The 57,671-nt window shown below is 41.8% G+C and carries 49 protein-coding genes (1 of these 49 running past the window's edge); 17 read left to right on the top strand and 32 right to left on the bottom strand.

What is annotated here, in order from left to right:
• The 9 genes from F0226_RS15960 to F0226_RS15915 form a co-directional block, all read right to left on the bottom strand.
• Positions 1 to 162, bottom strand: partial view of an HAD family hydrolase gene (locus tag F0226_RS15960; RefSeq protein ID WP_171736576.1) — the start only. It extends 585 nt beyond the left edge of the window; 162 of the gene's 747 nt are visible here — the first part of the coding sequence; the start codon lies at positions 160 to 162; its stop codon lies off the left edge, out of view.
• Positions 152 to 1,624 (bottom strand): CehA/McbA family metallohydrolase, encoded by a 1,473-nt coding sequence (locus F0226_RS15955; protein ID WP_171736568.1) that lies wholly within the window; start codon positions 1,622 to 1,624, stop codon positions 152 to 154. Before F0226_RS15955 ends, F0226_RS15960 begins: the two co-directional genes overlap by 11 nt.
• A gap of 209 nt (positions 1,625 to 1,833) precedes the next feature.
• Positions 1,834 to 3,114: an extracellular solute-binding protein gene (locus F0226_RS15950; RefSeq protein WP_171736567.1), complete on the bottom strand. Its 1,281-nt coding sequence runs from the start codon at positions 3,112 to 3,114 to the stop codon at positions 1,834 to 1,836.
• Between the two features lie 6 nt (positions 3,115 to 3,120).
• Positions 3,121 to 4,113, bottom strand: coding sequence for a carbohydrate ABC transporter permease (locus F0226_RS15945; RefSeq protein ID WP_171736566.1), 993 nt, complete (start codon positions 4,111 to 4,113; stop codon positions 3,121 to 3,123).
• A 24-nt stretch (positions 4,114 to 4,137) separates the two neighbouring features.
• A complete protein-coding gene (locus tag F0226_RS15940; protein ID WP_171736565.1) occupies positions 4,138 to 5,022 on the bottom strand; it encodes a sugar ABC transporter permease in 885 nt (294 codons plus the stop codon).
• A 107-nt stretch (positions 5,023 to 5,129) separates the two neighbouring features.
• The gene (locus F0226_RS15935) at positions 5,130 to 6,008 is read right to left on the bottom strand and encodes a LysR substrate-binding domain-containing protein (protein ID WP_171736564.1); all 879 of its coding nucleotides are present in this window, start codon (positions 6,006 to 6,008) and stop codon (positions 5,130 to 5,132) included.
• A 73-nt stretch (positions 6,009 to 6,081) separates the two neighbouring features.
• Entirely contained in the window at positions 6,082 to 6,426 is a 345-nt protein-coding gene (locus F0226_RS15930) for an SMR family transporter (RefSeq protein WP_171736563.1), read from the bottom strand.
• 212 nt (positions 6,427 to 6,638) lie between these two features.
• Positions 6,639 to 7,112, bottom strand: coding sequence for a hypothetical protein (locus F0226_RS15925; protein ID WP_171736562.1), 474 nt, complete (start codon positions 7,110 to 7,112; stop codon positions 6,639 to 6,641).
• Between the two features lie 653 nt (positions 7,113 to 7,765).
• Positions 7,766 to 8,776 carry a helix-turn-helix transcriptional regulator gene (locus tag F0226_RS15915; RefSeq protein WP_171736560.1) on the bottom strand — a complete coding sequence of 337 codons (1,011 nt, stop codon included), beginning with the start codon at positions 8,774 to 8,776 and terminating at the stop codon, positions 7,766 to 7,768.
• Positions 8,777 to 8,936: 160 nt separating this feature from the next.
• On the opposite strand from F0226_RS15915, the gene F0226_RS15910 reads away from it, so the two are divergent.
• The 4 genes from F0226_RS15910 to F0226_RS15895 are packed head-to-tail and all read left to right on the top strand — an operon-like array spanning position 8,937 to position 12,821.
• Positions 8,937 to 10,055, top strand: coding sequence for an HlyD family secretion protein (locus F0226_RS15910; protein WP_171736559.1), 1,119 nt, complete (start codon positions 8,937 to 8,939; stop codon positions 10,053 to 10,055).
• Positions 10,045 to 11,067, top strand: a complete 1,023-nt coding sequence (locus tag F0226_RS15905; RefSeq protein WP_171736558.1) for a DUF2955 domain-containing protein — start codon at positions 10,045 to 10,047, stop codon at positions 11,065 to 11,067. The genes F0226_RS15910 and F0226_RS15905 overlap by 11 nt, the downstream gene beginning before the upstream one ends.
• 33 nt (positions 11,068 to 11,100) lie before the next feature.
• Positions 11,101 to 12,165, top strand: coding sequence for an AI-2E family transporter (locus F0226_RS15900; RefSeq protein WP_171736557.1), 1,065 nt, complete (start codon positions 11,101 to 11,103; stop codon positions 12,163 to 12,165).
• Positions 12,165 to 12,821 (top strand): potassium channel family protein, encoded by a 657-nt coding sequence (locus F0226_RS15895; RefSeq protein WP_171736556.1) that lies wholly within the window; start codon positions 12,165 to 12,167, stop codon positions 12,819 to 12,821. The genes F0226_RS15900 and F0226_RS15895 overlap by 1 nt, the downstream gene beginning before the upstream one ends.
• A 150-nt stretch (positions 12,822 to 12,971) precedes the next feature.
• Here the strand turns inward: F0226_RS15895 and F0226_RS15890 are convergent, their stop codons facing one another.
• Positions 12,972 to 13,958, bottom strand: a complete 987-nt coding sequence (locus F0226_RS15890) for a Gfo/Idh/MocA family oxidoreductase (RefSeq protein ID WP_171736555.1) — start codon at positions 13,956 to 13,958, stop codon at positions 12,972 to 12,974.
• Between the two features lie 253 nt (positions 13,959 to 14,211).
• Here F0226_RS15890 and F0226_RS15885 point away from each other — a divergent pair, with 253 nt between their 5' ends.
• The 3 genes from F0226_RS15885 to F0226_RS15875 all read left to right on the top strand — a co-directional run bounded on the left by F0226_RS15885 (position 14,212) and on the right by F0226_RS15875 (position 16,010).
• The gene (locus F0226_RS15885) at positions 14,212 to 14,691 is read left to right on the top strand and encodes a GNAT family N-acetyltransferase (RefSeq protein WP_171736554.1); all 480 of its coding nucleotides are present in this window, start codon (positions 14,212 to 14,214) and stop codon (positions 14,689 to 14,691) included.
• 38 nt (positions 14,692 to 14,729) lie between these two features.
• Positions 14,730 to 15,491, top strand: coding sequence for a L,D-transpeptidase family protein (locus tag F0226_RS15880; protein WP_171736553.1), 762 nt, complete (start codon positions 14,730 to 14,732; stop codon positions 15,489 to 15,491).
• A gap of 246 nt (positions 15,492 to 15,737) precedes the next feature.
• Positions 15,738 to 16,010: a hypothetical protein gene (locus F0226_RS15875; protein WP_171736552.1), complete on the top strand. Its 273-nt coding sequence runs from the start codon at positions 15,738 to 15,740 to the stop codon at positions 16,008 to 16,010.
• A 194-nt stretch (positions 16,011 to 16,204) separates the two neighbouring features.
• Here the strand turns inward: F0226_RS15875 and F0226_RS15870 are convergent, their stop codons facing one another.
• From F0226_RS15870 to F0226_RS15845, 6 genes are all read right to left on the bottom strand, one after another.
• Entirely contained in the window at positions 16,205 to 16,939 is a 735-nt protein-coding gene (locus F0226_RS15870) for a sulfite exporter TauE/SafE family protein (RefSeq protein ID WP_171736551.1), read from the bottom strand.
• A 170-nt stretch (positions 16,940 to 17,109) separates the two neighbouring features.
• Positions 17,110 to 17,832 carry a glycerophosphodiester phosphodiesterase family protein gene (locus F0226_RS15865; RefSeq protein ID WP_171736550.1) on the bottom strand — a complete coding sequence of 241 codons (723 nt, stop codon included), beginning with the start codon at positions 17,830 to 17,832 and terminating at the stop codon, positions 17,110 to 17,112.
• A gap of 228 nt (positions 17,833 to 18,060) precedes the next feature.
• Complete coding sequence (locus F0226_RS15860; protein WP_171736549.1) at positions 18,061 to 18,663, bottom strand: 2OG-Fe(II) oxygenase; 603 nt, start codon at positions 18,661 to 18,663, stop codon at positions 18,061 to 18,063.
• Positions 18,664 to 19,017: 354 nt separating this feature from the next.
• Positions 19,018 to 20,913, bottom strand: a complete 1,896-nt coding sequence (locus F0226_RS15855; RefSeq protein ID WP_171736548.1) for a TRAP transporter fused permease subunit — start codon at positions 20,911 to 20,913, stop codon at positions 19,018 to 19,020.
• A gap of 11 nt (positions 20,914 to 20,924) precedes the next feature.
• Entirely contained in the window at positions 20,925 to 21,854 is a 930-nt protein-coding gene (locus tag F0226_RS15850) for a TAXI family TRAP transporter solute-binding subunit (protein WP_171736547.1), read from the bottom strand.
• Between the two features lie 319 nt (positions 21,855 to 22,173).
• A complete protein-coding gene (locus tag F0226_RS15845; protein ID WP_171736546.1) occupies positions 22,174 to 23,763 on the bottom strand; it encodes a response regulator in 1,590 nt (529 codons plus the stop codon).
• A gap of 431 nt (positions 23,764 to 24,194) precedes the next feature.
• Between F0226_RS15845 and F0226_RS15840 the strand changes: the two genes are divergently transcribed.
• Entirely contained in the window at positions 24,195 to 30,440 is a 6,246-nt protein-coding gene (locus F0226_RS15840; protein WP_171736545.1) for a transporter substrate-binding domain-containing protein, read from the top strand.
• A gap of 183 nt (positions 30,441 to 30,623) precedes the next feature.
• Positions 30,624 to 31,406, top strand: a complete 783-nt coding sequence (locus F0226_RS15835; RefSeq protein ID WP_171736544.1) for an MBL fold metallo-hydrolase — start codon at positions 30,624 to 30,626, stop codon at positions 31,404 to 31,406.
• A 221-nt stretch (positions 31,407 to 31,627) separates the two neighbouring features.
• On the opposite strand, the gene F0226_RS15830 is transcribed toward F0226_RS15835, so the two are convergent.
• The gene (locus tag F0226_RS15830; RefSeq protein WP_171736543.1) at positions 31,628 to 32,062 is read right to left on the bottom strand and encodes a RimK/LysX family protein; all 435 of its coding nucleotides are present in this window, start codon (positions 32,060 to 32,062) and stop codon (positions 31,628 to 31,630) included.
• 32 nt (positions 32,063 to 32,094) lie between these two features.
• Positions 32,095 to 33,000 (bottom strand): 30S ribosomal protein S6--L-glutamate ligase, encoded by a 906-nt coding sequence (gene rimK / locus F0226_RS15825; protein WP_171736542.1) that lies wholly within the window; start codon positions 32,998 to 33,000, stop codon positions 32,095 to 32,097.
• 699 nt (positions 33,001 to 33,699) lie between these two features.
• Between rimK and F0226_RS15820 the strand changes: the two genes are divergently transcribed.
• On the top strand, positions 33,700 to 35,532 hold the full coding sequence (locus F0226_RS15820) for an SgrR family transcriptional regulator (RefSeq protein ID WP_171736541.1): 1,833 nt from the start codon (positions 33,700 to 33,702) through the stop codon (positions 35,530 to 35,532).
• Between the two features lie 22 nt (positions 35,533 to 35,554).
• Here the strand turns inward: F0226_RS15820 and F0226_RS15815 are convergent, their stop codons facing one another.
• Positions 35,555 to 35,902, bottom strand: a complete 348-nt coding sequence (locus tag F0226_RS15815; RefSeq protein ID WP_253820845.1) for a hypothetical protein — start codon at positions 35,900 to 35,902, stop codon at positions 35,555 to 35,557.
• A gap of 201 nt (positions 35,903 to 36,103) precedes the next feature.
• Positions 36,104 to 37,831: an RluA family pseudouridine synthase gene (locus F0226_RS15810; protein WP_171736539.1), complete on the bottom strand. Its 1,728-nt coding sequence runs from the start codon at positions 37,829 to 37,831 to the stop codon at positions 36,104 to 36,106.
• A 588-nt stretch (positions 37,832 to 38,419) separates the two neighbouring features.
• Between F0226_RS15810 and F0226_RS15805 the strand changes: the two genes are divergently transcribed.
• The gene (locus F0226_RS15805; protein ID WP_171736538.1) at positions 38,420 to 40,021 is read left to right on the top strand and encodes an ATP-binding cassette domain-containing protein; all 1,602 of its coding nucleotides are present in this window, start codon (positions 38,420 to 38,422) and stop codon (positions 40,019 to 40,021) included.
• A 157-nt stretch (positions 40,022 to 40,178) separates the two neighbouring features.
• Here the strand turns inward: F0226_RS15805 and F0226_RS15800 are convergent, their stop codons facing one another.
• A complete protein-coding gene (locus F0226_RS15800; protein WP_171736537.1) occupies positions 40,179 to 40,553 on the bottom strand; it encodes a nuclear transport factor 2 family protein in 375 nt (124 codons plus the stop codon).
• Between the two features lie 97 nt (positions 40,554 to 40,650).
• On the opposite strand from F0226_RS15800, the gene F0226_RS15795 reads away from it, so the two are divergent.
• Entirely contained in the window at positions 40,651 to 41,523 is an 873-nt protein-coding gene (locus tag F0226_RS15795; protein WP_171736536.1) for a LysR family transcriptional regulator, read from the top strand.
• An 832-nt stretch (positions 41,524 to 42,355) separates the two neighbouring features.
• On the opposite strand, the gene F0226_RS15790 is transcribed toward F0226_RS15795, so the two are convergent.
• The 7 genes from F0226_RS15790 to F0226_RS15760 all read right to left on the bottom strand — a co-directional run bounded on the left by F0226_RS15790 (position 42,356) and on the right by F0226_RS15760 (position 47,334).
• Positions 42,356 to 43,213 carry a hypothetical protein gene (locus tag F0226_RS15790; RefSeq protein ID WP_171736535.1) on the bottom strand — a complete coding sequence of 286 codons (858 nt, stop codon included), beginning with the start codon at positions 43,211 to 43,213 and terminating at the stop codon, positions 42,356 to 42,358.
• A complete protein-coding gene (locus F0226_RS15785; protein WP_171736534.1) occupies positions 43,213 to 44,067 on the bottom strand; it encodes an ABC transporter ATP-binding protein in 855 nt (284 codons plus the stop codon). Before F0226_RS15785 ends, F0226_RS15790 begins: the two co-directional genes overlap by 1 nt.
• The gene (locus tag F0226_RS15780) at positions 44,067 to 44,435 is read right to left on the bottom strand and encodes a GntR family transcriptional regulator (RefSeq protein WP_171736533.1); all 369 of its coding nucleotides are present in this window, start codon (positions 44,433 to 44,435) and stop codon (positions 44,067 to 44,069) included. Before F0226_RS15780 ends, F0226_RS15785 begins: the two co-directional genes overlap by 1 nt.
• Positions 44,436 to 44,559: 124 nt before the next feature.
• Positions 44,560 to 45,060, bottom strand: a complete 501-nt coding sequence (locus F0226_RS15775) for a prepilin-type N-terminal cleavage/methylation domain-containing protein (protein ID WP_171736532.1) — start codon at positions 45,058 to 45,060, stop codon at positions 44,560 to 44,562.
• A gap of 296 nt (positions 45,061 to 45,356) precedes the next feature.
• Positions 45,357 to 45,506: a hypothetical protein gene (locus F0226_RS15770; RefSeq protein ID WP_253820844.1), complete on the bottom strand. Its 150-nt coding sequence runs from the start codon at positions 45,504 to 45,506 to the stop codon at positions 45,357 to 45,359.
• Positions 45,507 to 45,582: 76 nt separating this feature from the next.
• Positions 45,583 to 46,251, bottom strand: coding sequence for an OmpA family protein (locus F0226_RS15765; protein ID WP_171736531.1), 669 nt, complete (start codon positions 46,249 to 46,251; stop codon positions 45,583 to 45,585).
• 129 nt (positions 46,252 to 46,380) lie between these two features.
• Positions 46,381 to 47,334, bottom strand: coding sequence for a LysR family transcriptional regulator (locus F0226_RS15760; RefSeq protein ID WP_137373658.1), 954 nt, complete (start codon positions 47,332 to 47,334; stop codon positions 46,381 to 46,383).
• Positions 47,335 to 47,481: 147 nt separating this feature from the next.
• On the opposite strand from F0226_RS15760, the gene F0226_RS15755 reads away from it, so the two are divergent.
• The gene (locus F0226_RS15755; RefSeq protein ID WP_137373659.1) at positions 47,482 to 48,270 is read left to right on the top strand and encodes a hypothetical protein; all 789 of its coding nucleotides are present in this window, start codon (positions 47,482 to 47,484) and stop codon (positions 48,268 to 48,270) included.
• Positions 48,271 to 48,381: 111 nt separating this feature from the next.
• On the opposite strand, the gene F0226_RS15750 is transcribed toward F0226_RS15755, so the two are convergent.
• The 4 genes from F0226_RS15750 to F0226_RS15735 all read right to left on the bottom strand — a co-directional run bounded on the left by F0226_RS15750 (position 48,382) and on the right by F0226_RS15735 (position 52,517).
• The gene (locus F0226_RS15750; protein WP_171736530.1) at positions 48,382 to 49,572 is read right to left on the bottom strand and encodes an outer membrane protein transport protein; all 1,191 of its coding nucleotides are present in this window, start codon (positions 49,570 to 49,572) and stop codon (positions 48,382 to 48,384) included.
• 201 nt (positions 49,573 to 49,773) lie between these two features.
• Positions 49,774 to 50,997: an efflux RND transporter periplasmic adaptor subunit gene (locus F0226_RS15745; RefSeq protein ID WP_171736529.1), complete on the bottom strand. Its 1,224-nt coding sequence runs from the start codon at positions 50,995 to 50,997 to the stop codon at positions 49,774 to 49,776.
• A 2-nt stretch (positions 50,998 to 50,999) separates the two neighbouring features.
• Positions 51,000 to 51,323, bottom strand: coding sequence for an MFS transporter (locus F0226_RS15740; RefSeq protein WP_171736528.1), 324 nt, complete (start codon positions 51,321 to 51,323; stop codon positions 51,000 to 51,002).
• Positions 51,324 to 51,737: 414 nt separating this feature from the next.
• A complete protein-coding gene (locus F0226_RS15735) occupies positions 51,738 to 52,517 on the bottom strand; it encodes a LuxR C-terminal-related transcriptional regulator (protein ID WP_137373663.1) in 780 nt (259 codons plus the stop codon).
• A 217-nt stretch (positions 52,518 to 52,734) separates the two neighbouring features.
• Here F0226_RS15735 and F0226_RS15730 point away from each other — a divergent pair, with 217 nt between their 5' ends.
• The 4 genes from F0226_RS15730 (at position 52,735) to F0226_RS15715 (ending at position 57,543) form a co-directional block, all read left to right on the top strand.
• A complete protein-coding gene (locus F0226_RS15730) occupies positions 52,735 to 54,315 on the top strand; it encodes an arylsulfatase (protein WP_137373664.1) in 1,581 nt (526 codons plus the stop codon).
• 269 nt (positions 54,316 to 54,584) lie between these two features.
• A complete protein-coding gene (locus F0226_RS15725; protein ID WP_137373665.1) occupies positions 54,585 to 55,889 on the top strand; it encodes an anaerobic sulfatase maturase in 1,305 nt (434 codons plus the stop codon).
• 11 nt (positions 55,890 to 55,900) lie between these two features.
• Positions 55,901 to 56,512: a hypothetical protein gene (locus tag F0226_RS15720; RefSeq protein WP_171736527.1), complete on the top strand. Its 612-nt coding sequence runs from the start codon at positions 55,901 to 55,903 to the stop codon at positions 56,510 to 56,512.
• Complete coding sequence (locus F0226_RS15715; RefSeq protein ID WP_171736526.1) at positions 56,509 to 57,543, top strand: hypothetical protein; 1,035 nt, start codon at positions 56,509 to 56,511, stop codon at positions 57,541 to 57,543. Before F0226_RS15720 ends, F0226_RS15715 begins: the two co-directional genes overlap by 4 nt.
• Positions 57,544 to 57,671 lie beyond the last annotated feature (128 nt).

Below are 57,671 nucleotides of genomic sequence, written 5' to 3'. Positions count from 1 at the left end.
AATCGCTGAAAGTAGAGCTTCTGCGCTAATGGTTTGCAGCCCTTTGTGGCGAACACTGTAATCTTGAACTTGTCTGCATGCACTACGAGAAACATTGAGCCACATATTATGAAACTCCAATAGAGTTCCGTCTTTATCAAACAATAAACCTTTAAACTTCATCACGATTGAATTGCTCCATGAGTTCGCCCCAAGTCTCGACTAAGGGTTGAGTAAATATTGGTTGGGTACCGTCGAACACCGCATTGATGCAGCCTTCAAATTCCCCACGTCTGCCGTCATTCGATGTGCGGCGAATATCAATTCGGCACCATAGGTAGCCAGCTTCAACGTTAAATTCTTGTGGGTGTTCGGATAATGAAAAGCGAGCAACAACCTGCCCATCCACCACACACTCTGCCTCATATTGATTGTCGGAATCGTCGACAGATAGTGAATAGTTAAGAGCTTGCCCTGAGGAATCTTGCCCAGGTAAAAGAGCGCCTTGATTGATTGCAAATGTCAGCCCGCAGCACCTTTCGATGTAAACCTGCCCGTTACGCAGCCCTGCCAAAATTCCTTCACCACTTAACCCGTGGCTGTATACAAACGTTGAAGGGTCGCCATAAATTGAGGGTTCATTGGCTTTAGGGTTGCGTTCATGTGGTTCGAGGTGAGAGTCGCTTCCACCAACGGCAGTAATACGGTGCCCGCAATTCCACATGGTATTCAACACAAGCAGTGCTTGTTCAGTTGCTTGAGGAGACGTCGACCACGTTGGGTCACAGCACACTTCAAAGGTGGAGACTCGACTCAGTTCTATTTCGTCGTAGTGCCAATGCCATGGTTTCATCATTGGGTGGTTAATACTGATAGAGCTGTGATCTTGTTGCGCTAAATCCAAGCCGGATTCGATAATGGCTTGGCTGGTGTGCTCAACGTTTCTGAGATCGAGTGAACGAATGGGACCATGCACATTGAAGTGCCCCAAATCAGTCGTGACTTCCAAAGCCGGCATAAACAAGCACTGCGTTGACTGGGGAAGTTTAGGCTGACAAATGTTGTGCTCTGTAAAATAGAAGAAGTCGAGATCTTGTGATTCAATGATCTCTTTTGCTGCTTCGAGCGTGTTGTGACCATCAGACAGTTGAGTGTGCGCATGTAGGTCACCTCGATACCAGCGAGATTCAGTGTTGAGCACTGCACTGTAATCGAACTTTACGTGATGCTGATTGTTCACCACTGGCTCCAGCGTTAGCGTGCGGTTTTCAGCAACGTGCTGGCTAGCGGATTGGCTAACAGGACGTGTAGAGCTTGAGTGAAACTCTACCGAGACTTGATAATTCATGGCTCGTTCGCGGCGAAATTCCCCTTCAAGGTTATACAGTTCCAGATACCATTCACCAGAAGGAATCGTGCCATCAATAGCACCTAAGCCTGAATCTTGAATGTGTATATCAAGTGCTTTATGTTGTTTCTCGAACAGTAACTTGCCATGGAAATGACCATTAGCATCATAAGCGGCTGCGTATAAAAAGCCTTTGGTGACCGTTGTACCTCTGATGCTGACAGAAGTTGAACCATGCGGAACATCAAATGTAAGACGTGTACGACCAAAAGGCAGTTCACCTTGAAATTGAGTCATAGTGTTTTACCTATTTATCCAGTATTCGAACTTAGTTGAATTAGCCCACCTCGCTGGTGGGCTAGTAACCTCAGGAACGGTTAGTCAATTAGTCTTGACTTATCTAGCCTTAACGTAGCCAAAGCATTAACCATTGCTAAATGGCTTACATAACTAAATGACTTACTCAGCTAAATGATTTACATAGCCAACGGGCTTAACATCATCAGCTAAGAGCGGTTTGCTCTATCTAATGCACGTTGGGCTTTTTTAGCTGCCTGTTTTAGCGCTTTGTCAGCCGGTACGTTTTGGATTTGAATCTGATCAGCAGCAACTTTTAGCGCGTCCATGATTTTACCGTTGGTTGGATCTAGGAAGTCTTTCGTCGCAGTGTTTGCCTGCTTCAGTGGGATCAACGCTTGTGGGTTCTCTTTCGTAAACGCTTGATATTGAGGAACGTCTGAAACGCTATTTCTCACTGGAATATAACCAGTAAACATTGACCATGCAGCCGTGTTTTTAGCATTGGTATAGAACTCAACAAACTCAAATGCACCTTGTGCTGCCGCATCGTCTGTGCCTTTTGGCATCACATAAACGAGCGCTCCCGCTTGCGGAGCTGATGGGTGTGAGCCCCAACCTGGCTGAGTGGTTGCTGCAAGCTTAGTGAAGTCGAGATCCCCTTGGTCACCAGATGAACCTGTGTAACCCAATGCCTGACCTTTCATGACGTCATCAATGGTTTTATACCAGTATTCCCAACCTTGACCGCCGTAGTGGATACGCATGGTTTGATCATCATGGATCCATTGGCGGAAGCCATCCCAAACCTCAACCCATTCTGGCGAGTCAATCAGCACCGTTTTTCCATCATCACTGATCACTTTTGCACCGTTAGAGAATGCCGCGTCGATCATGTTGTCTTGCCCCCACATTGGCTCCCAGCCGTAAAATGTGGTGTTGCCCTTATCATCTCGCTTAGTCACTTTTTCAGCGACTTTCGCGACACCTTGCCAAGTGCTGAGGTCGTCTTCAGTAAAGCCGTTTTCCGCTAATACTTGTTTGTTGTAATAGAAGACTTGAGTCGTACCATAAGCTGGCAGGCCGATGACAGTGCCATCTTCCATGGTGACTTGATCTTTAAAAGCGCTGACAAAATCGGAAAAGTTAAACTCTTCATCCATAAACGGGGTTAAGTCGCGGCTCAGCCCTCTGTCATGCATGGCTTCAGCTCGTCCTGAATCCAACAGTACTAATCCTGGAGCGGTTTTAGAGGCTAAACCCGCTTGCAGTTTTTGGTAGGTTTCTGTGTAGTTACCTTGCAAAGCCGGCTTCACGACGTATTCATCTTGACTGGCGTTAAACTCGTCAATCAATTTGATCATCATTTGCTGAGGTTTAGTGCCACCTGAGTACCAGAAGTTAACTTCGGTAGCGGCCAGTACACTGGTCGAGAACATGGTTACGCTTGCTGCGCCAGCACACACTAGTGCGAGAGTGTTTAGTTTCATTTCCGTCTACTCTTTTACGCCATTATCGGCGATACCTGAAAGAATCGTCTTTTGACAAACGATGAATAAAATTAATAAAGGCAATACTGCAATGGTGCTTGCCGCCATAATCTGCGACCAGTTCAAGCCATAATTACCCTCTGCAATGAAGTAGTGGCGAATTCCGGTCGCAATCAGGTTGAGTTCCTGAGTGGTAATAACCAGGCTTGGCCACATGTAGCTGTTGTAGTTAGTGATAAAAGTAATGAGAAACAGTGTTGCCACCGCAGCTCGGCATTGGGGCAAAATGATCGCCCATAGAATTTTTATTTCGCCAGCGCCATCAATTCTTGCTGCTTCAATAAGTGAAGGGTGAACCTTGATGAAGACCTGCCTTAGATAAAACACCCCAAAGACAGATGCGGCATTGGATGCGACTAACCCCATATGTGAATCCAGCAAGCCCAGTTTTGCCAAGGTGATGTAAGACGGAATGTAAGTCACTGCGCCCGGCAGCATGTAGCAACCCATGACAATGAAATACAGCACGGTTTTTGAGCGAAAATTAAGCTGCGTGAGCGCATAGGCGAACATGGCTGAATTGATGATGACGAGCAATGTCGTGAACAAGGCAACACTGAAGCTATTAAAAATGTACAAACCAAATGGGGCACTTTGAAACGTGTCGACAAAGGTTTCCCAACGAAACTGTTCTGGTATCAGGTTGAGCGGATTAGCGAAGATTTCATCGTTGCTTTTCAGCGAACCAGACAGCATCCATAAGAACGGAAACACCATAATGGTTCCGCAGGTTGCCAAGAACAAATGCTTAGCCAGTGCGAGGAACGAACGACGGTCAACGCTCGCAGCTTTCGTCTTCACTGCAGTGTTCTTTTTAGCTCGTTTCTGTCCGTGTTCACTAGCCGCAGCCATGCCAACATCTCTAATGATCTTTTGAGGCTTGGTCATTGGCGCTGTTTGGCGAATACCTTGGTTCGCATCCAATACTTGCGTGGTCATAGTTCTGTCCTTTCAAAAAATTGACTAGTAGTACACCCAGCGCTTGCCGATGTAGGTATTAATAAGTGCCAGCAATCCGGTGATCAGGAATATCACGAGTGATGTTGCCGCCGCAGGTCCCATTTCGTAACGTTCAAACGCTTGTTGGTAAAAGAGGTACAGCAAGGTACGTGTTTCACCGCCTGGTCCACCTTGCGTTAGGATCTGGAACTGATCGAACGCTTGCATTGCTGTGATAATGTTGACCACGACTAAGAAGAATGTGGTTGGTGAAATCAGCGGAAGCGTTATCTTCAAAAAGCGCGTTAAGTTGCTGCAACCATCAATCAGAGATGCCTCATAGAGTGACTCTGGAATCTTATTGAGCGCACTGATGTAAAACAGCATCGTCCAACCAATCGCCTGCCACACCGTCACGATAATCACCGCAATCAAGGCGGTGTTTCCGTTTTCTAACCATGGAATCGCACTAAAACCTGCCGACTCCAATAGGTGGTTTGCCAAGCCTGATTTGGTCTCGAACACCCAAGACCACACAATCGACACCGCAACTGTTGGAGTAATCCATGGGGAGAAGATCACCGCACGATAAAACTGACTGCCCTTGAAGTTTTTGTGCAGCAGCATGGCAAACACAAGACCAAGAATGATGGTGGGAATCACCACGCCAACCGAGAACCAAAACGTGTTGAGCATCGCTTGGATGAACTCGTAGTCCTCAACCATGTACTGGTAATTTTCTAAGCCTATGAACGAATAGTCTGGCGAGATGTAATCCCAATCGGTGAAGCTGATGTAGATTGAATAGCCGAAAGGCACTAACCAAAAGGTCACCAGTGGCAGCAGCAACGGCGCAGTAAATAGCAGCACTTTAAATCGGTTTGTCATGTGTTGAGAAAAAGCACTCATGGTGATCTCGTCCTTGTGGGTATGCAGTTAAATTAAGCGTTCAATGTGACAAGTCAGTTTGGTCGCCCTCCATTTTTTTTATGGCAACTCATAAGAAAATCTTTCGCTTAACTATTGTCTTCAATTTGGTGATTCAGCCATTCACAAAAGAAATTTACTTTGGCATTACGGCTATGCTTGGTTACAAGGTAATGTCCAGATTCACTTGGCATCGTCGCCTCGAGGGCTAAAACCAGCTCACCGCTTTTAAGCATTTCTGATACGGCAAGTGAGCGCACAAGCAGCATGCCTATGCCATGTTTAACGGCTTCTAACGCCTGCAATGAATTACTGATTTCGAGTTGGACTTTGGGAAGGGAAATACCCAATTGATTGTGGCTGAGCCACTGTAACCAGTTCTCTTGGTAACCTTTGACTTGTACGGCGGGAAGCTGCGAAAAATCCCCCAGATCGAGCTGCTCTTGATGCTGAGCTTTAAAAGAAGGGCTGCAGACTAACTGCCAGTGCTCTTGAAAAAGAGGCTCCGAATGCGTGTCTTCACTGTCCACTTTGCCGTTGGTTAATTCTATATCGACATTTTGACAAGGATTGGTAGAAGGCCAGTCGACTAGCTGTATATCAAGACGAATGAATGGGTATTTTTGATAAAAGTGAGGTAATCGAGGAAGTAGCCAGTTGTGACAAAAAGTGTGATTCACCCTTAGGCTAAGTACATCCGTTTCTTTCTCACCAAACAATATTTGGGTTTGAAGCTTCAGGTGTGCGAGCGAGCCAGCCACGATAGGCTGATAGTGCTGTGCTGAAGAGGTGAGCTTGACCCCTTTAGGGCTGCGCTCAAATAAAGTGGTGTCGAGAAAAGATTCTAGGCTTTTCAGTTGCTGGCTAACAGCCGCTTGAGTCACGTATAGCTCGCGTGCCGCAGCGCCAATCGAGCCGAGACGGGCAACCGCTTCGAATGAAACAAGAGCGCGAAGAGGAGGTAACATAGCTTCACCTGATTGAAATAAAAGTGAAAAATACTTCAATCAGGTTTCAGTTTTTCGACGTTAAGATGACAAATTAATGACTCACCGACGTTGAGAAGATATTTATGATCGCGGTTCCGATTACAATCAGGCCGATACCGACTATGGCGTAAATATCCAGTGTTTGCCCATAAACCAGCCAAGCAATGGCTGCGACCAAAACAATCCCTGATCCGCACCATAAAGCATAAGCGACACCAAGTGACATGCTCTGTACGGTTAAAGAAAGCAAATAAAAAGCAAGGCTGTAACCTGCAAGCACTCCTAATGTCACGGGAATGTTCGTAAATTGATTCGTTTTAGGCAGCCAAGAGGTAGCGAGTACTTCTAAAACAATAGCTAAAGACAGGGTGATAAATGGGGGAAGAGACAGCAGCATACATCTCCAATCTGAGTTGGTAAGTCATTAAATGAAAGGTATACAGTACACCAAATTTATATCAGCATGGTGAGCACAGTGTAAGAAAATCTACTGAGTGCCATTAGTTTGAGTGAATGTGAGCGATAAAAAAAGCCCCGAGTGATCCATGCTCACTGAGGGCTTTAAATATAAATTGGGCTTTAAATCTAATTTGTGTTGATTTTAGGAAGTTATTGCGCGTTTTCTGGTGTTTTGCTTGAGTCATCTAGAGCAAAGTAGATCTTAGACACAATAACTTCAGAAATTAAGATAACAAAGACAACGGCGAAGAAAGCAACGACACCGTTCCAAGGACCAGAGAAATCGACTTTGTCACCAAACATGATGTTGATGGCTTCCAGCATGACGAATTTAGAGCCCACCAAAATAATGTAAGTGGAAATCCCACGGAATACTTTTGGTGCGGTTCCCGGTTTAGATTTGAAATAGTCGGCAATTTTATGCTCTAGACCAATCGATAACTTTAGCAGTAGCTGCAGCAAGATTGCGGCTGCGAAAGAGATGGTGAATGATTCAATATTGACGAACTCCCAATATTCATCAAAGAAGTTTAAAACCGTTAAATCCACTAATACCGCTAATGAATAACCGACAAATAAACGTTGTGGTGTATTAAATCCATAAACCTTTTCAATATTGCTCATAACCATTCCTTTGAATAATTAGTTTCTATGAATCTATATTTAAATATTCACAATATCAACCCATAAATAATTGGTTTAAATGAAAATTTGAATTACACAGTGGCGCATTATGGTAAGTAATTTGACACCCTTTGGATAATAATTGACGGGTTATTTAATTATATAGAGGCTTTTTATGATTGTTTATTTCCGTATACAAGATATTCAGGACCTTTGCTTAGAGATTGATCTAGCAAGTTTTTTGCAGAGCGAGTTGTTTCCTAACCAATAGAATAAAAAGTTCAGGTGGGTTATATAAATAAAAGCATGCGTTATAAATTATAATTTTATGATTAATTTAAAAAATACATAAGATCTTTATTAATAATCAGCTTTGCGAATGAGTAACCTAATGGTTACGCGATCATGTTTACGGATATCAGTAAACGCAAGCATTTGGAGAAAAATTAAGAAATTTGATTGGAACGGATTCATTAGCAGGCTGTTGGAACCGATGTCGGGACGATGAAATAGATGAATAAATTAATAGATGAACCAAATCCAAAAAATAGTGACTCGCTATAGAATATCGAGTGCATGCTTAGCTTTGGTCGATATTAACCACTTCAAGAAAATAAATGATACTTATTGTCATGCTCAAGGTGTATTTACACTTATGTCATTGGTGGTGGAGGCGCAATGGAACGCTGATAAATTTTAGGCGTTAGCCCAGAGACTCTTTTAAAGGCTCTGGAAAAGTGTGAAATATTGCTGTAGCCGAGCTGAGTCGAGATATACGTTAATGAATGTCCTTTCTCCATCAGCTCGCAAGCAGCCGAATACATTAAGCTTTCTTTCACTTTTCTAAAGGAAGTGTTTTCACTCTTTAGTTTTCTTTGAAGGGTTCGAACTGAGAAGTTGAGGATCTCTGCGGCTTGCTCTATTGATAAGTTTTGTTCATTCACATAAGGCTTAAGTAATTCAAAAATACTGTCTGTAAAGCTGGTATGCCATTCAATGATAGAGGGCTTTGTGCTTAATTCTTTGGAAGATAATTGAATGGGTAAATCGAGAATGTTTTTTGGAATATAAACCGAAGTTTTACCTTGCTCTATGAATAACTGGCAATTGGATGGTGCGATACTTTTTACCACGTCGACTTGCTTAGAATGTAATTTTATTTTAGTGGGGTGCCATTGAGTGCGGGTGAGGATCTGTATTAATTCTTTAATATAGATAATGGCAAAAGCTTCACTCCAGGCGAACGATGGTGAATCAACATAATTGGCATTTCGGGTAAACCAATGCTGCCCGTGTTCTTCAGTGAATTCGATTTTGCTTCCAGGTGAGTCATTTTTAAAAATGGTATCGATATTCATGAGGGCATCGCCAATCGTTTCATAGTCAACAAATTGATGCAGAACATTTGGGATGATTCTTTGCCTAAATGAGAGTGCTAAAACGTCGGTAAATTGAGTGATACCTAACTGACTAGAGGTCAAAAATATCAATCGCTTTATGGATTCAGAAGGTACGAAGTCACTTTCAGTTTGAAATAAATCTGAAGGTAACCCGGATTCCATAAGAAGCTGGTGGAGGTCGAACCCATATTCAGAAAAAACCTGAACGAGTATCTTGGCATAATCGGTTTGAATGACAGGAACCTCATAGGCATTGTTCTTCATATAAAGTCGCTCCTTGATTCAACCCGGCAATTATTCGGTATATATACTAAATGTTATAACATGCTCTATAAGCTTATAGTTAATTTCTTGAGTTTTCGCGTTCTAAGTATATATTTAACTAGTTAATTTTATTGATTTTAGTTCATAGGAAGGGAATCGTATGTCAGAAGTAAATGACGACATTCAAGGCTCTGAAGCGGAAGCTCAGGCTGTTCAAAAAAAAGATAAAGTGCGCAAGGTAACCAACTACCTTCTTATTTTTGTCGCTACCGTTTTACTTTTTAGCATCGTATCGGATCGCATCATTCCTATCACCGATAATGCCCGTTTAAAAAGCTATATAGTGCCAATTAAGCCTCAAGTTTCTGGCACAGTATTAGATATTCAAGTGCAGCCTAACCAATTGGTTCAAGAAGGGGATGTACTTGCCATTTTAGACTCATCAGACTATCAAATTGCTGTTCACCAAGCTGAACAAAACCTAGAGATTGCGGGTCAAAATGTTGGGGCACAAACCGCCAATATTGCTTCTGCTCAAGCAAGACTGACTTCTGCGATGGTTGAGCGTCAAAACACTAAGCTTCAAGCAAAGCGAGTACTAGATATGGCGGATAAAGGCGTCGTGTCTAAATCAGATGCCGATAAAGCCCGAGCTGCGCTCGCGACATCAAAAGCTGCGGTGGTGAATGCGGAAGCCGATCTCGAAAAAGCCAAGCAACAACTGGGTAAAGATGGCGAAGACAACAGCCAAATTAAAGCGGCTTTATTAGCGCTTGAGCAAGCGCAGCTTAACTTAGAAAGAACGGTGATCAAGGCTCCAACACAAGGTGGGGTATCTAACTTCAGTTTGTCAGAAGGTTTTTACGCTTCACCTGGTAACCCAATCATGACTTTTGTTTCAACTGATGATATTTGGATTGAAGCTTACTTTCGTGAAAACAGCCTAGGCAATGTTACGACTGGCGATGAAGTGGAAATTGCCCTTGATTTCGCTCCTGGCAAAGTAGTGAAAGGTAAGGTTCTGAGTGTTGATTGGGGAGTCGACTGGGGACAAAACTCTCAAGCGGGCAAACTGGCTCAAGCTAACCAACAAACGGGCTGGTTACGCCAAACTCAAATGCTGCCAATTCTCATTGAATTTGACCGAAGCGAAGTAGAAGGCATGCTGCGCGTGGGTGGCCAAGCGGATGTGATTGTTTACAGTGGTGATAACACCATCTTTAATTTAATCGGTAAGGCTTGGATTCGCTTACTAAGTGTCTTGTCTTATGTCAGATAATCATCCTACACAGAACGACGTATTAGACGAGCAAACTCAAACTCGTATTCTGCGTTATATGGTAGGTGTGACATTATCGGTCTTTTTGGCTGCGTGGATTAACTGGCCATTAGCCTTTGTTGCCCCTGTATTTACGGCTAAGTTCTTAGTCGATAAACCGACGCTCCATAAAGAAACCGTGTATGAGTTATTGTTGGCAATGTTGGTCACAATGGCGCTTGGGTTAATGCTGTCGAGAGGTATCACTCACTATCCGATCCCGCTGCTTATTTTGGTTGGGTTGATGATGCTTTGGGGTTATTACCTATTCACGGACCCAAAGTGGAACCTTTTCGGTACCATTTTATTAATCGCAGTGCTGATGCTGCCGTTTATGGCGATTTCAAACCCAGGGGTATCATTGTACCTTGCTTCAGGTCTTGCTACTTCTGGCGCGGTGGCTGTGGGTATTTTTGCTTTAGTCCATATATTCTTTCCTGAGCCTAAAGCGAAGTTTGCAGGTTTTGCCAAGCCTCCAATTTCGAAACAAGAAAGGTGGTACGCCGCATTCAGAGCGATGATCATTTCTTTTCCTGTGGTGTGTTTTTTCTTCATATTCCAAATATCTGAAGCACTGCTGACCATGATGTTCATTGCGTTGTTGTCTTTGATGATAACGGCTGAAAAATCGATAAAGCTCAGTGCCTTTTTGGTGATCAGTAATGGTATTGGTGGGTTATTGGCGATTGCAGCATTTTCTATTTTGTCGATTGTGCCAAATATCCTCTTCTATTCTATATTTATTGGGCTTATTGCCATTGTGATTGCCCGTAAAATTTACACCATTCCCGCTAAAGCCCCTATTTTTGCTACCGCATTCAGCACGTTATTAGTACTGATTGGCAGTACATTAATGAGCTCTGGGGACATTGATAGCAATACCTTCGTTAGGATATTTCAGCTGCTTCTTATTGGGATATATATGATTTTGGCTTCTATGTTTTTAGAAACTAGACGTTGGAAGTTTTTATAACACTCGCTTCAAAATGCATTACAAGGATGTAAAATGAAATTTTCAAGTAACTCTTCACAGCAAGCGATTGATGCTGCAATAAAAATTGCCGTTATTGCTGTTCTCATTTATTGGTGCTTCTCGATTCTTCGCCCTTTCATTTTGTTAGTGGCTTGGGGCGGAATTATTGCCACCGCACTTTACCCTGTGGTTATCGCCATTCATAACAAGACTGGCTTATCGAAAGGCAAAGCAAGCGGCATGCTCAGTTTGGTTGGGGTGCTGTTACTGTTGATCCCACTGGGTGCTCTGTCATCAGGTCTGTACACCAGTGCTTCAGAAGTGATTTCTGGTCTGCAAGATGGAACGCTTGCTATTCCTAAGCCTCGAACGGCTTTACAAGATATTCCGCTAATCGGTGACAAACTGTATTCTGGGCTTGTGCTTGCTTCTTCAAATATTGAAGGAGCGATGGTGAAGTACGCTGAGGAGATAAAAACATACGGAGCGAAAATGGCTTCTATTGTTGGCTCTGTGGGGGGCGGTTTCGTTCAATTCATTATTTCGACCATCATTGCTGGTGTATTCATGAGTAAAGCGGAAAGCTGCCAAGTTGGGATCGTTAAATTAGCAAAACGTTTAACGGGTGAAAGCGGTGAAGCGCTGGTTCAGCTGTCTAAAAGCACGGTAAGAAGTGTGGTTCAAGGCGTGATTGGCGTTGCGGTTATACAGTCTGTTTTATCGGCAATAGGCTTAGTTATCGCGGGTGTGCCTGCTGCGGCATTTTGGGCTCTAGCGGTGTTATTAGTGGCGATTATTCAGTTACCACCAATCTTGGCTTTATTACCACCAATTATTTTTATGTTCAGTGGTGATTCAACGGTAGCTGCGGGTCTGTTCTTAGTGTGGTGTATTTTAGTGAGTGGTAGCGATGCAATCTTGAAGCCGATGCTACTTAGCCGAGGTTCAGATATTCCAATGCTGGTGATTCTGCTTGGTGCTCTTGGTGGAATGGCAATGTCTGGCATTGTGGGCTTATTTGTTGGCGCTGTGATTTTGAGCCTGACCTACAAATTGCTAGTGGCGTGGTTAGAGGCTGAACCTGAAGAGGTGAAGTAATGAAACGTTTCACTAAAGACGATAACTTTCAGTTTCTGTTCTTTGCTTTATTGGTGCTGTTTTTTGGGTGCGCTGTCATGCAGCAATACTACCCGGAAGGGCAAAAAACAGTGCTGGGGTTGATCATTGTTACGCTAGCGGTGTCTATTGCCGGAATCAACCGTGATCGGGCTATCTACCGTTCATGGTATGGCTTCTTGCTGGTGACTGCGACTGTGTCGGGTATGTTGTCATTTTTTGAAGATTATGACTTATCCATCCTGACTTTGGCTGCTTTATTAATGTTCCTTCTTTCGCATATTTACTCGGCTTTGAAGCAAGTAATGTTGGTAAAGGAAGTAACTAAAAATCACATTGTCGGTTCAATTTGCATTTATTTATTGATGGGACTTGCTTGGACCATCCTCTACTTATTGGTATTAGAAGTTTATCCTCAGGGATTTAATGGTTTAGAGCATAAACCGTGGTTAGCGAATCTATTCAATGTGCTTTATTTTAGCTTCATCACTCTAACAACGGTTGGCTATGGAGACATTTCACCGGCCTTGCCTGTAGCTCAATTCTTTGTTTTTCTCGAGGCTATTTTAGGCAGCTTTTATTTAGCCATCATGGTGGCGAGTTTGGTGAGTATCCGTTTATCTCAAGGTAGTAAGTAGTTAACACTTTTTATGCTTTGTGTTGTTCTAGCGATATAAAAGCCCCTTACTGTTATTCCGTAAGAGGCTTTTTGTTTTTTTAGGTAATAGGTAATAGGTAATAGTTGATAGGCCACTGATAGTATTAATGGTCAGAGCCAGAACTATGTGTCACTTGTCGTCTGCTGGAAAGTGGACACCAAGCTGTTTTCTCATTTCAGTCGTGACTTCTGAAACGATCAGCGCACGCTTGTCTCGCGTGAGATCTTTTAGCTGAATTCTACGTGCAAATTCTTCCGCTTCGTAACTCATGGAATTTTCAGCTTGCTTGACACTTAGATCTTCAGTTTTGCCATCTCGATATTCAATTGTGACCTTGGTGCATTCTGCTATGTGGTCAATGATGATAGAACCATTTTCACCTTGAATTTCGCTAGGTTGGTTTGAATCAGACACTTTAGAGTGCGATAAGGTTACGGTAAATTCTGGGTATGAGAATATCGCATCACCATGCCCATCGACGCCTGAATCCAATAATACGCCTGAAGCTTGCACCTTGGTTGGCTTTCCAAAAAGGGCAACTGCTGCGGAAACACAATAAAAGCCAATGTCCATCATCGAGCCATTAGAAAACTGAGGGTTAAAAGTATTTGGATTTTCACCATTCAAATATTTTTGGTAACGAGAAGAGTATTGGCAGTAGCTAAGGTGTGCTTTGTGCAGACGCCCAATTTTAGATAAACCAGCTTTAATCCGTTTAAAGTTAGGTAAAAACTCAGATTTATAAGCTTCAAAGAGCACGACTTGATTACGTTCAGCACATTCAACGGTTTGAAGCGCTTGTTCGATATTTGAAGCAATGGGCTTTTCACAAATGACATGTTTACCGTGGTCCATCATCAACATCGCTTGTTCTGCATGTAGAGAGTTTGGAGAAGCGATATAGATGGCATCTACGTTCTCTGCTTTGGCTAACTCATCTAAACTATCGAATAGATGGATGTTATTAGAGGCAGTCAGAAATTCATCGGCAAAGTCTTTTGCGCTAGAGAGTGAACGAGAATACACCGCGCAAAGTTCAAATTTCGCAGTGCCTAAGGCGGCTTGGACAAATTTTTGGGTTATCCAGTTCGTACCAATAACGGCAAGTCTAATCATGTTGAACTACCTAATTTTTATTGTATTGAAGTCTATTCTGGCTTTAGCCTGCTTTTTGGCTCAAAGATTGAGGTAGAAAACATAGTAACACTCTAAAATAAAAGAGAATGACATTACGTTCATTAATTAAAGTGAATGTAAGAAAGCGGAAGGTGATTGCTTGCTGGATTACTTGGTTACTTGGTTACTTGGCTAGTTGGGCATTGCATGAGATTTTGTTATGGTAATCGGAAATTCATGGTAAGTGGTTGTTATGCAAATACGTATTGCAAAAGTAGCGGATATTCGGTCGATTCTTGAACTGTCTGATCAAATTAATCGCCAGCATCATGCCGGAGCGCCAATGGTATTTGCTCCGCCGAGTATGTGTATCGTTGATAGTGAAGAATATTGGTTAAGCTTAATGCTTGAGCATAATGGGATTTTTTACGTTGCGGTGATTGATAACCAAGTCGTTGGCTTTATTGTTGGTAAAGTATCTCAAAACCGTGGTGCGAGCTTTATTCAACCTCATAAAATTGGCAGAGTGAACACTGTTGTGGTGCGCGATACCATTCAAAACAAAGGGGTAGGTAAAGCTTTGATGTTGAAGTTTCAGGAGTGGGCACAATCAGAAGGTGCCATTGAAATGAGACTAGAGGTCATGGAGTTTAATCAACAAGCTCAAACATTTTATGAATCTCTTGGGTTAGAAACGCAGTCACGAACCATGTCGATGAAATTGGAGGCTTAATGCTACTCAGATTCGCTTTATCTTTGTTATGTTCACTGATGATAACAAACGCGTTTGCTGAAGATAAAGCATCTGAAGTTCAATTTACTCGCCTTTCAAAAGCGAGTATTTCTAAAGGCAATCTTTCCCTCTACAGCGGCGCTCAGCTCGATACTCCAGCATCCCAAATTCCGGATCCTTCCTCACTAAATTATGAATACCCTAAGCTGGTGCCTGTGAATCGATCAGCGGTTAAATCGCGACTTTTAGCCAATTCACGATCTTCAGTTAATTCACAATCTCTAGCCGACTCATTATTTTTAGAGAGCTCATTACCTTTAAAGAGTTCCTTACCGTTAAAGAGCAATCAAGGGGTAAAAACAAACCAGACGAAGAGTGTGATTACTCTGGTTAAAGTAGATAAATCAAAAAGACGAATGTATCTGCTTAGCGGTGAAGAAATCGTGCGTGAATATAGAATTGCATTGGGAAAACAACCTAAAGGGCATAAACAATTCGAAGGGGATAATAGGACACCTGAAGGTCGTTATCTTTTAGAGTATGTAACAGAAGACTCAAACTTTTATCGATCTATTCATATCAACTATCCACATTATCAAGATGTGCTAAAAGCTCAGAAACTTGGCGGCGTAGCGGGTGGTGATATAAAAATCCATGGTTTAAAAAACGGTGAATATAGGTCACCACTTTTTATCCAAAGCTTTGATTGGACTAATGGATGTATTGCAATCACTAACGAACAGTTGGATGATTTTATAAACCTTGTTGAAATGGGTACCCCTATTTATATTGAGTGGTGAATTATCAACCTGTTTTTTTGAATGTCGGGCTCTGTCATTTATAAAACAAAATCAGAAAGCTAAGTATTTGATAGCGGTGATTAATTTTAAAATTGTTATCTTGGTCACTGAAAGAATAATAGATTAAAAATAAAGAACTATATAGGTTGATAAAGATCATAAATGTAAGATTTCAAAGAAAACATATATTGATCTAATATGCCTTCCCGTATATTTTCCTTCGAAATATATAATAAAGAGCTTACTATGAAAAAATCACTTATCATTTCAGCAACATTGATCACTTCTTTTAATGCAATGGCATTTGGTCTTCCTGATATTGAAATTCCAAGCATCAGCACTGATGCACAAAATATCATTTCTGCATTAGAAGTTATTCAAGATGGTGGTATTGAGTGTTCACAGATTACCGACTTTAAAGTAGCAACGAACGTTAAAGGCTACCAAGTCGAATGCGATAGCAATAAAAATTACACGCTTCTTGACACAAATGATGGACTAGTACTTCAAGTTAATTAAAAGCGATTAAAATAATATAAGTTCGTTTTCACCAATTACTCATTGGAGTTTGGATGAAAACGGGCTTATTTTAATCGATTGGAGGTGTTTAAAAAAGAAGCTTTGTTCATTTTGAAATTGAATGTTTTGAAAATATTAATTGTAGATCAACCTTATTCCCGTCTCTTCTCTTTTCTTCTATTTAACTTATGCCCCTAGATAACTCGTAACACGCTAAATACGGCTATTGTGATAAGCAGCATCACGGTAACTGGTTTAAATTTCTCTCCACCATACCGTTCAAATAATTTACTTCCTAAATAACCACCAAACATACTACTTGGTAGCAAAGCGATAGTTAGAATCACAATATTATTGTTAACCAAACCTGCAATAGAAGCCGAAACAAATGCGCTTGAATCTGCGAGAACAAAAAAGGCGATTAACCCTGCCCGAGCGATGTGCGGTGCCACTGGGCTAGCCAAAGCATGAGCCCCGACTGGCGGACCAGACATAGATGCTGCACCATTCATGATTCCAGCTAAACTGCCAAGAATATAAGGCGCAAATTTTGGCTCTTTACTGTACTGAAAGCCTCTTTGAATCATCAACGCTGACACAAAGATAAAAGCGCTAATGATCAGGATAATCGTGTCTTGTTCTGCGGATTTAAGCAGTATTAAGCCTAAAGGGGTAAATACTAAACAAGGCATAAAAACTTTAGCGACCCACTTCCAATCAACATATTGTCGAACTTTGGGTAGCAGCTGCACATTGCCCAGTAGATCTATCAGCATAAAGACTGGCACCAACTCAATAACAGGCATGAATAACGCACTGAGCGGTAAAGCCACTAAGGTAAAGCCAAAGCCTGAAAACCCTCGAACCATTGCTGCAAAAATGAAAATGGCGGCTAAGGCTGGAAAAGTGGAACTAAAAATAATGTCCATGGCAAACTCAAACAAGGAACTAAAAAGGAAGGTGGGGTGCATGACGGTTGGATTTATTCCACAACCCTTTTCACCCCAAACGCAGTATCTAATTATGAATTAATTTAATCATCTATGTACTTAGCTACGGTTGCGAATACTCTCAATAATTTACATTGATAGACTCTACTTTAAGAAGATGCGGAACCGATGAAACGTGTAGGAAAGTCGGTGAAAATCGCGTCAACTTTTTCAATTAATGGAAAGCTTTCACTTTGGTTCACGGTATAGCACCACACTTGGAAACCTAAGTTCGTCAAGTAATCGAGTTGTTCTTGAGTGAGATTTTGATAATTCAAATGACAGCTGAATGCTTTATTTTTGATTAACGCCGATTTGTCTTGGCTGGTTAAGCTTTCAGTAATGAGTCCGATACGAAATTGCGAGCAATGCTGCGCAAGCTCTTCGATGACATCATGGCTGAAGCTGGACAGCAGTAACTGGCTACTTGGTAAAGTCGTTGAGTTAAGCTCTTTAGCTAATAGATCAACAACATGAGCAGGATTGTGCGTATCGATCTTAATCTCTAAATTCACCTGGATATTAGAATGCTCAGCTAATTCTAATAACTCTGAAAGCGTTAATATTTGCTCGCCTGCAAAATCTGGTGAGAACCAACTTCCAAAATCCAATTGCTTCAGTTCAGCTAAAGTATGCTCGTCTAATCGACCCTTCCCATCGCTACAGCGTTCTAAGTTGTGATCGTGGCAAACAACTAACACATCGTCTTTTGTTGGTTGTATATCAACTTCAATCCAAGACAGACCTAGATCTATGGCTTTTTGGATACTCGCTCGGGTATTTTCTGGGTGAGTACCTGAAACACCACGGTGACCAACAATGATAGGTGACATATTGAATCCTTAATTGAAGAATATGGATAACCGCTTTTATTCTTAAATCGAACTAGTAAGTTTAAGTGGATAATATCAGAAACTAAATCGGGAAATATACGGGTATAACTGGCATATCTAATTGTATTTTTGGAGGTTTGCCAGAAAGTGGAAATAATCTGATTCAGGCAACCTAATTCTTAATGCAGTCTATGGTTGTGCTGCTAGCTCTAGCTTTTATTATCGATCTTAATGTGCAATATCTAATTGGTTATCTTTGACACCATTGATTCGGAACCAGCCAGCAATACTGAAGCGTTCAGTTTTGGTTGGCAGTACTTCATGTGGGAATTGCTCAGACAAGAAAATCAATAAGCGCCCTGCTTTTGGCGGTATGGTCGCAATATGTTTGTCGTTCAAGTCGTAGACCACGAGTTCCCCAGCATCGGCTTTTGACCATTCATCGTTCATATAAAATACGGTCGTTAATCGGCGATTTTCATTCCCTTTAAAACAATCTAAATGTTTTTGGTAAAAATCACCCTTTTCATATTTAGCAAAGTGAGCTTCATATTCAAATAGACCCAAGAAGAAAGCTTGGTTAGCGGCTAGGCGAATGGCTTCCATTTTATCGAGGAATTCATTAACAGGCGTGCCCATGTCTCGGCGTAGCCACTGAATTTTATCGCTACGAATCTCGGTCTCTCTTACCACTTCGTCATTACGACCAATTCGTGCTTTCTTCCAATCGTCTGGAATACAGTCTCTCAAGTCGGTCACTTCTTCGGGCGTTAAGAAGCCATCCCATAGGTAATAACCTTGGGTTGCTAGTGAGTCGATCATCTGATTCATGTGTTTGTGTCCAGACTTTAAAAAGGAGCACTTATATAGTCCTAATTGCGAAGGTGAACAATTCGACTTATTTGTCGATACGATAAATGAATGATTAAGGAGACTTGTAAAAGAGGAGGGGAAGCGATTAGAAGGGCTGTGTTTACTATAAAAGATTAATAAAAACAATGGATAACAAAATTATAAAGGCATAGAGCTGATTTAAGCTACGCAATATGGAAGAGGAATAATACAGACAACCAGTGAGCAATTAATCATGGTTGCCAGTATTATTATTCTAGATTCTCGGCTTAAAAAGCACGCTTTAAACTGTGAGTCAAAGTATGCCGTTCATATGAGAAATAGGTGAAACAGTTAAGTCGCTGGTGTAGCCGTGACTTTCGCTTTTCCTTTCTTAATGTTCCATACCATAAGTGCGGCTAATAACCCCATTGCAGCAAACTCAATCATGTTTGACCCTAGTACCATACACACCGCTACGAATAACCATAAAACACGCTCAACTTTGGTTAAGTAGCCGAACATATAACCTTCAATACTGCCTGCAAAAGCAATGATTAAAGCGATGGTACTTACGGTTGCAATAGCAAACGCACCAATTTCACCGTCTACCCAAATTAATCCAGAAAAAGCCATCATCATTGGAATAAGGAAAAATCCTTGCGCCAATTTGAAAGCTTGAACAGCAGATTTCATAGGGGAAGATTTGGCAATACCTGCTCCCGCAAAAGCTGCCAGTGCTATAGGTGGCGTTACATTTGAGGTTTGCGATAGCCAGAATACAATCATATGTGCTGCCAGTAACCCAACACCAAAATCAAGCAGAGTAGGCACCGCCATGATCGAAAGGACGATATAAGCGGCAGTAACAGGAAGCCCCATACCAAGAATGACAGCAGCCACTGCTATCAATGCAAGAGCGGTAAACAGGTGACCGCCAGAGAGAGAAATCAAGAATTGGGTAAACTGTAAACCAATACCTGTTTGCCCTACAACACCCACTACAATACCAGCAGTGGCACAGGCGACGGAAATTGGCAGCGCGAGCAAAGCACCTTGCTTCATACCTTCTAGAAATAAGCTTAAGGAAATTCGACTGTGTTTACGAAGCATTGATGCCACAAGAATAGCGGCGCACCCAGCAATACCAACTAATACTGGCGAATAGCTCATCATTAGCAATGCAGTGATCAGCACTAAAGGTACCAAGAAATGCCAACCTCGCTCCATAACAACGCCAAGCTTTTCGTAGGTTTCCATTCCTCGTAGCCCTAGTTTGCACGCCATAATGTGCACATAAAGCAAAGTACAAGCAAAGTAGAGAATGGCTGGCATAATCGAAACCACTAGGATTTCACTGTAAGGAATACCCGTGAATTGAGCCATAACAAAGGCTCCTGCACCCATAACGGGAGGCATTATTTGCCCACCTGTTGAAGCGGCTGCTTCAATGCCGGCTGCTTGCTCGGGCTTATAGCCTAGCTTCTTCATCATTGGAATAGTTAGCGAGCCAGTCGTTACGGTGTTTGCAATGGCAGAGCCGGAAATAGAACCTAATGCTGCTGAAGATATAACACTGGCTTTTGCAGGACCCCCACGGTATTTCCCGGCAATCGCAAATGCACTATCAATAAAGAAGTTGCCTGCACCAGTGACTTGAAGAAATGCGCCAAATAACACGAATATAAACACCACGCCTGCTGCGATCGCAAGAGGTGCGCCATACACGCCATTTGTTGAAAAGATATGGAATCGAATAATGTCTTCTAGAGGGAAACCATTACTTGCGACTTGTGCGGGCAAGTAGTTACCAAACATCGCATATGCCAAAAATAACAGAGCGATGGAAACCATCACAAGACCAACCGTTCGTCTTGTAGCTTCAAGTAATAAGACGATCGTTATGCAGCCAGCGAGCTTATCTGCACCATTGACGCCTTCAATAAGAAACATGATGTCATCGTAATCAAAGTTGGCAATTCTCCATGTTGCCCATATGAGAGCGACTGAAAATCCAAAATCAATAATGCGTCCGAGCTTAAATAAAGCGGACTCTTGATGTCGCATGAATAACGGATGGGTTAAAAAGACGAGAACAATGACCCAACTTAAATGAACAGGTCTGAAGACTGGCGCTGAGATTTCAGCAGTTATTCCTTGCCATATTTGAAATACAGATAAAGCAATAGCCGCAAATGCGGCTACTTTTAAAGGAATATTAACCAGAGTAGACGGCTTAGAATCTGGCATATAGTTATCCTTTATTTTACTTCATCTAAGTATTTTTGAGCACCAGCATGTAGAGGAACACCACCTAGCATTTGCATGTTATCAACCGTTGTGTAGCTCGTTACTTTAATGCTTTGACGTACTTGGTCGATATTCTCAAACATAGATTTAGTCATGTTGTAGACAAGGTCAGTATCCGCATTTTTATTTACTACTAGCACGTTCCAAACTGCTGGAGTATTAAACGCTGGTACATTGTTGTAACTGTTCGCCGGAACTTCCAAAGGTTGGAAAGAAGGCATCGCTTCAGAGATTTTTGCTAACTCATCAGCAGAAAATGACAAAACACGAATGTCACGAGTTAAGGTTAATTCGGTTACGGCACCAACGCCTAAGCTGCCTACGATAACACCCGCATCAATTTGACCATTTGCAAGAGCAGATGTTGTCGCGGTGTAGTTCAAGCTTTGGGCTTTTAGATCATCTTCAGACATGCCAAGAGCACCTAAAATACCAATCGCACTGGTTCGTGTACCTGAACCTGGCGCACCAAGTGATACTTTTTTACCTTTTAGGTCCGAGATACTTTTGATATCAGAGTTAGCTGGCACCATGAAGTGCACTACATTTGGATAAAGCGCAGAAATAACCGCGACATCCATTTTCATAGGAAACGGTTTCTTACCATCATGGGCTTTTTGAACCACACTGCCCATAGCAATACCAGCAAGCTGTTTATTCGTTGCAACTTTAATGCTGTTTTCAACAGAGCCTGCCGTGACTTCTGCACGCATATTAAAGTCAGGAATTGTTTCACCCCAAATCTTAGCCAGTGTGCCACCTAGTGGATAATAGGTCCCGCTTTGACTACCAGTGCCAATCGTAAAATTGTCAGCAAAAGCAGAAAAAGATACAGCGCCTGTAATAAAAGCAGCAATGACTTTTTTGGATAAATTTTTCATTATATTAGCGTCCTATGCGGTGGTTATCCCTGCCTATTAAAAGTATCAAGAAAAGGCAGAACTCGATCCAAGCGTAATGCTAACTTAAGACCAAAGGTTATTAGACTTTAGTCAAAGACATAAGCAGATCGCTGCATAAATTTTAAATATATGATGTAACGCAGATGTTACTAGTTGGTAGGGGTGAGTTCACAAGTAACAAGCCAGTAAGAAGATAGAAAGAGAGGATTTTTCGTATTAGGGTTGTAAAAAATTAAAGCAAGCGTACTTCCGCTTGCTTTAATGAACTTAATTGAGTTTTTCATAGGGGAGTTGGTCTTTACTCCAAAAGCGGGAAAACGGTGATCAATGTGGTGCCTTGTTCATAAGACGTCTTGAAGCTGATCTCACCATTTTGCGCTTCAGCGGCTAGGCGAGCAGAGTAAGTCCCAATGCCAGTGCCCGTTACTTTCCCATTAGTCACAAATTTATTAAAGAAAGTGGATTGAATGGAAGGTGGAATTTCGCCCATATTGTGAATGTTGAAGCGTACTGTGTTGGCTTCAGCATCGAGAATACTCGATATCTTTACATTACTGCCAGGTGGCGACGCTTCGACTGCATTGTTGATCAAGTTAGAGAACATGGTGTAACTCAGCAGTGAATCGCCCATGAATTTATGTGCAGGCGGGACATTGTAATGAATGAAAATATTTCTTTCTTCACACTTGGCTTGTAAGCCGAAGCATAGTTTTTTGATCAAAGAGTGGGCGTCTATCGGCTTTAACTCAACGGAACCTTTATTTTCTTCAAGCTTCATCAGCGTTTCTTGGCTGTTCATCATTTTCTGTATCATTAATGATGATTCCCGAATCATTTCCAATTCATCTTCGCAGTTTCTGGTTTTTTCTTCTAATGTAGGAAGGTTACTGATGATTGCTGTTAGTGGGTTACTCAGGTCATGTTTGAACATGCGGTGTATGTCATTACGAATACGCGTATTTTCAACCATGGTTTCAATTTGCAGTTGTAGGCTCATACGTTGCTGCACTATTTTCATATGGTTTTTCACACGAGCCTTGACCACTTCAGGCGTGATTGGCTTAGTGATGTAATCAACGGCCCCCAAAGCAAGCCCTTTTAAAACGTCGTCAGTTTGTGACAGTGCTGAAACAAAAATAATGGGGATATGTTCAGTTAACGGGTTTTTCTTTAGGGCTTCACAGACTTCTAAACCTGACATTTTAGGCATCATGATGTCGAGCAGGATCAAGTCGGGAGGCGTGTCTTTATCGCATATCTCAAGGGCTTTTTTACCGGTTCGACACGCTTGTAGCTTGTAGTCGCCTTTCAATAGCTCCCCAAGAACCATCAAATTATTTGGCTCATCATCAACCAGAAGAATGCTGTTTGGCATAGGTTTAGGGATGTTCTCGATGCGGCGGGTAATTTCCGCAGAACCGTTCTCATCTTTAATTAACTGAGGTGTCGGAGCTCTGAATGCCTTGTGTACTCGGTTGATAAGCATAGAGCGAGAAAACGGTTTAACCAGATATTCCGTTACGCCATGTTGAATAGCCGTCATAACATCATTTTGGTCGATGTTTCCAGTCACCATCACTAAGGGGATATGCGCTAAATCTTCATCACGGCGTATGGTTTTTAACAGTTCAAGACCATCCATTCTTGGCATGTTCCAGTCAGAGATGATCAAATCAATTTTATAATCTCTGAGCTTAATTAAGGCTTCTCGACCGTCTTTGGCTCTATGAATGTTTTTGAATTTTAAGGTCTCTAAAATTGCAGCCAAAGTTTGAGTCATTGATTCAAAATCATCAACAATAAGCACCCGTTTTGAAGTGTAAGTTGGCTCATTGGATTGTTGGTTTATCAGTAAACTGTTCATAATTAGAGGGTCTTCAGCGTCCATGTTGAATCTAAATATTGTGCAATGCTAGAAGCAAAGCTTCATTAAAAACGACTTTTTACCGTATAATTGATTATAAAGTGTCTATTCATGCGGACCATTTATAAATTAAGCCATTTAGAAGAAACTTTTATGCGATAAAATAGAGGGATGGCTATTACGTTAATGTGGTTTTTAAGAAATAAAGAGACTAAAACTCACTTATTGATAAAGCGTTAACTTTAATGGAATGATATTCTCAATACTGTTAATGTAATTAAGCCTTCACGGATCGAAGGCTAGGAAAGCAAGTTTTATTTTGACAGGGACAGTTTCATGACCAGCATGATCCGATCGTTTTTGATCGTACTTTTCACATCTCATTTCTATTTCAGCCGAGTTGGGCTGATTCTCATACTTTTTCAGGTTCAAGCTCAAGTTCAAGTTCTGGATCTGTGCATTCCTCTCAAGCCGCGCACAGTGAAGACCCAAACAAGGGGCCAAGCAGCACTTTACCTTCTTACCAAGTGTTATTTTCACAGGCAGAACAAAACTGGATAGACAATAACCCAGTAGTGACGTTTGCCGCTGATCCTGATTTCGCCCCTGTTGAGTTTGTTGATGAACAAGGTAATTACATAGGCATTGTGGCAGATGTATTGGCTTATGTGAGTGATCAAACTGGGCTCAGCTTTGAAGTGCAGCAAACGGAAAGTTGGAAGCAGTCGGTTGAATTATTGAATGCAGGAAAAATAGATATTCTGCCTTTGATTTCATCCCATGGTCGGACTGACCAGCCGTTATTGTTTACCGAAAGTTACTTAGATTACCCAAGTGTTATTTTAGTGAGAAATGACACACAAGACGTCACTTCCCTAGATGACTTGAAAGGGCGAAAAGTGGTTGTGGTATCTGAATGGTCAGCAGAACATGATTTAAAAGAAAACCACCCAGACATTGAAATGCTTGTGGCAGGCAGCTCTAGAGAAGCCATCGATAAGTTACTGTTTGGTCATGCAGATGCCATGATCCATTACTTCCCTGTGGCATCTTATGAATTGGTGCAACGCGGAATTGGCAGTGTGCGCATTGCGGGTCGTACCGATGAAATAGATGGCGCAATGGCGACTCATAATTCGCTGCCTCTTTTGCATTCTATTCTTCAAAAAACCTTGTCAGATATTCCTCCGAGCCTTAAACAAGTTATTTTGTCTAAGTGGCTTAAAAATAGCTCGATGGATTCAGAAGACACTAAAATTGAGCTCACAGAGCAAGAGTCCCAATGGCTAAATGACAACCCAGTCATAAAGGTTGCTCATGACCAAGATTGGAAGCCCTTCAGCTTTACGCACAATGGGGAATCGAAAGGGTTTTTTGTTGAGTACGCTCGTTTGCTAGCAGATTTGTTAGATGTTGAATTTGAGTTTGTTTCTGGTCCTTGGCATCAAGTGTATAACCAAGCCACAAACAACGAAGTTGATCTTATTCTCGACCTAATCAAAACCCCAGAGCGTGAACAAAATACTTTCTTATACACACCGCCTTACGCTCGAAATCCAAACGCTATCGTGACAAAAAAATCAGCCACTTATACTGATTTGAATTCTTTGAAAGGAAAAACCGTCTCATTTGTTGAAGGCTCATTTTTGGCAGAAGTGTTAAAAGGTTATGATGTGACAATGTCACCACGACCAGACTCATTGCAAGCTTTTAAAGCCCTGCAATTTGGTGAGGTTGATGCGGTTTTATCTCGAGTGGTGATTGCCAGACAAGTGATCAACGAAAATGCACTTTATGATTTAGAAATCAAAAGTGAGCTGGATACTGGTAACAGTGAACTGGATAACATGAATATCGGCGTACCCAAGCAGAAGCCGTTATTACAGTCGATTTTGGTTAAAGCGATGCAGCGTATAGACATGAATGATGTCGACGAACTGCGTCAAAATATTCTGGCGATTGATATTGCGGAGTCGGTGAGATTAAACCGAGATGAAATTGCATCCGTCATGAAAAAACCAACACTCACCGTGAGCGCAATAAATGACAATGACCAGTTTGTTTCAAATGAACTTAGGTTTGATGTGCATAAAGCGGTGTTAGAAGCGATTGGACAAAAAGTCGGAGTCGCCTTTGAATACCATAATGACGGCATGTTGAATGGTGGGTTTGAATCGTTCAGTAATGACAACCTAGATATCATTATTGGTAACAGCGATTTCTTCGACAAAGAAAAAGACTATTCCATTAAGAAGCCCATTTTTACGTCTTACTACGCCGTAGCGATGCGCCACACATCCGATCCCATTACCTCTTTAAGTCACTTGTCATCAGAGAGAATTATTGGCGTTGTGGGTTCAAATCGCTACATTGCCGAGTTGAATAGTCTCTATCCAGATGTGTTCTTTGGCAAAGTCATGGATGAACAAACGGGCTTAGAAGAAGTACGTAATGGCAGCTTGGATGGCTTGATTTCAGACGGACTGAATTTAGAGCATTTCATTCATAAAAATGAATGGGTTGATCTGGATATTGCGTTGGTGACGAGCAAGAAAATCCAATATTTGATGGCATTCAATAATCATGTCGATAAAGGCGTTATTTCGGCATTGAATAAAGCTCAAAAGCGCCTTTCAGAAGATGAATACACTGCGATCTACGAGGAAAATTATACGCTTGCGGTGACCCCAAATGAGGGAACGGTTAAGCAGAAAGAGCTGTTTTCAGATAGCCCAATTAATACCAGCCTCATTCTTAAAGTTGCGGTGGGTATTGTGGTGGTGATCGCAGGCTTGTTCCTGTTCCCACTGCTGCTCAATCGTTATCTATCCAATAACACCATCAGCAACTTATACACCAATAAACTGATGTTGATCGCGAGTGCTTTTATTGTCGCTGTATTATCGATTGTTTCGGTCGCTGCGTATGTGGTGATTGAAAAGGTAGAGCAGCAAACCAGGCACAATATTCAAATTTCGTTATCAGGTATTACAGAAGCGCTGAATACCAGTATTGATATCTGGATCGATGGGCGAGCTTCATACATTAATTCCATTGCCAATGATCCAATATTGCACCCAATGGTCGATGAATTATTGCTGGTAGAGCCGACGAAAGAAGAGATCAAGTTCTCAACGGTACTTATCGATTTACGTGTGTACTTTGCTTCTCAGCAAGCTTTGCATGGTGATCGCGGTTTCTTCATCATTTCGAAAGATAGAATCAACATTGCTTCAATGCGTGACAGTAACCTAGGTGAAGTCAATGTCATACAGCAGCAAAGACCAGAGCTACTAGATAGAGTCTTTTTGGGTGAAACCGTGTTGATCACACCGATCGCCTCTGATCTTTCTGACGGCGGTGAAGATGTCGATGCCACCATGTTTATCGCAGCCCCTATTTTTGATGGGGTTGGCGAGGTGATCGCGGCCATGACGATTCGTTATGATCCTGCTTTTGAATTCAGCCAAATCTTCTCATCTGGCAGCGTTGGTCAGTCGGGTGAATCTTATGCATTTGATAAAAACGGCATGTTCCTTTCTCGTAGCCGATTTGAAGAGACGCTAAAAAATGCCAACTTATTAGGCAGAGATGCCAATGCCATTCTTAATATGCAGCTTTTGAAACCGAAAGTAGCGGTGTCTGGTGCCACTCCGGCAGACAAGTTCTTGAGCGACGATGAACGTTTCACTAAAGCGTTCGTGGGAGCCATTCGTGATACAAAAGGTAGCAGCGGAGAAGGGTACTTAGATTATCGAGGCATCCCAGTGTTGGGAAGTTGGGTATGGCGAGAGAATGATCAGTTCGGCTTTGTCACTGAAATAGATGAAAAAGAAGCGCTAAAAGGCTACATCTTTACGCGAAACCTCATTGTGTCTTTGCTGTCGTTCACCGTTTTTCTAACCATTGGTTTAACGGGGTTGAGTTTATGGTTAGGGAGACGTACTCAAACTGTATTAATGAAATCAAATGAAGAGCTAGAGCAAAGCGTTCGGGAACGTACATTGAGCTTAACTAGCATTATCGAAACGGCGATCGACGGCATTATTGTGCTGGATGAAGACGGCGATATTGTGGAATTCAGCCCTGCTGCCGAGCGCATTTTTGGTTACCTGAAATCAGAAGTCATCCATGAAAATATTAATATGCTCATGAAGCCCATCAATATGGATGACGATACTTATATTGAACCTAGCGTTTGTAAAGATCTGGAATACTTAGCTAAATGCAAAGATGGCAGTGTAATTGCCATAGAAATTTCAGCCGCTGCCGCAACGATTGACGATATGGCTTTTTATACGTGCATGGTACGTGACATTACTCAACGTAAAGCCACGCAAGATGCCCTAGAGCAAGCCAAAAATGCCGCTGAAGAGGCAACCAAATCTAAAAGTGATTTCCTTGCCAATATGAGCCATGAAATTCGCACTCCGATGAATGCCATTATTGGTATGAGCTATTTGGCTTTGCAGACGGAACTCACACGCAAGCAAGGCGACTACCTTAATAAAATTCTCAATGCTTCTAATTCACTGTTGGGTGTCATTAACGATATTTTGGATTTCTCGAAAATTGAAGCGGGTAAGTTAGATTTAGAAGTGATTCCATTTTCGATTGATGGCGTGATGGATAATATTTCCAACATTGTGACCGTGAAATCACGCGAGAAGAACTTAGAGTTTTTGATTGCGATTGACCCTGAAGTGCCACCTGTTTTATTGGGCGACCCACTTCGTATCGGTCAGGTGTTATTGAATTTAGCCAATAATGCGGTGAAGTTTACCAAAGCAGGGGAAGTGGTCGTTAAAGTTGAGTTGATTGCGCCCCAGGGTTTGGTTGATAGCAAGGGTAATACTGCTCAGCTTCGCTTTATGGTGCAAGATTCCGGCATTGGAATGACCGATGAACAAATGCAGCGCCTATTTACTGCTTTCTCTCAAGCGGACAGTTCGGTAACGCGCCAATATGGTGGTACAGGGTTAGGGCTGACCATTTCTAAAAATCTGGTTGAGCTGATGAACGGTGAAATTGGCTGTGAGAGTACCGAAGGTGTTGGCAGCACCTTCTTCTTCACAGTTGATTTGCCTGTTGATCAAAATGCTCATGCGAAATTGCCGCGTTTATCTAATGACTACCAAGGCTTAAAAACCTTGATAGTGGATGACTCAGAAGAGTCTCGCGATATCTTAATTAGCATGACTCAGTCTATGGGGCTACGCGCTGAAGCCGTCAGCTCGGGGATGCTTGCTCTTGTGGAACTGACAGAATCGGATGGCAATGGTCAGCCTTATGACTTGGTGATCATGGATTACAAAATGCCGCATATGAGTGGCATTGATACGATTGAATCCCTCCGAAAGCTAAAACTCTCTATATCGCCAAAAGTCATCACGGTTACAGCGTATGCTGAAGATGAAGTCAGGGAACAAGCGCAAAAGCTTCATCTAGATGGATTCTTAGCTAAGCCTGTTTCTTCATCTAGCTTATTTGACTCAATTTCAGATGCATTTGATGACAGAACGACCAATAGCTCTATTGCGATTAATACCACTAATTTGATGGATGTCGACATTGCTGAAGGTGTTCGTGGGGCAGATATATTGCTGGTGGAAGATAACGAGGTGAATCAGCAAGTGGCAACGGAACTGTTAGAACTCGCGCAGTTCAATGTGACCATCGCGAACAATGGGGAAGAAGCGGTAGAAGCCGTGCAAAATAACTCGTTTGACGTAGTGCTGATGGATATCCAAATGCCCGTGATGGATGGTTATCTAGCCACGGAAAAGATCCGAAATGAACTGCAAATGACAGATCTTCCTATTATTGCGATGACTGCCAATGCAATGGCAAGCGATAAAGAAAAATGCCTAAATGCAGGCATGAATGATCACGTCGCAAAGCCGATTGATCCGAATGCCTTATTCCATGTATTAAACCAATGGATCACTCCGAAAGACCGTGAGTTGCCAGAGCTTATCGGTATGGAAGAATCTGAATTAAGTGAGACTGAAGTTGAACTGCCTACTCTAGAAGGCTTTGATGTTGAAAGTGCGGTCGCAAGAATGGGGGGACGATTGAAGTCCTACAACAAGGCACTAAGCATGGTGAGTGAGACATTACTGGCTTCAGTTGAAGAGACAAAACACGCACTTGCAAGTGATGACATTGCTCAAGCGGGGCTGGTGACCCATACCTTAAAAGGGGTGTCGGGCAATATCGGTTGCGCGGCTCTCTTTGATGCGACCAAAGATCTTGAATCTGTACTTTTAGACCGCGAACCTCAACAAGAGGCACACTTAGAAGATACGCATGCTTCATCAGTAGTGAATCACCCTGACATTGGCGATCTATTTAACTGCGTTGAAAAAGCAGCTATACAAGCAGCGCAGGTTATTACTGACTACTTAAATAGGTTATCGCAAGAAAGCTCTTACACAGAAGGAGCCGAGGGCAATCAGCAAAATATCGATAGGGCTCAAGTTCAAAACTTAATGCAACAATTAGCCGTTGAGATGAATGAGTACGATATGAATGCTGGAGAAACGTGCGAAGTGCTCGTCGAATTATTAACAGGTACTGAAGTGAGTGAAGACGTGATGAAGCTTGATGGATATGTATCCGGCTATGAATTCGATGAAGCTTTGGAGTTACTTAAGTCGATAGAAAGTAAGCTACTGGCTTCGGAAAGCACCATGGATTAATGCTAATCCATAGGTTTGAGTGATAGGAAAGAGGCGAGCGTGGTGCTCGCCTTTTTGTTATCGGTATCAATAAACGCATCGAAAATCATCGTTGTGAAACCCTTCCTTGTATATCTCTGCTATATTCTGGTCAGACCAGGTGTTGCTAGATTGTTAAATTTGGCACTTATACAAGGATGTAATTTGCAACTTCATACGATCAAAGGCTATATCCAAGCCATGTATTTGGTGGAATACCCCGATAAGCTATTACTGCTAGATGGGGCATGCCGAGCAGATATCCCTCATTTGAAACAGTTTATTGAATCGGATCTAAAACGACCTTTTAGTGACTTACATACCGTGGTGGTCACTCACATGCACCCTGACCATGCGGGCGCTGCGCATAAATTGAGAGCTTTGACTGGATGCCGACTGGTCGCAGCCAAACGAGACAAAGATTGGTACCACGGTTGGGATGGGTTTCTAATGCATTTAACTGACTTGGCTTTGGCTCGGTGGATGGCAAACCGATTGGGGAAACCCAAAGCGAACTTGTGGTATTCACGCAAGTTGAAGCCGGATTTCACGTTAGAGGATGGTGATGCTATTCCTGAATTTTTAGAGTGGCAGGTACTTGAAACCCCAGGTCATACTGACCGTGATTTAACCGTGTATTGTCCTTCGCATAAAATTGCTTATGTGGCTGACTTAATGGTTGAAGTGAAGAAGAAATTGATTCCGCCATTCCCCATTTTTCATCCGAACCAGTACCGAAGATCTGTAGAACGTATTTTTAAACTAGAGGTGGATACTTTACTTGCGGCGCATGGCGGTCAAATTCAATTAACTGAACAAGCATTCGCCCACTTAATGGAAAGCGCCCCACGAAGCCCTGTCACCCACTGGCGAGTGACTAAAATAAAGTCGAAGAGTTTGGTGAAGTCGATGTGGTCGTGGGCGTTTAAATCTCGAAAATCAGCCTAAATCCTAAAGCTAGACAGCTAAGGTAACAAACAAAAAAGGCGAACCATATAATGGTTCGCCGTTCTTAATTGGGCAATCATCTCTCATGGGGTAAGTTTTTGTGGAGCATCAGCTTACCCAGATTATGCCGAATGACTTTTTATTTAGTTACTTAGTTGCTTGCTTGGTCATCAACCGGTATTCAGTTACTGGCTTGTTTGTGACACGTCACTAGCTTTGAATCAACCTTCGTTGCGAAGCAAGAATGACTCATTTGGATCAACGATCACTTTATCGCTCATTCCTTGTCTGCCAAGCAGCATCATGTAAGTCATATCTTGACGGTTGCTCAATGTAATATCGATTGGCCATTGCTTTCCGCCAATCTCGAGCATGGTTTCAATCACGCAGCGATGTTCAGATTCACCATTCGATGATTTAATCTTTCTGCTCGCCTTTAACTTACTTTTACAACGCACCGTTTCTTCTAAATGATAGATGTCTGGGTGTAAATCGAATTCAACGTACTTTTCACCGTTTTCTTTCAAGCAGATAATATTGTCTACATGCAGTGAAGATGTTTTTGCACCCGTATCAACACGAGTATGTAAACGAGCAATCCCTAACTCTGGTAAGCATAGTGCTTCTGTATTCCCTATGATCATTTTATTGTTCATATTTTTTCCAATCATGAGTAAACGGCGTTAAATCAGCCTTTACCGCGAGTACGGTTCGCATTTGGTTTTGCGTTTTTTTCGATAAATTCGAAAATCATATCAGCAACATCTTTGCCCGTTGCTTTCTCAATGCCTTCTAAACCAGGTGAAGAGTTTACTTCCATTACTACTGGTCCATTCTTAGATTGTAGAATATCTACACCACATAGGTTTAATCCCATGATCTTTGCAGCATTGATTGCAGTTGCGCGCTCTTCTTTGGTCAGTTTAACCAGTTGTGCAGTGCCGCCACGGTGCAGGTTAGAGCGGAACTCTCCCTCACCAGCTTGGCGTTTCATTGCTGCAATAACCTTATTACCAACAACGAAGCAGCGAATATCAGCACCATTTGCTTCTTCAATAAACTCTTGAACCAAGATGTTCGCTTTAAGCCCCATGAAAGCTTCAATAACGCTTTCAGCTGCTTTGTTTGTTTCTGCTAGAACAACGCCGATACCTTGCGTACCTTCCAGAAGCTTAATCACAAGTGGCGCACCACCTACGTTTTTGATCAAGTCTTGAATCTTGTCTGGGCGGCTAGCGAACCCTGTTTTTGGTAAGCCAACACCTTTACGAGACAATAGCTGCAGTGAGCGCAGTTTGTCGCGAGAACGGCTAATTGCTACAGATTCATTAATACAAAAAGTACCCATCATTTCGAATTGGCGTACAACCGCAGTACCGTAAAAGGTAATAGAAGCGCCAATACGTGGGATAACCGCATCGTATTGAGCTAGCTCTTCACCCATGTAGCGAATCTTCGGATTGTTACTCGCGATATCTATATCACAGTGCAGCGTGTCGATAACATCGACCTGATGACCACGAGCTTCTCCAGCCGCTTTTAAGCGAGAAGTAGAGTATAGATTTTCGTTGCGAGAAAGAATTGCGATACGCATGGCGTTTCCTTAATAAATACCCGGTTGGTAACTGCGAAATAAAAAATGTTTTGTAATAAATCATTCGTGTTTAAACAGTGTATGGGCGTATTCATGTTTGGAACTTCGCCTATTTAACCCTGCTTATTAATGTCTGTTTCCAAGTTAGGAGAGGGTGATTTCTTGCTCCCTTCTCGGCTTAGGAGCGCACCTTAAGGCTTTTGCTTAATTTAGGAAAACGAATAAATTTTGTCGATTCGACAATGTTTTTTTATCGAGTGTTTGAGTTATTGGTACGGGGAGTTTTAAGGTGGTTTTTTAAGGGAAAGTGAGCCGAGTCCTAACTCATATTGGGGGTAGGAGCATAAACGGTATTCCTCGTCTCACTTAATCTTAAGTCTCTCAGTGTACTAATTACTCCACTGGCATAGTTGGATGAGTGCTTTAAGCGCCTCTTTCTCAAATTGCGTTTTAGCTGATTTAAGACGGAGTAAATAGTGTTTATTCAGTTCTGATTTTTCAGTACGTATCTTCATAATAATCACGCTTTATCAGGTGTGTGGGCTTGGTATGGAAGTATTATGGTTGATAAATAGGATGTTAAAAACAGATGATTAATTTAATCATTGTTCCTGTTTTTGATCTAAATATGAATTTTTACGTATTTATCTCTTATAATAGCCATAAAGCGGAACGATTTTTTATTAGAAGGTTCACCATTTGTCTGATTTAAATTTAATGCGCTATTACCTTAGGCTGGAGAGTTTTGAAGCCGAAGTGAAGGCGAGCGTGACTTTATCTGAAATTGCCGAGTTACTTTTTACAAGCTTAAGGCACGCTCGAACGTTATTAGGGAAAATGCATCAAGAAGAGTGGATTATTTGGGAACCTAAACCAGGGCGAAACCAGCGTTCCAGTTTAACCTTACGCTATTCAATGCTTGGCTTAAAAGAGCATATTGCCGCGAAATTTATTGAAGAGGGAAAGTACGAAAAGGCGCTTTCTATTCTTGATGGAGACCGCAGCGTGTTTGGGTCTCTATTGCAAGAAACATCTGGCGCGACCATGCGTGAAGGGTTGTTGCATGTGCAGCTTACGTATAAGCGTAAATTTGAAGATCTTTTTCCTCACCATATCCAGCGCAGTAGTGAACGCTTTCTATTAAGACAAGTATTCAGTTGCTTAGTCAGTTGTAGCTCAGAAGGTAAGCTTGAGCCTGAATTGGCACACCATTGGAAATATGATTCTGAGCGTTACTTGTGGACCTTCTATCTAAGACCTGGCTTAACATTTCATGATGGGCAAACGATAGAAGCCAAGCAACTGGTTGCTCTTTTTAATGCACTAAAGGAATTGTCTTTTTATCAGGCTGAGCTTGAGCATGTTGAGTCGGTATACAGTGAGCAACCATTGCAACTATGCTTTAAGTTATCGAAAGCGGATAAAGGGTTTGCGGGTTTATTAGCGGGTGTTAAGTATTCCATACAACCTGTGGAGCAAGTGACTCGCAAAGCCGTGAAGGCTGTACCTCAACATAAAGTTGCCTCCCAACATAAAACAGCCCACCAAAATAAAGCGGCGCCCCAACATATTATTGGAACCGGACCATTTAGGATCGTGGAGCGAAATCACGATAGGCTTAAACTGGCTGCATTTGATCACTATTACGGGTGTCGCTCCCTTACGGATGAAGTCACCATTTGGCAATTTGAGGAATCGATGACAGGCTCTGCTCGTTTTGATGACAGCCAGATGCAGGTATCTTCTGAGCAAAATTCAGCCTGTTTTCATCAATTAGGAAAGACGAATACCGATCTTGTTTCTTCCGAGAGTGATGAGCAATACAGTAGAGTTGAAGATGGGTGTCTGTTTATCTTGTTTAACCAAGCCGCGGAAAAGACTTCATTGACGCATGAACAAAGAAAGTACCTCGCACAAATACTCAGTTCTGAAGCCATTCAATCTCAATTAGAAGCGAATAAGGGAACGTTTAGCGTCGAGTTTGCAGACAACATCTTACCTAAATGGCAAAAAGTACATCGCTCCCCTGCAATTGTTACGGAGATTCCAAAGCGACTGTCGATTGCGGTTTATGATTACTATGCGCTGTACCGCTGCGCGATAAGTATTTCAGATATCCTCAAAAGATATGGCGTAGAAGTGGAAGTGAACACTTACAGTTATCGAGAATTAGCACAATGTTCACAAGCTAATGAGCTTACGGAAGACTTAGTACTGTGTAATTTGAATTTAGATGATAACGCACCATCGTCATTATTTTCATGGCTCATGAACGATCCAGTACTTCACTCGGCGTTAGGCCAATTAAATAGCGATTGGTTAAAGCGACAGTTGGACAATCATAAAGCATCAGTAGAGTTATCTGACTATTTAGAAAGGTTAGAGCCTATCGCTTCGACTCTGGTTTCTGATTACTGGTTGCTGCCCATGTTTCACCATCTGCAAACCGTTCGTTTTCAAGGTATCCTTAAAAATGTGGCGATTACCAACTGGGGATGGCCTGAATTTAAAGGGGTATGGTCAACAGACTAGAATGCTTTGCTCTGCTTTTTGATTAGCGTTTCTCGATCAACCCGTTGCGCTGAAGTCCGCGTCTAACACTGTTGCACAGTTTGCCAAATCGGCGAAGCTCTTCAAAATTAGGCGCTTCACCCCTTGCGATACTGTGTTCCCAATACACCAATTCGGAATCGACGAGTTCCAGCAGTTTTTTAGAACAGCCAATACAGCTTCCTTTAGGGCCGCAAATAAAAGTCTCGGACTCATAGAGAGGGAGCTCGGCTTTTACTTCTTCTATCAAGCTCAGCATTGCAGTTTTTAGGTTGGGCTTACGATCAGTAATGGTGTGAATGTTGGCAGCTTGATGCTCATTAGAACTCGCAATAGTTACTGCTTGTAGCATGGTCATAACTCAATAGAAAACGAGCGGGCTATCCTAGTCTCGTTTACTGTTCGCAGTTTGATTTAATGCAAGATAAGGGTAGAAATAGCCAAAAGGGGTAGGTGTTACGAGAAGGGAGTTGAAATGACAGTATCTATCATTTCAACTTTTAATGCTTAATGCTTAATGCTTAATGCTTAATGCTTAATGCTTAATGCTTAATCAGAAGTATTCTTCGACCTTAAATACTAACCACTCTTTTGTTACTGGGTGTTCAACTTCAAGGGTTTCAGCATGTAAGTGCAAACGGTTAGATTTATGACCGTATAAATCATCACCTCTAATTGGCATATGCAAACCTTCAGTATGTGAACAATGAACGCGTAGCTGATGAGTCCGGCCTGTTTTTGGGTATAAATAAACTTTGGTTGAGTCTTCATATCGCTCAACCACTTCCCACTTTGTCTCTGCAACCTTACCGTGCTCGTGGCACACCATTTGTCGTGGTCTATCGTTAATGTCGCCCCTAAGCGGTAAATGGATATAACCTTCATCGTCACTCAAAACGCCTTCCACCAAAGCCACATAGCGCTTTTTAACTTCTCTTGCCATGAACTGTTTTTGTAGGCTTTTATTGGCGCGTTTGGTTAATGCAAAAATCAAGATACCGGAGGTCGACATATCCAACCTATGGATAACAAATGGCCCTTCAACATCGGTAAATTGCTCTTCAATACGCAGAGCTGCTGAATCTTTGATAGTACGGCCGGGTACAGATAAAAACTCGGCAGGTTTGTTCACCACCACAATATGATCGTCTTGATAAATGATATCGAGATCTTTGCCTTCCGCAGGGTTTTCTAATAACGGGTTACTGTCCATTTCTATGCCTTGCAGCATGTGTCCGAGTATTGGCTCACATTTGCTTTGGCAAGATGCATAATATTTTTTATGTTTACGGACTTCAGATTTCGGTGAGGCTCCCCACCAAAATTCTGCCATCGCAATGGGGATGAAATTGTGTGAGAAAGCATACTGCAACAGTTTAGGCGCAGCGCATTCGCCAGAACCCGCTGGTGGAACTTGATTAGGCGTATTCACAAATATCTCATTCAGATCTTTAATGTCACCGTGGGTGTTCAAAAAAGCGTATTGCTGGAAGAGCTTATGTTGTAAAACATTCGACAAACGAGCACGTTCTTCTTTGAATTGTGCTATTTCATCCGTGAAAACACTTAACTTATCACTTAAAGCTTTCAGCCTATTATCCCAATCTAGTTTGAGATACTTAAGTTTGTTCTTGTCGGCAATACTCTGTTTCCCCAGCTTATTAGTAAGCTCAAGTAACGCGTCATTGTCTAGTTTAACTTCGCCTTCTGCACGCTGTGCTTTGCGCTCTTTTCTGCCTTCAATAATGGACTGGCGCTGTGCTTCTAATTCAATCTCAGATTGCGCAACGTTTTGAGCCAATAGATCTTTTAATGCGAGATATTCAGGGGCTATCAGCAGGGCTTTATATTGGTCGCTGACTTTTGTCACACCCGCTAATTGACCTCGATAAAAACTGCCTTCAGCTAGCATATCAAAGACTGGTGGCACAAAGCCTGGAAGTAAATTTTGGTCAGCAATTTTACCTGAGAAAGCCGAAAGAAACCCGAGTTCACCTTGCTCATTTTTCACAATCAAGACGCCAAACATTTTGCCACGCTCTTTCGTGGCTTTCGTTTCATGTTTAGCTGACGTTTCTTGTTTAGCTGAAGCTGTGCGTTCTTCTAGGCCAAAGTCATGAAACCATTCTGTTTGTTCCAGCAAATGATCTTGAAGCTGCTGGGCGGCGAGTTCACATAATGGGTGCGGCTCATAGTAAAAAGGAAAGGTAAATTTTTCAGGGAGCGAATATGCCTCGATAGATTGATTAAAGCGGGTAAAAAGAGTGTTTGATGAAGGCATATGGATAAGTCGACTCGTGAAAAAGTAAACCGCAGCGACTAAGAAGCGCTAGGGTATTTAGTGGCGTTGATTCTACTGGTTTGAGGGCTATTCATCAAAAATTTCATCTAAGGTGAACTCTCCTTGAAATTACTCAGCATCATTGCTTATAATCTCGCCATCATATCTTTCGGAGCTAACGCCATAATGAAGTACTAACGTCCTGACAGTCATTTTAAATCCAATTTTAGACTCTCGGGGTTAGTGGGCGTTGCTTTTCGTCATACCTATCTTGTATCACGCTGTATATCGTTTTTAGATTTCTCATTCGAGCTAGCTGACTTATCAGCTTATGTAGCTTGTGTAAGCAATTTAACATTGAATATTAAACATTCAGCATTAAGTTTTTAGTCAGTTCTTTTGTTAGTCATTGAAAGCTATACGTAAAAAGCTAACAATAACAGCTAAGAACTAACAGTAAGAGCTAAGAGCTTTTCAGCCACAAGACTAGATCTGCACACAAATATCCGGCGCTCTGCCTTTTCGATTCGATCTATTCGAATGAAGGAACAACCCCTTTTGCATTTTTTCGTAAAAGGAGGTATTCACATGCCTACATTAATTTCACATCAATTGTCTTTTCAACTTTCTACTGGTGAATGGTTGTTTAAAGACATTAATTTCAATCTAGAGCCAGGGCTCACGGGTTTAGTTGGGCGAAATGGCTCTGGGAAATCCGTATTGGTGTCACTTTTGAATGGCCGCCAAATGGCGACAGAAGGTTACGTTCAACGCCAAGGAAAGGTTGGGTTCTATTCGCAACTTCCCTCCGAGCTTTTATCCAGTGACATCACTATTTCTGACTATTTAGGGCTAACCGAAATTCGTTTGGCTTTGCGAGCAATAGAAGCTGGGCACTGTGATGATCAATATTTCGATTTGATTGGAGAAGATTGGGATATTGAATCTCGAACTCAGTCCATACTTGCAGACTTAAGAGTGCCTTGTGATTTAGACACTCAGTGCTCAACGTTAAGCGGGGGGCAATTAGCATTGCTGCAATTGCATAAATTGTTCGAGTCGGATGCCGAGGTTTTACTGTTGGACGAACCTTCTAATCATCTAGATTCGGTAGGTAAAGCTTGGTTAGTTCAGCGTTTACAGACCTTCTCTCAAGAGAGTTCAAATTCAGGATCACATCGAAGCGTGCTTTTGGTGAGCCATGATAGAAGCTTACTTAGACAAGTTGGCGGTATTTATCAACTCACTAAGCTAGGTTTACGATACTTTAAAGGCAATTATGATCACTTCGTGGAGCAAACGACTCAGCAAAGTACTGCGCTTAATCGTCAGATTGATCACTTAAAAACGGAAAAGAAAAAGATAGAACGCCAAGCACAGGTTAACCGAGAAAAAGCGCAGCAGCGTGAAGCGCATGGTAATCGCATCCGAAAATCTGGCAGCCAGCCGAAGATTTTAATGGATGCGATGAAAGGAAAAGCGGAGAAAACCCGTTCAGCTTTGTTAACGAACCAACACAACCAAATGGAACGTAACCAAGAAAAGCTGCAATCACTGATGAAACAGAAAGAGATACTTAAACCTCAAGCTATGTATCTTCAATCATCAAGTGAAGTAAAAAAGCGAACCTTAGTTAACCTGGAAGAATGTCGATTAGATTTTGGTTCGGGTATCCCTTTATCTATGGCTATTTCACAATCAGATCGATGTTATCTTCAAGGGAATAATGGGTGTGGGAAATCTACCTTGTTGAAAGCAATTCAAGGGATGCACAATCGATATCGTGGTGAGCTTAAAGTCATGACTAAAACTATGTATTTAGATCAGCATTTTGGCTTGTTTGAAAATGAAGATTCGATGCTTGATAGCCTTATGCACACTTGCCGAGGGTTGATTGAAAGTGAAGCTCGAACGTTATTGGCTGGCATCGGCTTTCGCAGAGACAGTGTTCATCGAGAAGTTAAACATTTGAGTGGTGGTGAGAAAATGAAGCTGTCTATGTTGATGGTGAGCCATATTGAGGATGCGTCACTTTTACTGCTTGATGAGCCTGATAACCATCTGGATATAGAATCTAAGCGAATCCTTGCTGAAGCGTTGAATCAATACAAAGGCAGCTTTATCTTGGTGAGTCATGATGTGGACTTTGTTGAAGAGGTTGGGGTCAATAAACGAATATCTTTAAGCTAACAGCAGAAAACATCACTCTAAAATAACAAAACCTGCCTGCGGTTTCAGTTGGAAACCATTTCAGGCAGGTTTTCTAGTTTCTAGTTTCTAGTTTCTAGTTTCGAATTCGGTTCTGGCACCTTGTGTTGAGGTTACAGGAATTGAACCAGGGGTGAGCTTATCGCTCACCTTGTACTTCGAAATCATCAAAAACTAGGCGTGCTTTGCCATCATCTTGGATTTTCCAATGTTCGCGGTGAACCACACCAAATGCTTTATTCATCGTCCAGTTTGCAGTCAAAATGAAGCCATCGTCTTCAATTGGCTCCCACTTTACTTCAGTGTAATCCACGTCAGCAAAACCTTGGGCGATAATGTTTTGCCAGAATGCTTGAATCTCTTCACGACCAGTAAACGTACCAAACGGACGAGCTTCCATTACTGTGCCTTCAGCATACTGTGCAGCACAGCCCGCAGCGTCTTGAGAGTTGAATGCTTGTTGCCATGCAGAAATAGCGGCTTTACATGCGTCTAATACTTGTTCGTTTGTCATTTTGTTTCTCCTAAATCGTGTATGTCGCTTACTTTACCGCTATGATTGATTTGGAAAAACAAAGTAAAAATAAAAGACTGTTTGGAAAAATAGAACAATGAAAAAACTAAGACAGATGATGGTGTTCATGAAAGTGGTGGAGTCTGGTTCGATCACGAAAGCGGCAGAAAAGTTGGAACTGTCTAAGTCTGTAGTCAGCCAGCACATTAAGCAGCTTGAATCAGACTTAGACGTGACCTTGCTAAAACGCACGACACGTAAGCAAAGCCTCACTTCCGAAGGGGAACGGTTTTATGAGCACTGCTGCGCTATCCATAAAGTGGCTGAGCAAGCTTGGGATGAAGTGAAACAGCAACAAATTGAACCAAGAGGAAAACTGAAGATCACCGCTTCTCATGCGTTGATGGATTCGATTGTGGTACCAGCACTTTCTCAATTATTTAAAGGTTACCCTAACCTCAGTCTTGAGTTTATAGGTCATGACGCACAGCTGGACTTAATGCAAGAGGACATCGACCTGGCTATTCGCATTGGTGAATCACCAGTAAGTAACTTAAAACAGAGACGCATTGGGAGTTTTGTTGATGTGCTTTGCTGCTGCAAAAATGAGAAAGAAACATTATTAAGCAAAGAGCAGCTTCCTTATGTGGCAAATAATTGGCAGCCGAAACATATTGAGCACACGCTATTAAATAAAAAGAACAAAGAACCTTTGGTATGGAAGCCAAGTTTGGTGCATAAATCAAATACAGTTTATGGCTGTATCTCTATGATAAAACAAGGGCTTGGAGTTGGTATCCTTCCTGATTTTATATTTAAAGCTCACGCTGATTCTTTCATTGAGTGGTTACCTGAATACCAATTAGAACCCACTCCGGTATATGTTTTGCATCCATATTCGGGGGCAATTCCTAGTAGCGTAAAAATGGCAATAGAGGCAATTACACGTTATTTAAATGACGTTAAATAATGCGCTTGGCTGTAGGGTTTACATGCTGCTATATGTACTAGTTTGAACTTTTTAGTTCATTGAATTGTCGTAAGAGTGAAATGATTTTGTCATTTAGGCTCGCTAATCTTCTAAGTATACAAACAAGTATGCAAAGACGAATATTGATAACTAGATCATATCGTCATGTATATGGTACTCATCACTCTTTATATTTTGTGATGTGAATCATTGCTTTCAAGGTTAAACACGGCTAGATTCGATTAGTCGGCAAACAAAAGCTCATGAAGAGCTGCTGATAAATGAAAAGGAAATAAAAATGAAAAAAATGAGAAGAGCACAGCTACATCGCGTTCGCATCCAATACTGGAAAGATACAGCGAAAGAAGTAGCAAAGAAATAAACCAAACACTACGCTATCAAAAGCTAAGTTTGGCTAAAACGTAAGGTAATCTGATTCAATATTGAAATATGTAGTATTACGTTACACCCCATCGAGCTGACATCGCATAATCCTTTGCATCTTATGTCAGCTCTTTAAAACCCCTCTTGTATCACCTCACAAAGATCAGCAAACTTTCCACCAGACAATCTATTGCCTATATAAGCAACCCATTAGACAAATCATCGATCAGACAAGTGATTCATAAGATAAATCCTCCATAAGACAAACCATCAGATTTAAATCCTTACAGACTTCAACAACCATGATCTCTTATTTCGCATATAAAAAAACTCCCGATTTCTCAGGAGCTTTGTTGACTGTCTTGCTAGAAGCTAGAAGCTAGAAGCTAGAAGCTAGAAGCTAGAAGCTAGAAGCTAGAAGCTAGAAGCTAGCATTAATTAGCAGATATTAACGAGTGAATAAGCTCTTTAAGCTCACGTCATCTGTTTGGTAGAGCTTACGACTTGCAATAAAGCCAACAGCACCTAAAGCGATATATATCACCAGTGACAAAATATGGACGTTGGCAAAAGCGTTAAGCGGATTGCTGGCAAGAAGTAGGTTAAGGGGCAGAGACAGTATTTCAGAGAAAAACTCACTAATACCATAAAAGCCGAATACGCCAATGGTCAGCCACTTAATGGCATAACCTGAGACTAAGATGACTAAAATAGGCGAGCTGACTAACTGAGATATTGCCAGCGTTATTGCTGCGAGAGGAAGCAAAGCAACGGCAACCACGAGCATGCGCGCAAAAAATACTAGCCAATTGGTTAAAACAAAAAACAGAGACTCTTGGTTAACCAGCAATGCTAACTGCTTATCGTTAGTAATGTTCAGCACCCACAGCAGTAGATCTGCACATAGAACGAGAAGCGCGCATATAGCAGGAATAGCGACTAAACCAAACCCAAGCTTCACTAAGTGAGTGGTGGTGTTAGACACCGGCATGCTGCGCCAAAACATGGAGCTGCCTTCTTGGCGCTCTTTACGTAATGTTTTAGGAATGTATAAAGTGGTAAGAAGAAGGGCAATAACCCCTGCTCCAAAGGTGATCACCATATTGAGGTCGCGAGCGAAGTCCATGTGAATATCACTCACATCACCTGTCACGTTCATCTCAAAAAAGAAGCTGTGTTGGGCTGTATTGCTCGTGATTAAACTGACGAAAAGCAACACGCCGCAAAGCACAACGAACAAGGGTAAACGCGTAACAATTTTGTGCTCGATAAGTTCTTTCTCAAGCATATGTAGAGTTGGATGCATTATGCTTTCCCCGTTTGAGTAGCAAGAAACAAATCAGCAAGTTTGACTTGATAGCATTGACCAAGGTTTTCAACTTGAGTTCTATATTGACCTTTCAGTAACCATTTTGTTGTGCCTAGCCCTTGTTGGCTTGAAAGCGGATTAAGGGCTTCTATTTCATTTGAATGAGAAGTGGCAGCATCAAGAATGAAGTAATCTTGATCGATGGTTTCCATGCTTTGCTGTAAAACGCACTCACCTTGTTTAAGGATAAGAACATCCGTCAATAAATGTTCAATTTCAGAGACTTCATGGCTGGCAATAATTAACGTGCGTTCGCCGTCATGGAACCATTCCAACAAGTGTCGGTAAAAAGTGTCGCGGTAAATGAGGTCAAGTCCGAGCGTTGGCTCATCCAAAATTAACACTTTAGTGTCCGTCGCGATGATGATGGCAAGATGTAGTTGAACTTTCATTCCTTTAGAAAGTTGCTTGATCTTTGAAGACAGTTTTATGTTGGTGCTTTCTAATGTTTTGAGTGCTTTTTCTTTATTAAAGCTGGGGTGAACACCGGCTGTGTATTTGATGATTTGTTTGACGGTCATCCATTCAGGTAAAACGTTCACATCTGAAATGTAAGACAGATGCTTCATCATTTCAGTATGTTGTTTGATTGGGTGGCAACCATTGACTGAGATGTCACCCTTGTACTGATGCCCCCCAAGTAATGCTTTGATGAGTGTCGATTTACCCGCGCCATTATGACCAAGCAACCCAAGCACTTGGCCTGCTTGTAATTCGAAGCTGATATCTTTAACGCCTACTTTATCGGAGTAGGTTTTAGTCACGTTTTGTACAGATAATAAAGCCGTCATTATTTGTCCTTCATATACAGAGTCAGTTGCTGAACGAAGTCATCAATACTCATATCAATATTTTGTAAGGTGGTGGCGATTTCAGGAATACGTTCATTGAGGAAGGCTTCTCTCGAAACTTGTTTCAATTGCTCTACAGCTCCTTTCGCAACAAACATACCTTGCCCACGCCTTTTTTCTACCAAGCCATCATCTACTAAAAGCTGATAGCTTTTCATCACAGTTAAGTGGTTGATCTTGAGATCAGCCGCGACTGAACGAATGGAAGGCAAAGCCTGTTCTTCTTGCCATATCCCTTGCTGGATCTGAGCGATGATTTGATCGGCAAGCTGTCTGAATATGGGTTGATTATCGTTCCATTGAGTCATGATTATTAACTTATGGTGTTATACATAACTATAACAGTATTCTTTGTGCAGAATATTTCAAGTGTTTTATGACTTAAAAGTAGGAATGCTTATAGAAAGGATCAGAAGCCAGTGACAATATTGTTTAGCATGCACCAAGCAAGGTCACGACTTGAGGCTGTTTTTCTGGCTGATAAAGGACTTGGCAAAAATCGCCCTGTGGCTCGTATGTGTAAGGAGTACCACTGAAGGAAATAGAGGCGACACGGTGCCCATCAATGGTTTTGTTTCGGACGTACAAGGTTTCTTTATTATCGATGTTCATTAAGCGCACGACCGAATCAATGTAGGCAATGGGGTAGCCATGGCAGACAAAAAAACCTTCGACTTCGGTTTTTTTGCCCTCCTCGACATTGCATTCACTTTCAACAGTTTCGATCACTGATTTTGCATAGATCATGTCGATACCAGTTCGAAGGTTACCGGCAATTCCACGCATTTTACTGATACGAGCATCACTTTGAATATTGCTGATTTTTACCGTAGCTACGGCGGATACAATTGCCAAAATAACAAGGCAAGCAATAAGTTCGATGAGGGTAAACCCGCGTTGATGTCTGAATTTACTAGGTTGTTTTAATCGCATGTTAATCGCCGGCGAGTTTATGCTAAGTGATCATCAAAATAAGCAGGCATCAAAACTAAGTTCGTGGACGCCCATAGTTCAATTTTTTGAAAAGTGATGCGGGAGGAAGAATAAAACAAAGGCGAGACATTCAGTAGGTATGAATGCCTCGTGAGATCATGAAGGTTAAGTGTTTGTAACTTATTATCTATATTTATCAATGGTTTGAAACTAATACTTAAAGAACTTAGCTTTGTAAGGCTGTGTAAGCTCTTTAAAATAAGCATTCCACTTATGAAAAATGGTATGAGAAATGGTTAATTTTCCGATACTGAACGTTGTTTGTAATTCTCATACCAGTCCCTCAATGTGTAAGTCACGATGGTAATGTCAGTAATTGCAAAGGGGATAAAACTTGCGTTGAGGTGTGCTGTTTCTGGGTTGAGTGCATAGATGCCAGCGTACATAGTGACGCCCCCCAATAAGCAGGAATGGCTTTAGAAAACGGTTAAAAAAAACAGAACTCATCTCGAAAAAATAGAATTACTGTAGTGATAGAATATTGATTTCAACACGTCGGTTACATGCACGACCTTGCTGAGTATTGTTATCACAAATCGGGTATCTCTCCCCAAACCCTTGAGTGGCTACTCGCCCTGAAGCCACTTTTTGATTTACTAAGTATTCGCCAACAGAACGCGCACGCTGCTCGGATAGTTTTTGATTTGTTGCATCACTACCTGAACTGTCTGTATGTCCTTTGATATCTAACCGAGTTTCAGGGTATTCCCCAAGAATCAGTGCCACACTATTTAAAGTTGAATAGATGTCTGAAGATAGGTAATAGGAGCCTGAGTCAAACCCGATCCCATTTTCCATTATGAGTTGAAGTTCATTTTCACTCACCCGTTTCACTTGAACGCCTGAGTGAACTAACTGATTTCTCAGTGCTTCTTCTTGCTTGTCCATGTAATAACCTGCGCTACCGCCAATAAGACCACCAGCAGCAGCACCTCGGAGCGCTCGTTTCTTACGTTCACTAGAGCTATCGCCAGTTGCTGCTCCAATGGCAGCTCCAGCTAACACACCTACCATTACGCCTTTAGTCGCAGAATTGGTTTCCATTTCACCTGTGGTTGCGTTTTGTCTTTGTGTTGCTTGGCAACCCGTAAGTAGGCTTGTTAAACAAACGGCTAGAATCAATTTTTTCATTAATTATCGTCTTAGAGTAGGGGCGATGACAAAACCTTGTAAAGGAGTCATAAATAAAGCCAGAAAAATCTATATTGAGAATATTAATAGGAATAACAGCACCCTACATCAGTATAAATACGGTATTTTTTAGCAATCAATGACCTTCGTAGACAGTTCATTAAGTTTTTGCTGAAGGGATTTTTTTACTACTTCACTTGCGTATTGATAAAGTGGGTGAGAGTGGTTTCGCTCAAGGTAATATACGGCGTGGCTGATTTGTTTAGGTAGTAATTCATTTAACCATTCTGGTCGGAAACATTGTAGCGACTCGCTACACATAGATGCGGCAAGTGTTTCAGTTATCGCCAAAATATCCGAATGTTCAGCAAGAATACTTAAGACAGACATACTTGCTGAACGATATTTAAAGTTGAATAATTTGGGGTGCTGTTTTTCTAGGATCGCATTAAAATCGGTGAGCCCAGGTACGAGAATGCCGCCCGTAGGGTAAGAGCCGAACTGTTCTTTTTTGAGGTTAGATAGGCTCCAAGGATGATCTTTTCTCGCTATGATGACCGGCTCACTTCTGGTTAGCGGGACTGAGCGGATTGATTTTGGCGCTTCAATTGGATAAAAGTTAAGGCCAATGTGAACTTCTCCATTTTGCATTGCCTCAAATGTTTTGTCGCTCCAAGTCGTGATATTGAGTTTTGCATTAGGGAACAAATCAAAGACTACCGAGCTGGTGAGTTCCGTTGCAATAGCTTCAAGAAATACACTTGATACTGCGATTGTCAGCTCTCCGTCGAATTGATGAGGGTCTGAGAATAGGTGTGATGAAAGGCGGTTATCTAAAATTTCAATATGCTCATTGAGATCGGTTCCTATTTCATCTGCCCTGTGAGTTGAAATTAATTCATTCCCCGACATATAGAATAGCCTGTCGTTTGTGAACTCCCGTAATTTAGCCAATGTCTGACTTACCGCTGATTGAGTTATTCCAAGAGCTTGAGCTGCTTTTTTAGTGCTTCTATAAATATAAATGGCATTAAAAATTCGAAGGTAATTTAAATTTAACTGTTCGTTATATTTTCTGTACATGTAAATACCAACTAAAGGAAATTAGTGAAACTGAGAATGCTAGGTTTGGTGAATTAGCATTGCTAATAATTTAAATAAGTAGTGTCTAAAACTGAGTTTATTTAAAGTTCTTCTCATCGGTTTTTAGAACATCTCTTAAGGTTTCCAATGAATAGACTTAATATCATTACAGCGGCAGTGATTATGGCATCAACGGTTGTTTCGTCAGCTTCATTTGCCAGTGACAACGAGCAGCAGTATCACGATGCAGATCCAAGGAATAGCTCAGCAAGAGCCGCTGTTTTCTCTGATGAACAAGGTGAACTCAAGCTTCTAGCCGGTGGCGGTGCTGGTGGATTAACCAGTGATATTTCACAAACTGTAGGGTTTGCTGAATATTACACACAGTCACACAATGCAAGGCTTCGAGCTGCTCATTTCGACCGGTTTGGTGGTGTTTATGTTGATGTTTATCATTTAGATGAAGCAGCTGGTATGTACACAACCGGTTACATGCTTCCTCTTTCCAGCGATGATGGTACTTTATTTTTTCCGTCATTGAATTACACCTATGTAGACTTTAAAACTGATGACATTGCCAACTTAGCTAACGGTATGCCTGGTTCTCCAATTCCTTCAATTACGTCGAATCAAGTTACTCAGGCTTTAGGTGGTAAAGATGCACACTTAGGATCAGTTAATCTGTATGCATTGCACCCATGGAACGACACACACTTTTCAGTGTTTAATGTAAACCTTGGCTCTTCGTATGGTGGTGTCGACATGAACGTTGCAAACCTGATGTGGCTTCAAGGAATTAAAACCAAAGTGGCAGACAAAGACATAAATATTATGTTTGAGTTCAAATACGACGTCATTGAAATCAAAAACACGACAGCAGGCGACATTAATTCTGAAGAAGTGACCGCATCTGTAGGTATTGATTACCGCTTCTAGCTTTTAACTTCTAGCCCCCAATGGTCTTCATTGCACGGATGCGATAAAACCTAAAGCAAAGTGATACAAATATGCTTATACGGGGGCTGCACTTAAAAAAAGATATTTTTATTAATAGGTAGCGTTGATTCCAATAAAGTGAATGCTGCCTTCGAAGTTACCGTATATTTGTGTATAGGCTTTTTCTGTGCGATCTATTTCCATCGTGCCGAAATCAGCATATTCATAGAAAATATCGATACGAGTGGTGCCCCAATGAGTACTTGCACCCATCGAGTAACGGTACTGTTCACCCACTGGTAAATCGACCCACTGTTTGGTTGGATCGTCTTGAGGTGATGTTTCGTAAGAGAAACCAGCTTTTAGAGCCCAGTCGGAGTTAACTTGATAATCGGCACCTACTGAAAACTTCCAAACGTCATCCCAATCTCGGTCGATTGACTGAGGTAGATTAGGTTGTGAGTTGAGTGTGTCGTTGTAAACCGGAGTGTCTGAAAATTCACTCCACTGGTGGAATTGTACAGACGAGAGCAATGTGAGATCAGTATTAAGATCATAGCTAACACTTAAATCAATAATGGCTGGAACCACAAGCTCAGTGCCAACCACAGCGCTACTGCCATTGGATAGATCGGCTGAAATATCATCAAAATCGTGTGCCAGCTTCGAACGGTAGCTTAGACCAAGTGACCATTTTTGAGCTTTATACATTGCGCCGAAGTTATAGCCAAATGCCCAATCTGTCCCCATGTCTGATTGGAAACCTGTCGTACTTACTTCGATCATGCCATAGTTGACTTGCACGCCAGCAGCAACAGACCAGTTATCATCTAACTGGTAGCTGATATTTGGGTTGAGTTGTAACGCCGACATAAAAGCTTTGTCTAGGTGATTTGCGCCATCCCAGTTGTCACCATATTCAATAGATGACCCACCAACCGCACCAAAATTAACACCTACATGTGTTTTTTCGTTGACTTGCTGAACATGAAATATACCGATAGATGGCATCAGGGTATTGGCACTCGCATTTCCATCTGGCGTATTAATAACGCTCGTATCGGCTTGATAGTCGGTATAATCCATCTGCAGATAAAGTGCCATGATATTAACCGTCGTCTTGCTTTCACCCATGTGGCTCATTGTTGCAGGGTTTGTCCAACTAGCCGTTGCAGTTCCGGTGTATACCCCGTCTCCAGCTCCTGCAGTTCCTGCATTAGCAGTGACAGCTTCTTGCAACAGTAGTCCACTTGCATTAGCAAATGATGAGCAGATGAGCAGCGGTAAAATTAGTTTTTTCATATTTGTATCACTTAGGTTTGAATTAAGCCCAACACGCTCCTTTGGGAGCGTGAATAGTAGGAAATTTTATTGGATAAAAAGTGCCGCTATAGGTGAGTACTAAGCAGGCATAGAAATACGATGAAGAGTACTGCCTGACTTTTTCTTCTGTGGGATACATCAATAAAGTCGCATAGTTTGTGAAAAGTGTTCATGGCATACCTACATGCTATATAAGAAGTAAATCTGAGCTTTCATTCGGATGATGATGCCGCGAATAACATTCAAGAAATTAAGGAAAGGAATTGGCTTTTCTGCATTGACCCAAGCAAGACCGACCGCTCCAACAGGAATGTCGTAGCCTTCTGGTTCTGATATACGCAGTCGAACAAAATGGTGTTTGTTCATTACATTCTTACCCGTTGTCGCTCGTACATTCGTTTCTCTTGCGAGTAATGAACCTTGTGACTCACCGGTTGCTTCGACAATACCTTCTACTTCAGCATTGAAGATCTTGCCCGGGTAAATAGCAGTCGCGAATTCAGCTTCCTGTCCCACTTTGATGTTTCGAAATGCTTGATGGTTAATTCGCATCAATACGAATTTTTCATTGCTGTACATTTTCAAGCGAGGCATTGCCCCAACAAACTGACCTTCACGAGCCATAAAGTTGGTGACATATCCATCGGTTGGTGCATAAATCTTGGTTTGTGACAGGTCCCACTTAGCTTGAGCTAAAGAAGCTTGTTTATTTTGGTAATCCGCTTCTTTGCTGATCACTGTCAGTTTAGATTTTTCCATTAGGTTTTTATTTTTTTCGGCCGTGATTAAAGCTTTGTCATACTGCGACTCTAAGATAAAAACTTGGCTGTGAGCGACTTCTACAATGGTTCTTTGTTGATCAAGATTACTCTCAGTAACCGTATTTTTGACCTTAGTGTTTTGGTCTACATAGCGCTTTAAAGTACGTACCTTTAATGTGAGGTCTTGATTAGCAGCCGATATTTGGTTCTTGATGATTTTTATATCTTCAAGAGATGAGCGGAAATTTGTATTAGCGATATTGGTGTCTTGCACAGCCAGTTGATATGCAGTTTGTGCGATAGATACTTGAGATTCAGCTTTCTCAACCGCAATTTCATATGAGTCATCAACAATGTCATAGATCAGCTCACCGCTTTTGATCTCTTGGTTAGGGGATATATACAGATGTTCAATATTCCCTGTAACGCGAGTAGACCCCGGGCGTAATTGAATATGAGGTGATTGAACAACGGAGCCACCGGACAGATCCATCGGTGCCCATGTAATTAAGCCAACCCAAACAAAAAGCAGCCAAATGCTTCCGCCGCCATAAGCGAACGTTTTAAAAGGAGTCCCCCAAGGCACACCAATCAATCGAAGTAGATATATAAATAAAGCCCAAATAGCCAAACCTTCTAACATTTTTATTCTCCAGTGCTTTCCGCTTTAATTGGTGAAGCGTCATGCCAAATATGGCGGACACGGCGAATACTTTGTTCTACATCGACAAAAGCAATAATGACCGCAATTACCCATACCCAATGCCAGATAAAACCAATCCAAGTCAAAATAGTAACGAGCCCTAACTGACCGTGTTTCTTTTTATCTGCATGGTGAATAGGCAGTTCATGAAACTTCCAAAATGCATACAAAGCACCAATTACGGTACCAATGAGCACAATCCCTGCGACAACGTGTAAGCCTGTGTCGAATCCTGTTTCAACAAACGGCATGCTAATTAAACTCATAAAGCTTCCTAAAAGGGGTAATTAAAAAATTGAGCTAGAGAGAATCCACTGATAGTGGACATGTATCGAAATGTTACGGGGAGAGTGGGATGAGGGAATCAGTAAAAATACGGATAACTCTGGAAGAATAATAAAAGCATGATCTGGATGAGCCAAAGAAGGTCGAGGCTACTACTTATTTATGGACAAGTGCGTTTCAAGTTGGTTTCGGTTTTATTGTTTTAGATGGCATTGCTTCAAACGATATTGGTTTAGGTGACAATGCTTTAAGTGAAGCAGGTTTACTTGATGCTTTTAATTAATTTATGGTCTTGATTTTGTAAGCTGTAGTATTACTGCAATAACACAAACCACTACTGTAGTGGTTTGTGTAAGTTGGACAAAGCAGGAGTGATATTTGTGTATATGAGAGGGCTATTGATCAATACCAAGACCGTTGCGCAATGCAAATTGGATAAGCTCGGTATTGTTTTCAAGCTCGAGGATGTCGATCATGCGGTACTTGTGCGATTCGATGGTTCGAGGGCTTAAAAAGAGCTTTTCTGCGCATTGTTTTGCCGTAAAACCTTGAGCAAGTAGAGTTAGAACCGAGCACTGCTTGGGCGATAACAAAAGAAGCTTTTCACCTTCATTTGCATTAGTAGGCTGATCTTGTTTTAAATTTCTAGCCATTGTTGAGTGTTGCCAATAGCAGAGCCAAATGTCGCAAATAAGCTTGAGGCGTTTCATATCTTGGTCGGAGAGAGGTTCTACATTGCTGTGGAACCTAGAGAATGATAAAGCCCCCCAATCTTGCCCAAATAGCTTCAGTGGAATAATGCCATGCCATCGTCCACCTTCTTGATACAAGGTAGTGATTACCGAGATTTTATGATTGCTCATGTCATGTTCGTCAAAAGTGAGCCAACGTTTCTTGGTTCTGAGCTGTTTCAAGTAATCTAAATAATTACCGCTGATAAAGCTTTGTGGGTTGAGCTTAGGAATGTTGTCACGAGAGATAGTGACGGTTTTACCGTCGTTCAGCATAATCATTGAGTTGGGAAACAGTGTAACTCTGTCTATTTCGAACCAATCTAAAACTGTGTGAGCAATTCTTTGCCAAGTTTCATCAAAGTCTTTAGGCGGCGATCCAATTAAGGCGTCGGACTGCTGTGTCACCAAATCTTCAAAAGACATTTCAGTGGTATTTCTCATCGTATACAGTCAACCTTATCAACAATAATTCTATGTATAAGCTAGCTTTTTATTGGGTTATAAGTCAATTTTTTGCCTAAATAACGGGTGATTATCACTCGCTTAGGTATCCCATTATTATTCAAATCAGTAATACTACTGATTACCACGTTTTACGTTTCTTAAATAATAGCTCCCGGAAAGAAATTACTTTTAAAATTACAAAAGGTCTTGAGCTATGTTCAAAAAGAAAACCTTCCTACAACTTGCGATAGGTGCTGTACTAGCATCGACTGCAATGGCGAGTTACGCGACGACGGATACAAGCCGCCCTAATATCCTAGCCATTTGGGGCGATGATATTGGCATCGATAATATTTCGGCGTACACACGAGGCCAAGCGGGTCACTGGACTCCGAATATCGATCGTATCGCGAACGAAGGCGTGCTATTTACTGACTTTTACGGAGAAAACTCTTGTACTGCTGGTCGTAGTGCATTCATTACAGGTCAGCATCCAATGCGTACTGGTTTGACAAAAGTAGGCATGCCAGGCGCTGCTGAAGGTATTCGTCAAGAGGACCCAACCATTGCAACCATGCTCAAGGCTAAAGGTTACATGACAGGTCAGTTCGGTAAGAACCACCTCGGTGACCGTGATGAGCATCTACCAACCGCTAATGGTTTTGATGAGTTCATGGGTAGCCTTTACCACCTGAACGCTGAAGAAGAACCAGAGCATCCGGATTACCCACAAGCGCCTGGCTTTAAGAAAAAATTTGGGCCGCGTGGCGTTATCCATTCATACGCTGATGGCCGTATCGAAGATACAGGTGCTCTAACGATTAAACGTATGGAAACGGTGGATGAAGAATTCCTAGAAGGCGCTTTAGACTTTATTGACCGTGCTCATAAAGAGAAAAAGCCATTCTTCGTTTGGTTTAACTCAACGCGTATGCATGTTTGGACTCATCTAAAAGAAGAATCAAAAGGTTTGTCACAACGTGGTGGTCTTTACGGTGATGGTCTAGTTGAGCACGACAACATGGTCGGTCAATTACTTGATAAGCTGGACGAACTGAAGATTGCTGATAACACCATTGTTTCGTACACGACCGATAATGGTGCAGAGAAATGGTCTTGGCCAGATGGCGCAACATCGCGTTACTACGGTGAGAAGAACTCAACGTGGGAAGGCGGCTTCCGTGTACCAGCAATGATGCGTTGGCCGAACAAGATCCCTGCAGGCTCTGTTGCAAACGAAATTGCGGCGCACAATGACTGGGCTCCAACATTCTTAGGTGCCGCTGGCGAGAAAAACATTGTCGCTGACTTGAAGAAAGGCAAAGAGCTTAATGGTAAAGAGTACAAAGTTCACCTAGATGGCTTTGACTTAATGCCAGCACTTAAGAAAGGCAATAACACAACAGCAGACAACTCTGCTGATTGGCCTCGTAAGGGCTTTGTTTATGCAGCTGATGATGGTCATATTTCAGCCGTGCGTATGGGCGACTTTAAAGTGATGTTTACGGCAAACCAGTGTCACGGTATTGAAACTTGGCAGTGTCAGTTCGAAGAACTGCGTTTCCCGTACATCTTTAACCTGCGTCAAGACCCGTATGAAAATGCGCATAAAGATGGTATTGGTTACTCTCAATGGCGTGTTGAGCATGTTCCATACATGTACTTGGGCGCAGCTTACACATTCCAATTCTTGAAAACATTCCAAGAGTTCCCGCCACGCCAAGTTCCTGGTTCGTTCTCTATCGACAAAATTGTTGAGAAGATGAGTATTTGGCAGCGTGCTCAATACCAATAGTACTGAGTAACAAATCCATATTATTGAGTTAACTGGCGAGTCAAATCAGCCCCCGCTGAAAAGCTGACGAACCACTTAAAAGAGCGATCCTTATGATCGCTCTTTTTGTTTTCGCTTGTTTGTTGAAGAAGCCATAAAACAGAATCAGTAATACTACTGATTACGGCTGACAAGTGTTGTTGAATAATGGTCATAGATAACCGTTATCGGTTTCCATCTTAGGGAAGTAATCGCACAGTGAATGTGAGTGAACGAGAAGAGGAATAACAATGACCCAATCAGCTCAACACAACACCATTATGTTGCCAAAAGCAGCACCCGCGAAACGTATGAATATTATGACTAAGCCCATTGGGTCAGCATGTAATATTGATTGCACTTACTGTTACTACCTAAGTAAAGAAGAGTTGTTAGGCCATGAGCGTGGTTGCGCGACTCAAATGAGCGAAGAAATGCTAGACACCTACATCAAGACCTATATTGAGCAGCAAAATTTTCCTGAGATTGTTTTCCATTGGCAAGGCGGAGAACCGACGTTACTAGGTGTTAATTTCTTTCGTGACGTAGTTCGCCTGCAAAAAAAATATTGCCCGAAAGGCGTGAAAATTGAGAACAACCTGCAGACTAACGGGACGTTACTTAATGATGATTGGGGCAAGTTCTTAAGTAAAAACAATTTTATGGTCGGCTTAAGCATTGATGGACCTGAAATGATCCACAACGCTTATCGCACCAACCGCTCGGGACGAGGCACTTTTAAGCAAACTATGAAAGGTGTTGCGTTTCTTCATAAACACAACGTGAATTTTGCAACGCTGACTTGTGTAAACAACCTCACTGGTTCAAACCCACTCGAAGTTTACCGCTTTTTACGCGATGAGATTCGTTCGCCACAGATGCAATTCATCCCTATCGTCGAACCGAAATCATTCCGAGAGACAGCACCACAGAAATGGTCTGAAGAAGAGATTCTTTTTCAAGGCATGCCTGAAACTGAGCCTAGCCACCCGAACTCAATTGTAGAGTCTTGGTGTGTTTCTGCTCATCAATGGGGAGATTTCCTGTGCACCATTTTTGATGAGTGGTTGGAAAATGACATCGGCAAAGTGAATGTTCCGTATTTTGAATCTTGTGTTGAAACTTGGATGGGCCGAGTAAACCCGCTTTGTACACTGGCTCCTATGTGTGGCAAAGGATTAGCTATTGAGCACAACGGTGATGTATTCGCGTGTGACCACTATGTTTACCCAGAATACAAGCTCGGCAACATCAATGATGCCAAGCTTGAAGACCTGCAATTTTCAAAAGGCCAAGAAGAATTTGGTCGAGCAAAAGAGTCAACGTTACCTAAACAATGCCGAGAGTGTACTTATCAGTTTGCTTGTTTTGGTGAGTGCCCGAAAAATCGCTTTATCAAAACCCTCGATGGTGAAACAGGGCTGAACTATTTGTGTGCAGGCTGGAAACAGTTCTTTTCACATATTGATCCTTATATATCAATGGTTGTATCGACCATGGGGTACCCAGTGAACAAGGGTATTAATGCAGACGCGATGAGAATTAAATTTAAATAGAGGGTGAAAAAATGAAATTGATTATATCAAGAATATTGATCGCATCTCTCGTTATGTCTTTTGTCGGTACTTCGATAGCAGAGACAACAATAAAAACAGAACAGCAGGTCGAGCAAAAATCTGAGAGTGATAAATACAAAGTAAACCAATCAGCTAATAGTGATTTAGATGGTTTGTATAATGAGGAACAAGTGAACGCGATTATTTCATTGGCATTCGAAACAAAGAGTACTCGCTATACAGAATTTGCTCGTCTATTCAACCGGTGTCAAAAACAACCTAATCATCCTGATTGCGGTGATTCTTATACAGCTAAACGCACTCAGTATGAGATTGCCAAAGCCAATCATGCAGTACTTCAAATGGTATATAAAGATGAGTTCAAATACCTGCTTATGCCTGAGGTAAACTCCCCTGAACTAGTGGTTTCATTGCAGAGCTTAGGGTATCTAAATAGCCGCTCAGGAGAAGATGTGAGCTACGAAGATACTTTAACAGCATTGAATCATTGGTTAAGTGCGAACAGAATGCGAGAAACACGTGATATCTATTTACTACATGCCCTGCTAGTTCGAGCAGAAGAACTGTCTCAACGGTTATTGAACGAACAGGAAGGCGCATGAGTTATCGCTGCATAAAATTAAAACTAAACCAACTTGAATTAAGCAAAATGACACTTAAGTTGTGGTTCGTTTGCATCATGTCTTTTTTATGCCCATTTTATGTTGGTGCAAGTGCAGTACAGCCTGAAGATTTTCCTGTGCCGCCTGTAGAAAGGGAAGAGTCACTCCTAGCTGAATATTCTCAGAATGAATTGTTGAGTATGGAATTGAGAGTTGAGGCAACAAGTAATTTAGGTCTGTATTACGGTCCTAATGCCATTATTGCAGTTGCAAGAGCCTCACGTTCGGAACATACAGAAATGCGTTTAGCTGCCATTCAGGCGGCTAAACAGTGGGAAGGTCGAGCAAAGTGGGATGTAATATCTCCGATGTTGAATGACAATAATCAAGATGTTAGTGAAGAAGCCGTACAAGTACTGATCCAAATCTGGCAAATATTGTCTCCTTCGCATCAAGAATATTTAGACAAGTATGTGGATGAATATTTGAATAGGCTTCCACTAACGTTAGAGGGCGATATAAAGAAAGCTTGGTTCTATCGAATTCAACAAAAAGAAGATCTTATTGAAGACCAATATGAACGTATGTATGCGCTTTATGATGATCCAAGAACGGCGGTGATTCACTCCGAGTATTTACGTGACATTGGAAATACGGCTCAAGCAAGAGAAGTGCTAGAGAAAGCCGCAATCAAACACCCCAATGATGCGCGTTTACAGTATGGCTTGGGGTTAAGCTATCATCGGTCAGGTGATGTGATGAAATCAAAACAGTCTCTCAGCCAAGCAGTAACGCTCGCTCCCACGAACTCCAAATATGCTTATGTTTATGCCTCTACTGTTCGTGATTCTGATGTTCACCAAGCAGCAAAACTGTTCGACAAAGCGTATCAGTTGAACCAAGAACCTGCGTACCTTTATGCGTTATGCGATGCGCTATTGGAGTCGAAGCAGAATGCTAAGCCTTGCCTGGATTCGTTAAAACGGGTTGCGCCTGAGAATGTGGTCACCGAACTTAAAGAACGCTACTGAAAACAGAACAGTTAAACCTAAGCCGTTAATAAAACCAGAACAATTAATAAAATCAATCATTTAAAAATATGCAGTTAATAAAAATTTATTAGTTAAAAACTCTACAGTTAATAAAAACATAGTAGTAA

The sequence above is a fragment of the Vibrio sp. 99-70-13A1 genome, assembly GCF_013114625.1.
Classification (GTDB): domain Bacteria; phylum Pseudomonadota; class Gammaproteobacteria; order Enterobacterales; family Vibrionaceae; genus Vibrio.
This window is presented reverse-complemented; position numbering and strand designations above follow the sequence as displayed.

Bases quoted from the DNA above. Each gene is read 5' to 3' on its own strand.
- F0226_RS15955 (WP_171736568.1), bottom strand. From the start codon at position 1,624: ATGACTCAATTTCAAGGTGAACTGCCTTTTGGTCGTACACGTCTTACA.
- F0226_RS15950 (WP_171736567.1), bottom strand. From the start codon at position 3,114: ATGAAACTAAACACTCTCGCACTAGTGTGTGCTGGCGCAGCAAGCGTA.
- F0226_RS15945 (WP_171736566.1), bottom strand. From the start codon at position 4,113: ATGACCACGCAAGTATTGGATGCGAACCAAGGTATTCGCCAAACAGCG.
- F0226_RS15940 (WP_171736565.1), bottom strand. From the start codon at position 5,022: ATGAGTGCTTTTTCTCAACACATGACAAACCGATTTAAAGTGCTGCTA.
- F0226_RS15935 (WP_171736564.1), bottom strand. From the start codon at position 6,008: ATGTTACCTCCTCTTCGCGCTCTTGTTTCATTCGAAGCGGTTGCCCGT.
- F0226_RS15930 (WP_171736563.1), bottom strand. From the start codon at position 6,426: ATGCTGCTGTCTCTTCCCCCATTTATCACCCTGTCTTTAGCTATTGTT.
- F0226_RS15925 (WP_171736562.1), bottom strand. From the start codon at position 7,112: ATGAGCAATATTGAAAAGGTTTATGGATTTAATACACCACAACGTTTA.
- F0226_RS15915 (WP_171736560.1), bottom strand. From the start codon at position 8,776: ATGAAGAACAATGCCTATGAGGTTCCTGTCATTCAAACCGATTATGCC.
- F0226_RS15910 (WP_171736559.1), top strand. From the start codon at position 8,937: ATGTCAGAAGTAAATGACGACATTCAAGGCTCTGAAGCGGAAGCTCAG.
- F0226_RS15905 (WP_171736558.1), top strand. From the start codon at position 10,045: ATGTCAGATAATCATCCTACACAGAACGACGTATTAGACGAGCAAACT.
- F0226_RS15900 (WP_171736557.1), top strand. From the start codon at position 11,101: ATGAAATTTTCAAGTAACTCTTCACAGCAAGCGATTGATGCTGCAATA.
- F0226_RS15895 (WP_171736556.1), top strand. From the start codon at position 12,165: ATGAAACGTTTCACTAAAGACGATAACTTTCAGTTTCTGTTCTTTGCT.
- F0226_RS15890 (WP_171736555.1), bottom strand. From the start codon at position 13,958: ATGATTAGACTTGCCGTTATTGGTACGAACTGGATAACCCAAAAATTT.
- F0226_RS15885 (WP_171736554.1), top strand. From the start codon at position 14,212: ATGCAAATACGTATTGCAAAAGTAGCGGATATTCGGTCGATTCTTGAA.
- F0226_RS15880 (WP_171736553.1), top strand. From the start codon at position 14,730: ATGATAACAAACGCGTTTGCTGAAGATAAAGCATCTGAAGTTCAATTT.
- F0226_RS15875 (WP_171736552.1), top strand. From the start codon at position 15,738: ATGAAAAAATCACTTATCATTTCAGCAACATTGATCACTTCTTTTAAT.
- F0226_RS15870 (WP_171736551.1), bottom strand. From the start codon at position 16,939: ATGGACATTATTTTTAGTTCCACTTTTCCAGCCTTAGCCGCCATTTTC.
- F0226_RS15865 (WP_171736550.1), bottom strand. From the start codon at position 17,832: ATGTCACCTATCATTGTTGGTCACCGTGGTGTTTCAGGTACTCACCCA.
- F0226_RS15860 (WP_171736549.1), bottom strand. From the start codon at position 18,663: ATGAATCAGATGATCGACTCACTAGCAACCCAAGGTTATTACCTATGG.
- F0226_RS15855 (WP_171736548.1), bottom strand. From the start codon at position 20,913: ATGCCAGATTCTAAGCCGTCTACTCTGGTTAATATTCCTTTAAAAGTA.
- F0226_RS15850 (WP_171736547.1), bottom strand. From the start codon at position 21,854: ATGAAAAATTTATCCAAAAAAGTCATTGCTGCTTTTATTACAGGCGCT.
- F0226_RS15845 (WP_171736546.1), bottom strand. From the start codon at position 23,763: ATGGACGCTGAAGACCCTCTAATTATGAACAGTTTACTGATAAACCAA.
- F0226_RS15830 (WP_171736543.1), bottom strand. From the start codon at position 32,062: ATGAACAATAAAATGATCATAGGGAATACAGAAGCACTATGCTTACCA.
- rimK (WP_171736542.1), bottom strand. From the start codon at position 33,000: ATGCGTATCGCAATTCTTTCTCGCAACGAAAATCTATACTCTACTTCT.
- F0226_RS15815 (WP_253820845.1), bottom strand. From the start codon at position 35,902: ATGCTACAAGCAGTAACTATTGCGAGTTCTAATGAGCATCAAGCTGCC.
- F0226_RS15810 (WP_171736539.1), bottom strand. From the start codon at position 37,831: ATGCCTTCATCAAACACTCTTTTTACCCGCTTTAATCAATCTATCGAG.
- F0226_RS15805 (WP_171736538.1), top strand. From the start codon at position 38,420: ATGCCTACATTAATTTCACATCAATTGTCTTTTCAACTTTCTACTGGT.
- F0226_RS15800 (WP_171736537.1), bottom strand. From the start codon at position 40,553: ATGACAAACGAACAAGTATTAGACGCATGTAAAGCCGCTATTTCTGCA.
- F0226_RS15795 (WP_171736536.1), top strand. From the start codon at position 40,651: ATGAAAAAACTAAGACAGATGATGGTGTTCATGAAAGTGGTGGAGTCT.
- F0226_RS15790 (WP_171736535.1), bottom strand. From the start codon at position 43,213: ATGCATCCAACTCTACATATGCTTGAGAAAGAACTTATCGAGCACAAA.
- F0226_RS15785 (WP_171736534.1), bottom strand. From the start codon at position 44,067: ATGACGGCTTTATTATCTGTACAAAACGTGACTAAAACCTACTCCGAT.
- F0226_RS15780 (WP_171736533.1), bottom strand. From the start codon at position 44,435: ATGACTCAATGGAACGATAATCAACCCATATTCAGACAGCTTGCCGAT.
- F0226_RS15775 (WP_171736532.1), bottom strand. From the start codon at position 45,060: ATGCGATTAAAACAACCTAGTAAATTCAGACATCAACGCGGGTTTACC.
- F0226_RS15770 (WP_253820844.1), bottom strand. From the start codon at position 45,506: ATGTACGCTGGCATCTATGCACTCAACCCAGAAACAGCACACCTCAAC.
- F0226_RS15765 (WP_171736531.1), bottom strand. From the start codon at position 46,251: ATGAAAAAATTGATTCTAGCCGTTTGTTTAACAAGCCTACTTACGGGT.
- F0226_RS15760 (WP_137373658.1), bottom strand. From the start codon at position 47,334: ATGTACAGAAAATATAACGAACAGTTAAATTTAAATTACCTTCGAATT.
- F0226_RS15755 (WP_137373659.1), top strand. From the start codon at position 47,482: ATGAATAGACTTAATATCATTACAGCGGCAGTGATTATGGCATCAACG.
- F0226_RS15750 (WP_171736530.1), bottom strand. From the start codon at position 49,572: ATGAAAAAACTAATTTTACCGCTGCTCATCTGCTCATCATTTGCTAAT.
- F0226_RS15745 (WP_171736529.1), bottom strand. From the start codon at position 50,997: ATGTTAGAAGGTTTGGCTATTTGGGCTTTATTTATATATCTACTTCGA.
- F0226_RS15740 (WP_171736528.1), bottom strand. From the start codon at position 51,323: ATGAGTTTAATTAGCATGCCGTTTGTTGAAACAGGATTCGACACAGGC.
- F0226_RS15735 (WP_137373663.1), bottom strand. From the start codon at position 52,517: ATGAGAAATACCACTGAAATGTCTTTTGAAGATTTGGTGACACAGCAG.
- F0226_RS15730 (WP_137373664.1), top strand. From the start codon at position 52,735: ATGTTCAAAAAGAAAACCTTCCTACAACTTGCGATAGGTGCTGTACTA.
- F0226_RS15725 (WP_137373665.1), top strand. From the start codon at position 54,585: ATGACCCAATCAGCTCAACACAACACCATTATGTTGCCAAAAGCAGCA.
- F0226_RS15720 (WP_171736527.1), top strand. From the start codon at position 55,901: ATGAAATTGATTATATCAAGAATATTGATCGCATCTCTCGTTATGTCT.
- F0226_RS15715 (WP_171736526.1), top strand. From the start codon at position 56,509: ATGAGTTATCGCTGCATAAAATTAAAACTAAACCAACTTGAATTAAGC.